Raw genomic sequence first — 57671 nt, 5'->3', positions numbered from 1 at the left:
GATAGGCCAGGTAGAACAGGCCGTTGACAAGCAGGTGCCATACCAGCAAACCACCTTTGGCAATGCGGTAACGCACCCAGATGGCCGCCAACAGGGTGATCAGGATGCCCAGCGCGACCTCTTGTCGCGGAGACCAGTCAGTCAACATAATGCCGATTGCCGGCAACAAAGTACCTTGAAACACCATGGCACCGGTAATATTGCCAAACGCCAGCGTGTCTTTGCCTTTGCGTATCCACAAAATGCTGTTCACCTTTTCGGGCAATTCAGTAGCAATCGGGATAATCAGCAAAGACAGCAACAAGGCTGACACGCCCAAAATGGCAGCCGCAGTTTCCACCTCGTTAATAAAGCCTTTGGCACCGACGATAAGCAAGCCCAAGCCAAGCAACAATTGCAGCAGAATGGTGACCATGTTGGTGGGCAAGCCCAACCGGGATAACATCATGACATCCTCGGCCTCCGTCGCATGCCCCTCCTCCACCAGGCCTTTAGACGCCTTGATGGTCATCAGCACATACACAAAGTAGATCAGAATCATGAGGATACTGATAGCGTAGCGCACCATGGGGACAGTGTGCGGAATAAACATGGCCACCGTGGCAAAGACAAATGCCAGAATAAAGAAATTCAGATCACGGATCAGGCCAGTGCGCTCGGGACGGATATGACCGTGTGCGCCACGACGCTTTAAGACTGAAAAAGCCATCAAACTGATAGATAAGGTTGCCAGCATCAAGGGCGCGCCCAAAATGGCACCCACCCCGATGTCATTGCCGGCATGGCTATCGCCCGTGGAGGACGTATACGAAAAAATCGCCAGCAATGGCACCAGCGTCTCTGGCAACGCAGTCCCCACCGCCGCAAAAATTGAGCCGGTCACGCCTTCAGAAATCCCCAGGCGCTCCCCCAAATGTTCCAGCGCGTTGGTAAACACCTCTGCGGCCACTAAAATCAACACCAGCATCAGCAATAATTGTAAAAAAACCATACCTGTCCCTGTCTGGCGGTCATGAATCCTGCATGCGTCCACCGCCCGATCCGCATGTGCATGCCAAAGGTGTGCACGCGGGCGAAATCATAACGCAATTCGGTCAAATTCACCTACAATGTTTATATGTCACGCTACTTGTCACCCATGATAGAAATTGATCATGCTGGCTTTGCCAGTCATGCGCGCATCATCACCTCGCCCAATCAGGACGACAGGCCTGAGCATGCAGCCATCGACATGATCGTGATCCACAATATCAGCCTGCCACCGCAACAATATGGCGGCGAGGGCATTACACAGTTATTCACCAACCGGCTGAATGCGGACGAACACCCTTACTACGCAGAAATTGCGCAACTCAGAGTATCTTCACATTTTCTGATCCGCCGAACCGGTGAACTATTGCAGTATGTGAGTTGCGCGCAGCGGGCATGGCATGCTGGCGTTTCACAATGGCAAGGCCGCGAACGATGCAACGACTTTTCAGTTGGTATTGAACTGGAAGGCTGTGATATTGAGGCGTTTGAAGATGCGCAATATGTCACCTTGCAAGCCCTGGTCAAGGCGCTACAGCAACGCTATCCCATCCAGCATATTGTCGGCCACGCAGACATTGCGCCGGGGCGCAAAACCGACCCCGGCCCGTTTTTTGACTGGCAGCGCCTCTCTACGAATACTTAAGACTTCGTAGCCTTATCCAGGCTCACTGCCATCACCCCTGCCAGCACCAGCAGGGTACCCAGCCCCTGTACCCATGAAAGATGCTCGCCCAGAAACAGGTAGGCAAGCATAATGGTCGAAACCGGGCCTATCGCACTGATCAGCGAGACTTTGCGGCTCCCCAATTGTTGGATGCCGAGATTCATCAACACCGAAGGCAGTACAGTCGCCACCAGCGCCATCAGCAAAGCCAGCATGTATACCGCCTGCGGGAATGAGGCCACCTTTTCGTACGAGCCATTGCAAGCAAAATGCGTAGCGCTCGCAAGCGCAGCCAAGCCCATGGTCAACGCGGTAAAGCGGCTGGCCCCCAACTTGGGAATCAGTTGCCCGCTCACCAGTAAATAACCGGCATAGACAATCGCACTTAGTAACACCAGCCCAGCGCCATACAAGGTGTCTGCAGAATCGAATCCCGCCAGCACCACATCATGCCAGACCACCAGCACGACACCTGCATAGCTGGTCACCATGGCAAACCACTCACGCCGGGTAATCTGGTGTTTAAGAAAAATCGCACTCATGACAACGACCAAGGTTGGGTATAGGAATAAAATGACTCGTTCCAGCCCGGCAGAGACATAACGCAAGCCTTCAAAATTAAGCCACATCGACCCATACCCGCCAGCCATCGCTAACAATGCCAGCTTCCACCAGTCGTGGCGCGCCATACGCACAGGCGTGCCTTGGCGCATAGCCCACCAGCCAAGTGCAGCGAAGAAAGGAATAGCAAACGCCATCCGCAAGGAGATCAAGGTCGCTGCATCTACATGATAGGCATAGGCCAGCTTGACCATAATCGCTTTTGACGAAAAGGCCACGGAGGATAACAGTACCAACATGGCACCGTAATAGGGGTGTGTCGCGTCTTTCATATGTGCCCTAAATAAAAGGGCTCGCCGGGAGGGAGGAACAACAGATCAACCGCGGAGAGCCCGCGGTTGCATGAGATTTACGACAAGCAGCAACCGCGGCACGCTGTGGCGACTAGCCACAATGCCTTTCGGTGCATTGCCAACACAATAGTTGAGAAAAATTGCTTGTTCATAAGGTTGGGCAATTTACGTGGATTGGCAAAAATGGTCAAGCGTCTTGTGATACACCGACGACAATTGCCTGATGTTGGATGATTACCACGATAGCCTCAACTTAAGCCAAGCGGCTTTTGCAGGGTGATCAGCTGCATGTTTTCGACCTTGGCCTGCCACATCTCTGGCTGGTTGGGAAACGGCCTGACCTCCCCGGTCGGCTGATAACCCAGCCGCTGATAAAACGCGATTAATGCCTGCCGCAGACTGACAACCGCCATTTGGCTGGCCCGCACCTGCCAATGCTCCACCGCCCATTGCTCAGCCGCCAGAATCACTGTTTTGCCATACCCGCGGTTCTGTGCAGTCGGCTCTACGGCAATCATGCCCAGATGCACGGTCTGCTGTACAGCATGCCATTCGGCACACAGCGTCACCGTCAATTGTGATGCCAGCCAGCCTGTGAGTATCTGAACATCATCCCGAGCGAGAAAACTCAGCACCTCCTCTGGCGTGGTACGCTTGCCATCGAGCAAATCAGCCTCCGTGGTCCATCCTGCCCGGCTGCTCTCGCCGCGATACGCACGATTCACCAGTGCCGCGATGATATTGGCCTCCTGCGCTTGCGCAGGTCTAATCACTAACTCAGTCATGACCTTATTGTGCTAATTTTTCAATGCGATGTTGTACCACCAAACTGCCTATCATATCGCCCTCGACATTCACGGCAGTCCGGACGGTATCGAGCAAGCGGTCTATAGGCAACAAAATGGCAATGGCTTCAGCCGGCAATCCCACGCTTTGTAACACCATCACCATTGTCACCATGCCCGCACTGGGAATCCCCGGGGCCCCCATGGCCGCGATCATGGTGGTTAAACACACCACCAACTGCTGCCCCAGCGACAAATCAATCCCGGCCAGTTGTGCCACAAACAAGGCCGCCGCCGCTTCATACAGGGCTGTGCCGTCCATATTCATGGTTGCCCCTAGCGGCACTACAAACCCGGCAATCTCAGGCTTCACATGCATGTTTTGCGTCGCACAACGCATCGTCACCGGCATGGTCGCATTGCTAGAACTGGTGGCAAATGCCGTCACCAACGCCTCCCGGGCTTGCCGCAAAAACCACACAGGATGTTTGCCTGTAAACAGAAACAACAAGACCGGTAAAACAATCACACCATGAAACAAGGTCGTCCCGGTCACCACCAGCATAAACTTGGTCAAAGAGGCAAACAGGCTCACATCCTGGGTTGCGACCAGCTTGAATAACAGTGCAGCAATCCCCCATGGTGCCAGCCGCATGATCCAACCAATCATCTGCATGCTTAGACCCATGCCCTCTTCAAACAACGCCAGCCATTGCGGATAGCGCTCGGACGCCATCACCAGCGCAATGCCCAAACACATGGCATAAGCAACAATCGCCAGAATATTACCCTCGGCCAGCGCCTTGAAGGGATTCATGAATATGCCGTGCAAAAACTGTGTGAAAAACTCGGGCAGGCTCATCTGCCTAGATTCAAACTGCTGCATGGCATGCGAAAACATTTCCAGATGCAGCCCTGCCCCCGGTTTAAAAAGATGACTCGCAGTCAACCCAATCACCACCGCGATGATGGTCGTGGTAGCAAAAAACAGCAAAGTCGTTTTCCACACCACATCGATCTGGCGATGCTGGCGCAGATTAGCGATGCCAGTCACAATCGCGCAAAACACCAATGGGATCATCACCATTTTCAACAAATCAATGAACAAAGTGCCCACTAAGTTCGCCGCATAAAGCGCCACCCCATGTTCACCGGTATGCGCCAACCAGCCAAAAAAGACACCCCCAATGGCAGCAATGAATATTTGAACGTTGAGGCTGGGGAATTTCATTTTTTTGGCATTTTAAGGGAACAATGGCTTGGAAACATCATACTGCAACTCGGGTGAGTAATCACAGCATTGAAAGGGGAATAGGCTTAATGCATAACCAGCTCTTAAGACAGCCTTATTGCAAGGCCTAAACTTAGCAGACCACTTGGCGTACCGCCAGTAGGTACGCCTTAGCCAATTAAGCAGACTTTTCAAACACCGCCGCAAAAAACCCATCCGTGCCATGCAGATGAGGCAATAATTTCAGATAGTCACCTGTATCCATCGCAATATTTTGCTGGGCTAAAACTTCATTGGCAGGGATGAGTTTGAAGTCAGGGTGTGCAGCAAGAAAGGCTTCGGCGATGGCCTCATTTTCTTCACGTAACAAGCTACAGGTCGCATACACAACGCGGCCACCGGCTTTGCATAGCTTGGCGGCGCGGGCGAGGATATTGGTTTGCTTCACATTGAGCTCAGCCACATCTTCTTCAGCCTGCCGCCATTTTAAATCCGGGTTGCGGCGCAAGGTGCCTAGACCGCTACAAGGCGCATCAACCAGCACACGATCAAACTTGCCGTTGAGGCGTTTGAGTTTGAGGTCGTTTTCGTTGTTAATCAGTTGTGCTTGCAGGTTGGAGAGGCCGCTGCGTTTTAAGCGTTGGCCAAGGTTGTTGAGACGTTTTTCGGAGACATCAAAGGCATATAAACGCCCGGTATTTTTCATCAATGCGCCCAGCGCCAGCGTTTTGCCGCCCGCCCCTGCGCACAAGTCGGCGACCATCTGGCCGCGTTTGGGGGCAACCAGATAGCTGAGCAACTGGCTACCTTCATCTTGCACCTCGATTTTGCCTTCGGTAAACAGGATGTGTTTGCCGATATTGAGACGCGAGCCCATGCGGATACCGACGGGAGAGTACGGCGTAGGCGTGATCACATTATCTTTGACCGTGTTTTCCGCCAGCATACGGGCCAGCACTTCTTCGCGGCTGGCCTTGATGGTGTTGACGCGCAAATCCAGACTGGCTTGCTCAAACATGCTGCGGCAGATGGTCATGGCTTCTGTCTCGCCATATTGTTCAACCAGCTTTTGCCAGAACCAGTCGCGCACATCGGCCAGCACGGCTGGCGCAAAGCCTTCACTGTTTTTCGCTTTGATGGTGACGGCCCATTCTTTTTGACGCTCGTCGAGCATCTCATCCAAATCACGGATGCTTTTGCCCTCTATTTTAAGCAGCAAGGCGATAATGAGCTTGCGTGTGTCTTCTTGTTCATCGGGCTCGCTGACACTCACTTCACGTAAATAACGATAGCGACGCAAGACGCCGTAGGCGGTTTCAGCCACCCAAGCGCGGTCTTTGGTGCCCAGCTCGCGATGCTGACGGAAAAATTCGCCGAGCTTGGCATCGGCCGGACTTTCAAATTTCAGCAGGTCGTTTAACAGCATCGCCGTCTGGCGCATCAGGGATTGGTTCATCAGGTTCTTTCAATACTTACGATAGTTGCAATATTTGCGTTATTCGGCGCTCAAGCGCGTGGCCACTTGCTCAATCACCATGCCGTTTTTCTCGAGCTTTTTGATTTTAACCGGCACATAGCGATAGCCGCTGGCCAGCCATAATTCCACTTTTTCATCTGTGTCACCACGGGTGTGCGCAATATGCAGGGTAGACACAGACCGCTCGGCAATCTCTAACGTCTCCTCACCTTCAAACACATACTCATATTCGCCCAGCCGGCGGCCATTGGTTAATGTCACGCGCATTTCTTGCAGCGGCGGTACAAACATAAACTGATACATAAAACTCAGAATGTCTTGCGTATTGGCGGGCAACTCGCGCTTTTGCTCACCCTTGCTGGTTTTGAGGGTCAATTCACCGATCGCCCAGTTAAAGGTCGCCTCATAGGTTTTACTTTCACGGCTACCAAACGCATAACGGTAATAGCTAGGCCTGAGCCCAGCGGGCCCTACCTCACCGCGACTTTGCTGTTCAAGGGAGGGATACAACAATTTTAACAGGCCCTTGCCCTCAACCAGCCAGCGCAAGGAATAACTTTCTGCAGTCTCGCGCACATATTCAATGCTGGCACTGCCGGCCGGGCGCGACTCGCCATTCACATACACCGCATACTCGGTCAGCACATGCCGATATGGCGGGGCAGGCCGCTCATCGTCCGTTGCCTCTGGATGATCACTGGCATGCCACTCGGCAATTTGTTCTGCCACCGCCTCAGCCTCAGGCACAGCAGGCGCATCCTGAGCTGGCTGACTCACATCTGCTGACGATGACTCGCTTGAAGCATCCGGCGCGACACGATCAACCTGATCAGCCGCCGGTTCTGAAAGTGGCTGCGCGGAAGAACGCTTTTTCGCCGCAGGCGCAGGGCGAGAGGCCGGCGCCTCAACCTTGGAAGCGACTGGCGCGGACTTGGTTGGCAACACAAGGCGTGCTTGCAATCGTGCTGGCTGTTCCGCTTCTGCCGGTAACCAGCTCCGCCAATTGACCTCACTCAACACCAGCACATGCAACAACAAAGAAACACAGAAAGCGAGAAACAACGGCCACGAAAAATGCTGCGTGATCTTTTCTCGTAACCCTGACGCTGGCATGTTTAAGTTCCCAGCATTGACGGCATCACTGGCCGGTGATGCTGGTGATCACCTGCTCCATCTGTTTGCCATCATCTTGCACAATCAGCTTGACTGGCAGATAGCCTTTTTCTTTGGCCAGGTATAACGTTTTCTCACCCTCGGTATCCGCCAGTTTGATCACATTAAACGTCCCTGCCTCGGTGACAAGCGGTGTTTTTTCTTCGGTGATCACAAAGGCGTGGGGCGAGAGTTTTTTACCAGTTGCCACGTCCAGGCTGATTTGTTTACCTTTAGGGGGCTGCCACATCCAGCAATACATCACACTTAGCAAATCCTGTACGTTTTTGGTCAACGGCACGGTTTCCTGCTCGTCTTTGATTTGCATATTGAGGATTTTTTTCGCCCAGTCAAACTCACTGATCAAGACTTTATTCGGATGTTTGGACTGGCGTGACTCAAAATGTGCCGGACGTAAAGCATTCGAGATAACCTGGCCTTGACTGGAGAGTGTGCGCTCACCCATCAGCTTGTAAATGCCTTTACCTTCCGCCAGGGAATTGATCTCGTAACGCCCTGCGGAGACATTGAGCTGATCTTTGATGGTGCCAATACTGACGCCTTGCTGCAACAAATCATAGGTGACGGTCAGTTGCTTGGGCGCAGCAGACAAGCACGGTGCGGCCAACAAGCCTGCAATCGCCAGACAGAACGCGAGATGGCGGCAAAAACGCTGCATGCCAGCCATTACACCACCACGGTTGGGGCTTCGCCCGTTTGCTGTGCGCGAATCTGACCAATCCGGTAAACCGTCTCTCCTGCGGAGGCCAGCACGTCTTGCGCCTGGTCTGCGTGCTCTGCCGCCACAATCACGGCCATGCCAATACCGCAGTTAAACGTGCGGTACATTTCAATCGGTTCGATATTGCCTTGTGCCTGCAACCATTGGAACAAGGGTGGCAACGTCCAGCTGGCTTTCTGGATTTCTGCAGTCAGACCTTCAGGCAACACGCGCGGGATATTTTCGGTGATACCGCCACCCGTAATATGCGCCATGCCTTTGACTGGCAAAGTTTCCAGCAATTTGAGAATAGACTTCACATACAGCTTGGTCGGTGCCATCACCACATCTTTGAATTTGCGGCCATGGAAATCTGACTCCATATCGATCCCGGATGTTTCGATCAGTTTGCGGATCAAGGAGTAGCCATTGGAGTGCGCGCCACTGGAAGCCAGGCCCAGCACCACATCACCGGCACGAATGGTAGAACCGTCAATAATATTGGCTTTATCGACACAGCCAACAGCAAAGCCAGCCAAATCATATTCACCAGCAGGATACATGCCAGGCATTTCCGCGGTTTCACCGCCCACCAGCGCACAACCAGACTCTTCACACCCTTGCGCAATGCCTTTGATCACGGCTGCAGCGGTGCCGACTTCGAGTTTGCCACAGGCAAAATAATCGAGGAAAAATAGCGGCTCGGCGCCTTGCACCAGAATATCGTTCACACTCATGGCCACCAGGTCTATACCCACAGTGTCATGCTTGTTCAACTGAAATGCCAATTTAAGCTTGGTCCCCACGCCGTCAGTGCCCGAAACCAGCACAGGCTCCTTGAATTTTTTTGGCATGGCAAACAATGACCCAAAGCCACCTATCCCGCCCATGACTTCAGGACGCAGCGTGCGCTTGGCAAAGGGCTTGATTTGTTCGACCAGGGCATCGCCCGCCTCAATGTCTACACCGGCATCGCGGTAGGTAATGGAAGTTTTATCAGAAGAAGTCGTCAAGATACTCTCGTTTCTTTCAATGCGATTAATTGTGTGACGCACTACCGGCAATGTGCAGATGTTTGCAACAAAGCGTAAGACCGCGTCGAAATTCAGTATAATTTTAAAATAATCATTATTTTAACGCATCTTGCCAGTTCGACCTATGCCGGATTCGCGCATGCGCCCTACCCATGTCAGATCAAGACCATCACAAGTCCATTGCTACCCAGTTTGTCAGTGATCATCGCTGGTGGATTGTGATCGGCATTTTCATTTACCTGTTTTACCTGCTTGAGCCCATCCTCACGCCTTTTCTGGCCGCTGCCGTGATTGCCTATATGCTGGACCCCATGGTGGACAAACTGAGCGAAGCCGGCCTGGGTCGCTGGCAGTTTGGCCGTACCGTCGCCACCTTGCTGGTGATGACTGGCGTCATTCTGGCGTTGATTGGTCTGTTGCTGATCTTGATTCCGCTCTTGCAACAGCAATCGCAGTTAATCGCGCAACGCTTACCGGTCGTGGTCGATCACTTCCATCAGCAGGTAGAGCCCTGGTTACGCGACAAATTCGGCATCCACCTTGATATTGACAGCAACGTTGTCCAAAAACTGATCAGCGAGCACTGGCAAACCGCAGGCAGTATGCTGGGGAGTTTTTTGCTCAGCGCCGGGCAAAAAGGCCTTAACCTGATTGGCATGTTTGCCAACATTTGCCTGTTGCCTGTGGTGTTGTTTTATTTTCTGCGAGACTGGGATCATATGGTGGCTGAAACCGGCAACCTGATCCCGCGCAACTGGATCGCGCGGGTAAAGCATATCTGTAAAGACGTAGACAGCGTGGTCGCAGAGTTCTTGCGTGGCCAGCTTTCCGTCATGCTGTCGCTATGCGTGTTTTACAGCGTCGGCCTGTGGCTGGTGGGGCTGGATATGGCGCTCTCCATCGGCATGATTGCAGGCTTGTTAAGCTTTGTCCCCTACCTGGGTTTTGCCTTGGCCTTTGTGATGGCAGTATTGCTCGCCTTGTTACAGTTTGCCTCACTAACAGAAGTTGTCCCGGTCCTGCTGGTATTTGGCGTCGGCCAGTTTGTAGAAAGCTTTCTGCTTACGCCTATTTTGGTGGGCGACCGCATTGGATTGCACCCGGTCATCGTGATTCTCGCATTAATGGCGGGCGGGCAATTATTTGGGTTTGCCGGCGTATTGCTGGCGTTGCCGGTGAGTGCCGCAATTGCCGTAGGCTTGCGCCATACCAAACAAAGTTATTTGCGTAGCGAAACCTATTTGAATAGCGAGCCGAATCTGATCCAAACCCTGGATGAGTGATCCCTCGCGATAAGACTGCCGTGAAACAACTGCTACTGAATATTCAGCCGCCGGCCGCGCCCGGTTTTGACAACTTTATTGTGGGCCAAAACCAAGAGGCGCTGGCCAGCTTACATGCCGTGCTGGCCGCACAAGCCCCCACCCGATTTCTTTACCTCTGGGGCGAATCTGGCAGTGGTAAAAGCCATTTATTGCTGGCCGCACAAGCCCTGGGAGCGCATATTGCCGATGATGTGCATCTGCTGGATGAAGAGTCACAAATCATTTTGTTTGATACTTTTAACCAGATCAAGGCGGAAGGCAGCATGCTGGTGACCGCTGGCAGCCATGCGCCCACCCAGATGGGCTTGCGTGATGACCTTGCGACCAGGCTGGCCTGGGGCTTGGTTTATCAACTACACCCTCTGAGTGACAGTGAAAAAGCGGAGGCCTTGCGTGCACATGCGCATGAGCGTGGCATGAAATTACCCGAAGAGGTGATTGCTTACTGCTTGCGCTATTTGCGCCGGGATTTGCCGACACTGATGGCCGTGCTGGACGCGCTGGATAAATGGTCGTTGACCACCAAAAAGCCCGTCACCGTCGCCATGCTCAAAAAAATGCGTCAGTTGCAGACGGGGCTGTAATCAAACGCACGACGAGCGCCCCCTCATTCAGCCATCGGCCTACTCGCCAAAACTGAACCGATTCTTGCCATTTTTCTTGGAGTCGTACATGGCTTTATCTGCCACATGCAACAACTGCTTCACGTTTTTGCCATGATGCGGGTATTCGGCAATGCCGATACTCACCCCGATTTCCAACGGAATCCCGCGCACAACCACGGGTTGCGCAAACAAATGAATCAAGCGCTGCGCGAGCTGCGTCAACTCCAGCCGATGTAAGTAACTACTTACCACCAATACAAACTCGTCTCCGCCCTGACGGGCCAGAAAGTCAGACTGTCTCAGCACTCTTTTAAACATATTTGCCACTTCAATCAGCAAGGCATCGCCCACATCATGCCCATAGGCATCGTTCACCCGTTTAAACCCGTCCAGATCCATAAAAAAGACAGCAAACTGCTTGGAGCCTATCCTGGCCATTTCGTAAGTGCTTTCCAGATAGACATTCACACTGCGGCGGTTTGGCAGGCTGGTGAGCAGATCGTGATCCGCCTGATGGCTAAGCTGTTTAGCTACGGCCTGATTTTCCATCACCTGCTCTAGCAAAAGCGTCGTACTGCGATACGAAAAGACCAAGACGCTGATAATGACAATACTCAATAGAATCGCTACCGTCACTGAAGCCAGAATGCGATTGCGGATCGCTTGCTCAAACCACTGACGTTTGATCAGCAACTGCTCATCAATCTGCGCCAGTTGCCCATCAATAAGTTTCATCAACTCGCGTCCGCGATCTCGGCTTAATGAAAGATGAGGCGCGTACTCACCCGCATGCATCTGCACCTGAACACTTTTATCCATGGCATTAAATTTTTGTTGCACCAGCTGTTTGATGTTAGCCAGCAAGGGGCGTGCAGCCGAAGACGTATCCAGGTCATGCTCCAGTAGCGAGATGGCTTTCATGGCTTCTGCTTGGCCCTGCTCCAAGGCATCCAGAAACAGGGTATGGCCGGTGAGCAAATAACCACGCTGCCCACTTTCGGCATTGGTGATCGCCTTACCCAAGGTCACCACCTGGTAGCGCTGCCTGTCTACCAGGTCTTTTTGCTCTGAGTAATCAACGAGCTGATACATGGCAACAAACAACCCCGCCATTGAGATGCATAATAATGCAGCCGCAATGATTAGTGGGATAAGTATTCGTCGCTTGTAGTTAAACATACAAACTTTATATCGTCACAATCTCACATGTTTTTTAGGGAAAATTTCCAACTAAATCATGATAAAGCCTTGTCAAGTATAATAAAATAGCCTTTTGATAGATAACCACTATCCCATTATGCTCAGAATCACAGAAATCAAACTACCGATTGAGCTTGCAGATACGCTCAAACACCAGGATGACCAAATCAAGGCCGCGCTGATCAGACGCCTTGAAATCCCCGAAAGCGAACTGATCCGCTTTGAGATCTTTAAGCGCGGCGTGGATGCACGCAAGTCACATGCCATATTGTATGTGTACAACCTGGATGTCGAGGTCAAAAACGAAGCCAAAATACTGGCACGGTTTAAAAAAGACCCGCATATCAAACCGGCACCGGATACCAGCTACCACTTTGTCGCACAATCCAGTCAGAACAAGACACACCGGCCTGTTGTGGTGGGATTTGGTCCAGCCGGGATTTTTGCCGCGCTGATTCTCGCGCAAGCCGGCTTCAATCCGATTGTGCTCGAACGCGGCAAAGAAGTGCGCAAGCGGACCAAAGATACCTGGGGACTCTGGCGCAAACGCACGTTGAACCCTGAATCCAACGTGCAGTTTGGTGAGGGCGGAGCCGGTACTTTTTCAGATGGCAAACTCTACAGCCAGATCAAGGATCCCAAACATTACGGCCGCAAGGTCTTGCAGGAATTCGTCAAGGCCGGGGCGCCAGAAGAAATTCTTTACGTCAGCCATCCGCACATCGGAACGTTCCGTCTAGTCGGAATGGTTGAAGAAATGCGCAACACCATTATCAGCCTGGGCGGCGAGATCCGCTTTGAAAGCCGGGTAACCGATATTGCCATTGAGAACGAGCAGGTACAAGGCGTCACTCTGCATAGCGGTGAATTTATCCCGACCAATCATCTGGTGCTCGCCGTCGGTCACAGCGCACGGGACACGTTTGAGATGGTCTATGAGAGAGGCATTTATGTTGAAGCCAAGCCGTTCTCGATTGGCTTCCGCATTGAACATCCACAAAGCCTGATAGATCGCGCACGCTATGGCAAAAGCTATAGCGACGATATCCTTAAAAAACTGGGTGCAGCTGATTACCGGCTGGTGCATCACGCGCAAAATGGCCGTAGTGTGTATAGTTTTTGCATGTGCCCGGGCGGCACGGTCGTTGCCGCCACCTCAGAACCCAACCGCGTGGTGACCAATGGCATGAGCCAATATAGTCGCAACGAGCGTAACGCCAATGCCGGCATTGTGGTTGGCATCACGCCAGAGGTGGATTACCCAGGCCACCCACTTGCGGGTGTGGAATTCCAGCGCCAGCTTGAAAGCCAGGCATACGTGCTCGGCGGCAGTAATTACTCAGCCCCCGGCCAACTGATAGGCGACTTTTTAGCTAACCGCCCCTCGACCCAATTTGGTGAAGTGATGCCGTCTTACACGCCCGGTGTGCACTTGACCAACCTGGATACCGCATTGCCTGAATTCGCGATTAGCGCCATGCGTGAAGCGATCCCGGCTTTTGCCAAACAAGTTTCCGGATTTGACCTGGCCGATGGCGTCCTCACTGGCGTGGAAACCCGCACCTCCAGCCCGATCCGCATCAAACGCACCGACGATACCTTGCAAAGCATCAACACCAAAGGCTTGTTTCCCTGTGGTGAAGGCGCAGGCTACGCAGGCGGCATTCTGTCAGCCGCGGTAGATGGGATTAAGGTGGCAGAAGCCGTTTCGCTGTCGCTGACTTCCTGATCAGTTTTTCAAAATAGACCACATAAAAAAACCTGCCGAGGCAGGTTTTTTTATTGCCAACACAATTACTGACGAATCAGGTAATCAAACGCCCCCAGTGCTGCATTCGAGCCCTCACCCATGGCAATGATGATTTGCTTGTAGGGAATCGTTGTGACATCCCCTGCCGCAAACACACCTGGCAACGACGTGGCATTGTGGTGGTTAATTTCAATTTCACCGTATTTGCTCAGATCCAGGGTGCCTTTCAGCCAGTCACTGTTAGGGACCAAGCCAATCTGGATAAACACACCTTCCAGTGCGATATGCTTGCTCTCGCCAGAGACGCGGTCGGTGTAGGTCAAGCCATTGACGCGTGTCCCATCCCCCGTGATTTCGGTGGTCTGCGCGCTGGTTAAAATCGTCACATTTTCAAGTGAGCGCAGTTTGCGTTGCAATACCGCATCTGCCTTCAGCTCAGTATCAAACTGCAGCAAGGTGACATGACCAACCACACCAGCAAGGTCAATCGCTGCCTCAACGCCGGAGTTACCGCCGCCAATCACCGCGACATGCTTACCCTTGAACAAGGGACCATCGCAGTGTGGGCAGTAGGCCACGCCTTTGTTTTTATAGGCTTCTTCGCCAGGTACATTCAGATTTCTCCAGCGTGCACCGGTTGCCAGAATCACAGACTTGCTGCGCAAAATCGCCCCGCTTTCGAGCTTCACTTCAATCAAGCCAGCATGTTTGCTGTCGGTTTTGCTAGGCTCGGCCAATCCAACGGCACGTTGCAATGGCATGATATCCACGTCGTAGGTTTTCACGTGCTCTTCAAGCGCCGCGACCAGTTTAGGGCCCTCGGTCTCTTTGACTGAAATAAAGTTTTCAATCGCCAGGGTGTCGTTAACCTGGCCACCAAAGCGCTCAGCGACGATGCCCGTGCGTATGCCTTTACGGGCTGCATAAATTGCTGCTGAAGCACCCGCCGGGCCACCGCCAACCACCAGCACATCAAACGCTTCTTTAGCGTTGAGCTTTTCGGCCTCTCTGGCAACAACGCCCGTATCCACCTTGGCCAGAATTTCTTCGACCAGCATACGGCCTGAGGCAAACATCTCGCCATTGAGGAAAGTGGCGGGTACCGCCATGATGTTGCGCTCGTTGACTTCGTCCTGAAACAGCGCGCCGTCAATCACGGTGGTCTTGATGCGTGGGTTGAACACGGTCATCAGCGTGGTTGCCTGCACGACATCCGGGCAGTTATGGCAAGACAAGCTCATATACACTTCAAAATTCAAATCGCTGTCGAGTGCCTTGATCTGGTCTAGCACTTCCTGCTCAACCTTAGGCGGATGGCCGCCGGTCCATAACAATGCCAGCACCAGTGAAGTGAACTCATGCCCCAGCGGAATCGCCGCAAAGCGCACACCATGGGTTTCGCCTTCTTTGGCAATCACGAATGACGGTTTGCGTGCATCATCGCCAGTCTCGTCCAGGCTAACCTTGTCTGACAAAGCAGCAATTTCTTGCAATAGTTCACGCATTTCTGCGGCACGCTCGCTGCTATCCAGCGAAGCAATCAAACGGATAGGCTGGCGCAACATGCCCAGGTAGGTTTGCAACTGGGCCTTTAAGGTGTCATCTAACATATTCATTCTCCAAAATCACGGCTGGTGCATTTCTTCAGGCAACAACACGCCGTGGCCATCATGCATGGCAATCAAAAATGGTTGGGGGAAACTCGCTCAGGAAAAACCACAGTGACAACACATCCACTCAGTGACTTTTCCTGAGCGCCCTGCTTGCGCAGGGCGTTGCTCATACCAATCTCAACGAGATTAGATCTTGCCTACCAAGTCCAAAGATGGCGTCAAGGTTTTTGCACCTTCGTTCCACTTCGCTGGGCACACCTGACCTGGGTTAGCAGCGGTGTATTGCGCAGCCTTCAATTTGCGCAAGGTTTCTTTTACATCACGGGCAATTTCGTTGCTGTGTACTTCAACAGTCTTGATCACGCCGTCTGGGTTGATCACGAACGTACCGCGCAATGCCAAACCTTCTTCATCAATATGCACGTCAAATGCACGGGTTAATTGGTGAGTTGGGTCGCCAACCAATGGGAATTTCGCCTTGCCTACTGCAGGCGAAGTCTCGTGCCAAACCTTGTGGGAGAAGTGGGTATCGGTGGTCACGATGTACACTTCAGCACCAGCCTTCTGGAATTCCGCATAATTGTCAGCCGCATCTTCAACTTCAGTTGGGCAGTTGAAAGTGAACGCTGCTGGCATGAAAATCAACACAGACCATTTGCCTTTCAAAGACTCTTCAGTCACTTCGATAAATTTACCGTTGTGAAAAGCTTGCGCCTTGAATGGTTGTACTTGTGTGTTAATCAATGACATGTAGTTCTCCTTTATGATTTAGAACGTGGGTTAATTAAACAGACTTCATTAAATATTGCTGCATTTCAACAGCGAATGAGTGCATTGTAGACACACACATTTAATATGTAAAATTGATTATTTTAATTTTATCAATAAATTATTTTTATCAAACTATACAGCCACCGTGACTTGTCCATGCCCTTCAAGGCCACGGTTATCCTGCCAGTTTACCGTAATCACATCGCCGACCTGGGCATCCTGTATATAAAAGGTGAAATAGGGATTGCGTGAAATCGCGGTACCCGTCTGGGCATCCACAATCACCTGCCCATTCATCACCACTTGCATCAGTTGCATAAAGTGCGCGGGCATTAACTGGCCATCTTCATTTTTGCTACGACCCGTACGCATGGGATGCACAATAATGATTTTAAGTTCAGTGACATGGTTCCCCAGCGGGCTGCTCTCCAGCATGCGGGCTCGCATTTTCATGCTACTGGCAAACGGCTCTTCCCGTTCGCTACTGGCACAACCATCTTCCAGCACGATCACCTGGCGACGATGCTGCGTAAACTGGCCATTCCCCTGTTCTGCCAACGCGATCACCTCCCCCGATTGCGCGAGCTTGACGCGTGTCACCAGCCTCGGCAATACCTGCTTGCCTAACTCAAAACTCGCAATCAAGGGAGTGGGATTGGCATCTGCCAGCAAGCGCAAACTACGCAGTTTGCCCGCCGCCTGCGTGCTGCTCAGCTCAATTTGCACCACGGCGCCGTTTTCAGCTTTTTGCGGTGCGTCAATACTGAGATCACTGGCGACAGGCACCGCGGTGGCTTTGAGCGCAGCCAACACTTGTGCCGTTTGCTTGGCCTCAAAGGCAGAAGCAAACCAGGTGGCCGCTTGCACTTTGCGGGCGATGATCCACAATGGTAGCGCTGCCAGCAGCACACTGTTTTTTAACCAGCGACGTCTGTCCATCCTGCCCTCCTATCCATTTTTGTCATCCCCTTGTTCCAGCTTGAGCTGCACCCTGAGCGCTTTCAATCTGGCCTCGACTTTGGATTGCAGGTAAAAATCGCCATCCTTGGCCTTGCTGGCAATTTCAAACTGCTCAATCGCCCGCGGCAAATCATACTTGCGCACATAAGACTCCCCTAGCGCCTGATGCCGCAACATCTGTTTGTCCTGGCCCTGATATGCGGCAGCCAGCCAGTCATACAGTTTTGGGTCCTCAGGGAAGGCCTCAAGCTGTTTCTGGATAAAGCTGACTGCGGGCGCCCACTGGTTGCTGCGGATCAATAACTCAGCCTCGCCTTGCGCCAGCGCACGATGTTGCGGATATTGCTGCAAGCCCTGAACAAAACGGTTTTGCGCCTGTGCCACCTGCCCCGACTTAGCCAGGGTCAAGCCTTGCAGGGTCACCAGATAAGGGCTGGAAAGCCCATGCTTAACCAGCCAGTCGACCTCGGCCTGTGCTTTTTGCGGCTGATTGACACGCAGCCAGGCGTAAGCCAGGCCATAGTGTTCAGCCAGCTCATTCTGGTAGCGGCCCTCGTTAATATTGTTCTGAAACTCTTCTACCATTTGCTGGGGGGCGCCTTGAAAAGCCCGGATTTTTGCCCGCATCATAAAAAAGGGCAGACTTTCATTCACCTGCTTATAAGGCAGGTTTTGCACACGGTTGCCTATATCGGCAATCCGCTCGCTGGTCAGCGGGTGGGTACGCAAATAGCTGGGCATATTGCCATCCGAAAAGCGCGTCGCCCGCTGCATGGTGGTAAAAAAGGCCGGCATGGCGCGCACATCAAAGCCTGCATCTTGCAAAATGGTCAACCCGACCCGATCTGCTTCGCGCTCGTGCTCACGCGTGTAATCCAGCTGTTTTTGTATCCCGGCAGCAGAGGCCGCAGTCATCGCGCCCATGCCCACTTGCGGGTTAGAGCGCGCCACCAGCAAGGCCAGGGCCGTCGCAGCGATATTCTTGAACATATCGTACTTTTGAGAGGCCAGCATACGCGCCAGGTGATGCTGCGTGACATGGCCGATTTCGTGCCCCAGTACACTGGCCAACTCAGACTCACTGTTGGCCGCAATGAATAAACCGGTATGGACGCCAATGACGCCGCCCGGCATGGCAAAAGCGTTAATCGACTTGTCCTGCACCACAAAAAAATAAAATTTCTGGGCGCGGTCCGGGCTACTCGCCCCCAGCCGCGTCCCCAGTGCCTGCAGGTAATCCGTCACCTCGGCATCATCGAACACATCTTCATCGGTAGCGACTTGCTTTAAAATCTGGTGCGCAATTTTTTCTTCATCGCGCAATGACAATACGGTTTGTGAGGCGTCACCCAACTCAGGCAGCTGATTAGATGAATCGGCAGGCAGGGTGACATCCAGATCGCCAGGCTCATAAGGCTTGCCAGAAAAAATACCAGTCGCGTTATTCGCCAACAAGGACGCCTCGGGCACAATGAACAGTGCGCACAAACACAACCCGCGCAACAGCCGCGCACAACATGTACGCAGATTGCCAGATTGAGATGCCATGTGGAGTGGTTTAAAACGCATGTGCCCTGTGCTAAAGACCCAAACTTGTTATGATAACGACTTCACTGCCCGAGTTCATCCTTTTTCACTCGCACTGATTTCACTAGAACTGAGCTCAAGACCAATTATGTCAACTGCCAACAACGGACTCACCCACTTTAACGCCCAAGGCCATGCCCATATGGTCGATATCGGTGACAAAGCACACACCAAACGCATCGCCATCGCTGAAGGCCAGATTCAAATGCAGGCAGCCACGCTGCAAACCATCCTGCAAGGCACCGCCAAAAAAGGTGACGTGCTTGGCATCGCCCGGATTGCCGCCATCCAGGCCAGCAAAAAAACTAGCGACCTGATCCCCCTCTGCCACCCGCTTAGCCTAAGCCGCGTAGATGTCAGTTTTATGGCGAATGAAACGCAACACAGTATTACTTGCCGAGTGCAATGTGAGACCACCGGGCAAACCGGGGTGGAAATGGAAGCCTTGACTGCTGTACAGGTTGGCCTGCTGACAATTTATGATATGTGTAAGGCGATTGATCGCAGCATGACAATACAAAGTGTTCGCGTGCTCGAGAAGCATGGCGGGAAAAGTGGGGATTGGCTGGCGGACTAAGCAACACAAGTTGCCACACTAGACATTTCCTTTCGCCTCTCGTCAAGTTACTTTCTGTTGCTTTCCCCACAGAAAGTAACCACAACTAACGCAGTGTTGCGGCGAAGGCTAACCTTTAGGTTAAGCCACGTAGTGGCGACCGAAGCCAAAGAAGAGGGCACCCAGCCATCACGGCCTTACGGTTGCCTTGCGTTGTTGGCTACGGTTGCTATGCTTAACATCGCTACGCGAGTTAGCCTACTCCGTAACAGACTGCTTTGCAGTCTTAGTGATCAACAAGTAAGCGGTCACGAACCTCGCCCTAGTATCTTGCACACCCCGCAAGCTGCCGCGGAGCTAAGACAGTCGCTCCCTTCCTCCTTACTTTGTTTCCGCTACTCAGCGCGATGGGATTTATCTCGTCAAAGTCACACTGTTGAAATTTGGACCGTTCAAAAAGTAATTCTTTTTTAATTCATGGACGCTTGCAGTCGCATGATTTTCGGGGCCCCCATCTGACGCGCCGAGCAACGCAGGGTTGGCGGGAGTACTCGGCCAGCGGCTGTCCGAGCTCCGCAGTGGCTTGCGTCTTGTGCAAGCCGCCAGGGCGAGTTTCGATGGCCGCCCGGCAAGCCGAGTAGCACAGGAAACAAGCGGAAGCTGGGGTGCACTTTTTTTTGCTTACTTTATCTTTGAGTGCAAGCAAAGAAAAGTAACTCGCCTAAAGGTGAAAAGGAAAGTTGGTTAGCATGCCGAAGCAGACCCACTGTTACCAAAAAGTTAAAGAATTACCTTCTTTACTTAAGCCAACAATGCCGCAATCCGCCGCGCACATTCTGGCGCCATGGTGACGCCATAGCGAAAATGACCGGTATTCAAATACAGATTTTCAATGTTTGGATGACGGCCTATGGTCGGGATATTGTGCGGCGTGCCGGGGCGCAAGCCACTCCAGTGTTTGATCACTGATTGCCCTCGCAAGGCTGGCAGAATCGCCTCGGCTTTTTGCAGCATTTCCTGACGCATGCTTTCAGTCACCCCGGTATCAAAACCGACATCTTCCAGACTACTGCCGGCTAGCAAGTGCCCATCGCGGCGTTGCAGCATGTAAAACCCTTCACGGTAAAGAATATGCGGTAACAGTCCTGGGGACATCTGATACAACAGCATTTGCCCGCGCATGGGTTTGATCTCCAGACTCAGCGCGGTTTGTTTGAGTAGCTCAAAACTCCAGGCGCCGGAGGTGACGACAAAATGGTCGGCCGACAAGGTGTCGCCCGTTGTGGTTTGCCAGGTGTGGATGCTGGAAGCACCTTCTTGCAAAGGCATGAGTTGTGTTTGTTCGCGCAGAGTGACGCCATGCTTGATCAACCACGCTTTGAGCGATTGTAGCAGGCGCGGGTTACGGATTTGCACCACTTCTGGAATCAGCAGGCTATCCCCTTGCAACTCTGCTTGCAGTCCATAGCGCTGGCACCAGTCCAGGGCTGCCTGCTGGTCAAACGGCGGCTGGATCAGCATGCCGCTACGCGTGCATTCGGGGTCTATACCGGTTTCGGCAAAGAGCTCTGCACTGACGGCTGGATAGGCGCGCGCACCAGCCAGCGCCAGCTCGTTGACAATCTCCTGATAAAACCAGGGCAACAGCGGAAAAGCGATGCCCGCCCCAGCCCACGAAGACTCCCCTGACGTTTGCGCAGCGACGATATTGCGCTCAACCAGCGTGACGGTGTGCCCTTGTTTCTTTAACTGCATGGCAGTGAGGCAGCCTACGATGCCACCGCCGACCACGACCACTGAAGTGTTTGCCATAAGACCCGGTATTTAAAATGAAAAAGCCTGAGGCCCCGAGCTGCAACAGTCAGGGCCTCAGGCCTCTATTGTCTTACGGTTTACGGCCAGAAATCAAATAGACTTCCATCGCGATGAGGGCGGCATTGCTGCCGAGCAGGACCAGAATATCGCCTTCGTTGAGAATAATATCCGGTCTGGGTGCAATCGGTTCTGGCATATTGGTGCGCCGGAGCTGTTTGACCTCGACCGCAAAATCCTCAAACGGGATATGGTCCAAGCGCAAACCATGCGCATAAAAGTTTTTATACATCTCGACCGAATGCAGTTGTGGCAGGGCGGCGGTGGTCGTATCCGCATCGCTCACGCCACGGAAGTAACCTTTGAACATTTTGTACCGCTCTTCGCGGAACAGACGGATACGTTTGACCACGCGGTTAAGCGGAATCCCCAGCGTGACCAGTGCATGCGAGGCAAGCATGAGGCTACCCTCCAGAATTTCCGGCACCACTTCTGCCGCCCCGGCATCTCGCAGCAAATCCATTTCACTGTCATCATGGGTGCGCACAATCACGGGCAGGGTTGGATATTTCTCCTGGATCACATGCAGCACCTTCATGGTGCCACGCGTTTCGGCATAGCTGACAATCACCGCTTTGGCCCTGGCCAGCCCGGCCGCCTCAAGCACAGAGCGGCGGCCTGCATCGCCGTAAATCACATTTTCACCGGCGGCGGCGGCTTCCTGAACGCGGCTGGCATCCATATCCAGGGCCACATAGGGGATATTTTCTTCGCGCAAAAAGCGGCCCAGATACTGACCACTGCGGCCATAGCCGCAGATGATGACATGGTCGCGCAAATCGAGGCTGTGCTCCTGAATAGTCTCCACCACCTTGTAGCTATTACGCGTATAACTCTTGACCAGTTTGCGCGCAATCCTGCCGTTATATTGAATAATGAATGGCGCCACCAGCATAGAAAGCACGGCCACGGACAGCACCAGCTGTAGGGACTCGCCGTCGATCAAATGCGTTTGCAAGCCCAGGGCCAGCACCACAAAACTGAACTCTCCCGCCTGACCAAGAATAATGCCGGTACGGACACCCACGCCCATCTCAAAGCCATACAACTTAGTTAAAAAGGCAATCAGGCCAATCTTGAACACCAGGAACAGGGCTAACAGGAAAACAATCAATACAATATGATTGATCAATACGGAAACGTCGAGCAGCATGCCGACGCTGATAAAAAACAGACCCAGCAAGATATCGCGGAAAGGCGCAATATCTGATTCGACCTGATAACGGTATTTGGTCTCAGAAATCAGCATCCCGGCGACAAAGGCCCCCAGCGCAAAGGACAAGCCGACATAGTTGGTGGCTGCCGCCATCAGCAGGGTCACCATCAGCACATTGAGCACAAACAACTCGCGTGAGCGCTGTTTGGCCACCAGCTCAAACCAGAAGTTAAGGATGTTTTTCCCGAACTTGAACAGTAAAAACAGCAGTACAGACGACTTGAACAGCGTCAGCCCCAGCACATCCAGCCAATTGTCGCTATGCGAGCCTAGCGTCTGGATCAATACCAGAATCGGAATCACGGCCAGATCCTGGAATAGCAGCACGCCGATACTGAGACGACCATGTCTGGAGTTAAGGTCTACACGCTCCATCAGAATTTTGGACACAATCGCAGTCGAGGACATGGTGATGGCCGCACCAATGATAAAAGCAGAAGTCAGGCTGAGCCCGGCCACTTTGCCCAGCACCAGACTGGCCAGCAAGGTCAGCACGACCTGTCCGCCCCCTAGCCCGAACAGCGTTTTTCGCATGGCATACAGTTTAGGCAGACTAAACTCGAGGCCGATGCTAAACATCAAAAACACGATACCAAACTCGGCCACCTGGCGACCAGACTCTTCATCCTCCAGCAAGCCCAGGGCGTGCGGGCCCAGCACGATGCCGATGACAAAATAGGCCAGCATGGCCGGCAAGCCGAGGATGCGGAACAAGCCCACGGCGAAGACCGAGCTGGTCAGCAGTAATAAAAGATGTATCAGGGAATCAAACATGCAAAGCTCTAACGCATTTATACCAAGCCGGTCAAACAGGGGTTTGATCGCCATCAGCCAGCGCTGAAGGGTCAAGGTCTATTATGAAACGCAATTGTTTCAGGATGATGCATCGTGCCACAAAACTTTGTTTTATGCAAAAAATGTGCCTGAGAATAAAAAAACCGTAAAAAAAGAGTGTTTTACTTTATTGTCAGGCAACTCGCTTGTTATACTAACCCGCCATGATGACAGCAAATTCCGGCATCCATCTTGTTAAAACACCCGATATCGTGTCGCGCGCACGAGGGGTGTTGTTGCACGAAGCCGATGAAATCAGGCATCTGGCAGACCGCATTGGCACCGCTTTTGAGGCTGCCGTCCATATGATTCTGGCCTGCAAGGGCCGGGTAGTGGTCACAGGCATGGGCAAATCCGGCCATATCGGCGGCAAAATTGCGGCCACCTTGGCCAGTACCGGCACACCGGCGTTTTTCATGCACCCGGCCGAGGCCAGCCACGGCGACTTGGGCATGATTACGTCAGAAGATGTGGTGATCGCGCTGTCCAACTCTGGCGAGAGTGATGAAATTATTAATATTTTGCCTGCGATCCGCCGCATCGGTGCTCGGGTGTTGAGCATCACGGGCAGCGAAGACTCCACCTTGTCACGTGAGTCGGAAGTGCATTTGAGTGCTGCCGTGAGCCATGAGGCTTGCCCACTCGGCTTGGCTCCCACAGCCAGCACGACAGCGGCCTTGGCCATTGGCGATGCTTTAGCACTCTGCGTGCTCGATTTGCGAGAGTTCACTGCCGAAGACTTCGCCCGTTCGCATCCCGGTGGCAGCTTGGGCAGACGGCTACTGGTGCGCATCAAGGATGTCATGCGTACCGGCGCGGCCGTGCCCCAAATTGATCAACACGCCTCCATTCAGGAAGCCATCACGCAAATTTCACTCAAGGGCATGGGCTTCACGGCTATTGTGGACCACGCGCAACGCCCAATAGGCATTTTTACCGATGGCGATTTGCGCCGCTTGTTTATGCAGGGCAAGAACAATCCACAGGCATCAATTGATACCGTGATGAACAAACAGCCGTATTTGCTGGAGACGAATCAGATGGCGGTTGAAGCAGTTAACATGATGGAGCAGCACAAAATAAATGGCTTTTTGGCAGTAGATGCCCAAGGGCAGTTGGTAGGGGCATTCAATATGCATGACTTATTGAAAGCCAAAGTCGTTTAGCTTAAACAGGCATTAGAATTCAGGCATGCTTAAACACCCCATTTTGTTGCCGATTGCGTTAATGCTGTTGCTGGCGCTGCTGACCTTCTGGATTAACCAGAATGTACAAGAGCAAGCACTCAAAATGAACATACTTAATCGCCAAGCGCCGGACTACATGTTGTACAACTTTGTGAGTACCCGCACGGATGCGTCCGGTAATACCAAATATGTGCTGGCGGCCGCAAAAATGCGCCACTTTCCTGCCAATGACTATACAGAATTGCAGCGGCCACGCTTTACCCAGTTTGGCCTGAACAAGCCTTACACGCAAATTTATGGTCAGCAAGGACGTGTTTCCGCCAATGGTAAACTGGTGGAGTTTAGCAAACAGGTCAAGGTGATCCGCCAAGCCTCCGCCACCAAGCCAGAAACACAAATGCAAACCGAGCGGCTTTGGCTGGAGCCGGATACCGAGGTGGCACACACAGACCAGCCGGTGGTCATCCGCCAAAAACCGGCGACAGTAATTACAGGCACGGGCATGCGTTTTGATAACCGGGCTGATACCATGCAATTGTTTAACCGGGTGCATGTGCATTATGAGCGTCCACCCGTCGCCAGCAATTTGGCAAGCCCGGCCCAGGCGTCAAACACAGAACGCCAATGACCGTTGATTATGGAGAAATGAGTTGAACACGCACAAGCCCTTATTTTTAGCGATCTGCATGAGCGTATGGGCGCTATTGTCCATGCCGCTGAGTGTGCTGGCCGAAGAATCCGACCGAGATCAACCGATAGAGCTTGAGGCGGATACCGTGACCGTGAACGATGCTAAAAAAATCAGTATCTACACGGGCAACGTGATTCTTAATCAGGGCACTTTGCAAATCAAGGCGGACAAAATGATCGTACGCGAGGATCAGGACGGCTTTCAACATAGCACCTGTACCGGCAACCCAACCACGTTCAAACAAAAACGTACCGGTAAAGACGAGTGGATGCAAGGCAGTGGTCAACGTATCGAATACAACGCCCGCATGGATAAAGTGCAACTGTATACCAATGCCTGGGTTAAACGTGGTGAAGACATCGTGACCGGGGACTACATCAGCTACGACGCCAACGCCGAGTATGCCGAGGTGATTGGCGGCACCAAAGCCAACCCGAACGGGACGGCTGGCAGCCGCGTCAAGGCCACCATACAGCCTAAAAATAAAACCACGCCGCCTGTCATTGACAACAAGCCAACCTCTCAACAGGGGTTACGGATGAATCGCTCCTTGCAACTCAAGGTCGAACCTGCCCCTGCCGAAAACACTGGTGAGCAAGGCAAAGAGTAAGCATAAAGATGGAAACCATGGCAGCAGATCAGAACCATTTGCAGGTCAACCGCCTGAAAAAAACCTATCAGGGCCGTACCGTCGTCAAAAACACGACGCTTGAGTTACGCAGTGGCGAAGTGATCGGCTTGCTGGGTCCCAACGGGGCAGGCAAAACCACCAGCTTTTACATGATTGTCGGGTTGGTTGCGCTGGATGAAGGCAACATTACGCTGAATGGCGCCGACGTGAGCCGCGCGCCCATGCATGAGCGCGCGCGCATGGGCCTGGCTTATCTGCCCCAAGAAGCATCCATTTTCCGCAAGCTCAGCGTAACCGACAACATACTCGCCATTCTTGAAACCCGTCCCTATACGGAAGAGCAGCGTGAGGCGAGGCTTGAGTCCTTGCTGGATCAATTGCATATCCAGCACATCCGCAACAGTCAGGCCGTCAGCTTGTCTGGCGGCGAACGTCGACGCGTTGAAATTGCGCGCTGCCTGGCCACTGACCCTAAATTTATTTTGCTGGATGAACCGTTCGCCGGGATTGATCCGATTGCGGTGATCGAAATCCAGAAAATCATCCGCTACCTGAGCAGTCAGAATATTGGTATTTTAATCACCGACCACAATGTGCGCGAAACGCTGGATATCTGTGACCGCGCTTATATTGTCAATGAAGGCGCTGTGTTTGCAGCAGGCACGCCCGATGAAATCATTCAGAATGAAGGTGTGCGTGAAGTGTATCTGGGCAAGAATTTTAGGCTGTAATCCGTCATGAAACAGAACCTGCAATTACGTATTTCGCAAAATCTGGCGCTGACGCCGCAGCTGCAGCAATCGATCCGTTTGCTGCAACTTTCCACGCTGGAACTGAACCAGGAACTGGAAACCATCCTGCAGGAAAACCCGTTACTGGAAATGTCAGACGGTGAAGAAGGCGAGTTTGAAGATAACACACCGCCTCCCCCCACTGTAGAAGCTGAGCCGACAGATGCCAGCTCGTTTGACATGGCAACGCAGCAAGAGATCACCGCACCGGCAGAAAGTCTGCGTGAAGACTTGCACGATGAGCTGGGCGGGAGCGAGAGCGACCTGCCCAATTTAAACGAGGAATTCACGCCGCCAGAGTTTGAAGATGATTATGAAGAGTTTGGCAGCACCAGCAACTGGGACGAAGCCGGACGCAATCATCAGGAAGACGAAGACAGTGACTTTTCCAGACAGGAAACCACCAGCATCAGTTTGCGCGAGCATCTGATTGATCAGATACAACTGGCACATTTATCGCAACGTGACATGAGCCTGGTCAAACTGCTACTGGATAGCATCACTGATGATGGCTATCTGGAGCAAGATCTGCAGGAGATTGTGGAGCACTTGCCACTCGAACTTGAGGTCGAGCTGCTGGAACTGGAAACCGCCCTCAAGCTGATCCAGAATCTGGACCCTGTAGGCGTAGGTGCGCGCGATTTACGCGAGTGCCTGCTCTTGCAACTGACGCGTTTGCCGCAAGAAACGCCACACTTGCAAACCGCCATTGCCATTGCCAAAGACCACCTGGCGCTGCTTGCCAACAAAGACTTTGTCAAACTGCGCAAGGTGCTTGGTTGCGATGAAGCGGTACTCAAGGCGGCGCAGCACCTGATCCGCCAGCAAAACCCCAGACCCGGCAGCGAGTTTTCCAGCTTTAGTCACGATCACTTTATCCAGCACGATGTGGTGGTTAAAAAAATCAAGGGCATTTGGGTCGCCTCTTTAAATGATGGCGTGATCCCCAAACTGCGCATCAACCAGATGTATGCGGACATCCTCAAGCGCAACCGCGAGAGTTCAGGCCAATACCTGCAAAGCCAGATGCAGGAAGCCAAGTGGATGATTAAAAATATCCAGCAGCGCTTCTCGACCATTTTGCGCGTGTCACAAGCCATTGTAGATCGCCAGCGCAACTTCTTTGAACATGGTGAAATTGCCATGCGGCCACTGGTGCTTCGTGAAATCGCCGAAGAACTCGACTTGCATGAAAGCACAGTTTCCCGCGTCACCACACATAAGTATATGCTCACACCGCGTGGCGTCTATGAACTCAAATACTTCTTTGGCAGCTCGGTGGCCACAGATGCAGGCGGCTCCTGCTCTGCCACCGCTATCCGCGCCTTGATCAAGCAAATGGTGGCCGAAGAAAACCCGAAAAAGCCTTTGTCGGACAACCAGATCACCGACACACTGGCACAACAAGGTATCGTCGTTGCCCGCCGTACCATAGCCAAATATCGCGAGTCCCTGAATATTCCGCCCGCGAACTTGCGCAAAACGCTCTAAACAAAAAAGGCCGCAGATGCGGCCTTTTTTGTTTCTCAGCTCAAATCACCTGATTGTGATCTTGGCAAATTTACGTTTACCCACCTGTGCGATCACTGTCACACCTTTAGTCAAAGGCAGATTCTTATCATCCACCTTGACGCTGTCGAGCTTGACGCCGCCTTGCTGCACTGCGCGCATGGCTTCACTGGTGCTTTCAACCAAGCCCGCCTGTTTTAACAATTGGCTAATGCCGATGCTCTCGCCTTCAATGGTCACTTCAACTTCGGGCACGTCATCCGGGATGCCGCCTTTGGCACGGGTCTGGAAGTCCTGCAAGGCTTTTTCAGCCGCGGCTTGACCATGGAAACGCGCCACAATTTCTTGGGCAAAGCCGACCTTGATATTGCGGGGATTTTCACCGCTGGCGACTTGCGCCTTCCATTCGGCAATGGTTTCCAGCGTCGCAAAAGACAGCAAATCAATATAGCGCCACATCAGTTCATCTGAAATCGACATGATCTTGGCAAAAATAGTCTCTGGCACCTCGCTAATGCCAATGTAGTTACCGAGTGATTTAGACATTTTATTGACGCCATCTAACCCTTCCAGCAGCGGCATCATCAGCACACATTGCTGCGACTGGCCGGCCTGCTTTTGCAACTCACGCCCCATGAGCAGGTTAAACTTCTGGTCGGTACCACCGAGCTCAAGATCCGCTTGCAGGGCGACCGAATCATATCCTTGCAGTAACGGGTACAGAAACTCGTGAATCGCAATCGGTTGATTACCCTTGAAGCGTTTGGAAAAGTCATCGCGCTCCAGCATGCGGGCCACGGTATGGCTGGCAGCCAGTTTAATCATCCCCGCCGCGCCAAGTTCACTTAACCAGTTGGAGTTAAAGACAATCTCGGTTTTGGCAGGATCAAGAATCTTGAAGACTTGTGCGGCATAGGTATCGGCGTTGGCCTTGACCTGCTCCACGGTTAAGGGTGGACGGGTGGCGCTTTTGCCAGTCGGGTCACCAATCATGCCGGTAAAGTCACCGATCAGGAATAAAATCTGATGGCCCAGATCCTGCAACTGGCGCAATTTATTAATGAGGACGGTATGACCCAGGTGCAAGTCCGGCGCGGTAGGGTCAAAGCCTGCTTTCACACGTAAAGGCTTGCCTGTTTTCAGTTTCTCGACCAGCTCCTGCTCGATCAGTAACTCATCTGCGCCACGCTTGATAATGGCCAACGCCTTGGCAATTTCTGGGCTCAATGCTGGCACTTCAGATGAGGGTTGTTTGGTATCGGTCATGCGGGTATCCGTCAAATACAACGATGCGCACTGATGGCACCGTCTCAAATAAGTAAAACAGCTATTTTAACGTAATCCCATGCATTTCTGTAAGCGCGGCTGGAGCAGTGTTAAAATGACACCCATGCAAGTTTCTGCCGATCGCTCCCAGCCACGTTTGTTTATTGGACTGATGTCTGGCACCAGCCTGGACGGGGTGGATGCCGTGCTCACCTCGCAACGGGGCGAGCAACTGACACAAACGGCCACCTACTTTCTTCCCTACCCTGACGCGCTTAAACAGCGTCTACTGGCCTTGCACACGCCCGCCAATAACGAGTTACACGAGGCCGCAGTGGTTGCTAACCAGCTCGCAGAACTCTACGCGCAAGCCGTCAAGCAACTGCTTAAGCTCGCCGACATCCGTGCCGAGGCCGTGACAGCCATCGGTTGCCATGGCCAGACCATCCGGCACTGTCCGACACTGGCAGAGGGCATGGCATACACCATACAATTGGGCAACCATGCCCGCTTGGCAGAATTAACAGGGATCACGGTCATTGGCGACTTCAGAAGTCGCGATATTGCCGCCGGCGGCCAAGGTGCACCGTTAGTGCCGGCCTTCCACCAAGCGGTGTTTACGAGTGCAGATAGGCATCGCGTCGTCATTAATATCGGCGGCATTGCCAACTTGAGTGATCTGCCAGCACACGGACAAGTCACAGGCTTTGACTCGGGACCCGGCAACCTGCTCATGGATGCCTGGACGCAGCAACACACAGGCCAACCCTATGATGCGAGCGGGCACTGGGCAGCGGGCGGGAAAATTAATCCAGACTTGCTCAATGCGATGCTGGCCGATCCTTATTTTGCACTGGCCGCACCTAAAAGTACGGGACGCGACCTGTTTAACGACACCTGGTTAATGCAACTGCTGCATCAGTACCCCGACAGCGCACAAAATGTGGCGCGTACTTTGCTTGAGTTAACAGCAGTGAGCATCACCGATGCGCTGACGCGATTCTGCCCAGGGGCTCAGGAAGTCTACGTCTGTGGGGGTGGTGCGCATAATCTGGCCTTGCTGAATAGACTGCAGGCGCTGTCTGGCCAGTCCATACAGCTGACGGATCAATTGGGCGTTGGCGTGGACTGGGTGGAAGCGGTCGCCTTTGCCTGGCTGGCGCAACGCTGTGTAGATCATTTGCCGGGCAATCTGGCCGCGGTCACAGGGGCGGCTGGGCCACGCATTCTGGGTGCCGTTTACCCCAACTAAGCACCGGCACCGACGCGTAGCAATGATTCCCAAAAGCAGTGCAAACGCACCAGTGACTTGATTACATCTGGTGCAGGCTTTTGATTGTTTTTTTAACTTTTCCGCGACAGTCACCGCACAAGCGGTGATAAAACAAAACGATTGCGTATAATTTAACCAACTTGATTAAAGACTGAGTACGTTATGGCTACCAAGGCGACCATTACATTTGACAACGATAGTAGCGCAATTGAGCTACCGGTATTAAAAGGCTCACTGGGCACGGATGTGATTGATATCCGCAGCTTGGGCAAACATGGTTATTTCACGTTTGATCCTGGCTTCATGTCTACCGCATCGTGTACATCTGGCATTACCTTTATTGATGGTGAAAAAGGGTTGCTTTACTACCGTGGCTATCCGATTGAGCAACTGGCCGAGAACTGTGACTTCCTTGAGGTCTCGCACCTGTTGCTGCACGGCGAACTGCCGGATAACAATCAACGTGAAGAATTCGTGAGCACCATCAGCGAACACACCATGTTGCACGACCAGATGAGCAATGTATTTCGTGGGTTCCGCCGCGATGCGCACCCGATGGCGGTCATGATCGCGGTCGTAGGCGCCATGGCGGCCTTCTATCCAGACAACAACAATGTGTCCGACCCGGAATCACGTAAAGTGGCTGCCATGCGTCTGCTGGCCAAAGTTCCCACCATTGCCGCCTGGAGCTATAAGTACAACATCGGCCAGCCATTCATGTATCCCAAAAACAAATTGGGCTACGCCGAAAACTTTATGCACATGATGTTCGCCACGCCCTGTGAAGATTATGTGCCTAATCCGATTCTGGCCCGTGCATTTGAACGCATCCTGATTCTGCACGCAGATCACGAGCAAAATGCTTCTACCTCTACCGTGCGTCTGGTCGGCTCCAGCGGCGCCAACCCGTTTGCCTGCATCGCAGCCGGCATCGCCTCGCTATGGGGCCCCTCACACGGTGGCGCCAACGAAGCCACACTTAACATGCTGGAAGAAATCGGCGACGTCAGCCGCATCGGCGAATTCATCAAACGCGCCAAAGACAAAACCGACAGCTTCCGCCTGATGGGCTTTGGTCACCGCGTTTATCGCAACATGGACCCGCGCGCTTCTATCATGCGCAAAACCTGCCATGAAGTGCTCAATGAACTGGGCCTGCACGATGACCCGATGTTCAAACTGGCGATGGAACTGGAAAAAATTGCGCTTGAGGACGAATACTTCGTTTCCCGCAAACTCTATCCAAACGTGGACTTCTACAGCGGCATCGTCATGCGCGCCATGGGCATCCCCAATTCGATGTTTACGGCGATTTTTGCCCTGGCCCGCACTGCAGGCTGGATTTCACAATGGTGTGAGATGAATGCCGACCCCGAACAGAAAATTGGCCGCCCTCGCCAGTTGTATGTGGGGTCTGAACGTCGGGAATTCGTTCCTTTGCATCAGCGTTAACATAGCAACACACAATAAAAACGCCGGATTTCTCCGGCGTTTTTATTTTAGGATTATGCTCGTTGCACCTCGAACCGATCTACATGCCCCGGAGAGAATGCAGCGATCACTGCCTCAAACACGCGGCTCGCCTTGTCTGAATTGTCCTCTTGATAGTTGCAGACAAACACATCCAAAGTCACATAACGCGACTCCGGCCACGTGTGTATCGTCAAGTGGGACTCCGCAAGGACCAGCGCACCAGTCACACCCTGCCCCTGACCAAAGCCATAGAAGCTCTCGCCTACAATAGTCAATCCTGCATCACTGACCACTTTTCGGCAAAAGTGCTGACAGTGGTCTACACGGGTCATCAAGGTCAACCCTAGATCCACCTCATGTAAATTGGCCATCAAGTGTAATCCACTATGCGCGAATCTTTTCATAAACGAACTGAAGCAATACAACGATCACTATTTTGAAGTATATTTACAATAATTGGTCGATTCGCATTGTATAGTAATTTTGCGTTAACCATGTCCAGTCAAATAAAAACAAACAGGGAGCCAGAGTGGGTATTTTTGACTTTGTAAAAAAACAATTTGTTGATGTCATCCAGTGGACGGAAGAGGGTCATGGTGTACTCGCTTATCGTTACCCCATGATGGATATGGAGATTCAGTACGGCGCCCAGTTAACCGTAAGGGACTCGCAAAGCGTATTGTTTGTGAACGAAGGTCAAATTGCCGACAGCTTTGGTCCTGGTTTGCATACCCTCAACACCAAAAACTTGCCGCTACTGACCAATTTGCAGCATTGGGACAAGCTATTCGAGTCCCCATTCAAGTCAGATGTGATTTTCTTTAGCCATCGTTTGCAACTTGACCGCAAATGGGGCACCCCCAATCCGATTACCCTGCGTGATCCAGAGTTTGGCATGGTCAGATTGCGGGCTTTTGGCATCTACAGCTACCGCCTGAGCGATACGGCTTTGTTTTATAAAGAGGTGTGCGGCACACAAGGGGTCTACACCGTCGAAGAGCTGGATGGTCAACTACGTAATGTGATGATCGCTGAACTCACACAACTGTTTGCCAGTAGTAAACTCCCTTTTATTGATATGGCCGCCAACCAGGGCCAGCTAGCGCAAGCCTTGCATGCCCAAATGACGCCTGTATTTGCGCGTTACGGTCTGACTCTGGACAATCTTGCAGTGGAAAACATCTCGCTTCCGGAAGAGCTTCAGGCTGTGCTGGATAAACGTATCAGTATGAATATGGTGGGCGATTTGAATCGGTATACCCAATACCAAGTCGCTGATGCGATTCCGTTAGCCGCGCAAAATGAAGGTGGCATGGCAGGGGTAGGCGCGGGCATGGGCGCAGGGCTGGTGATGGCACAAAATATGGCCCAGGCGATGGCACAACCGGCTAACGCGGCCACGCCAACCGCCACACAGGACGAGATTATTACCACACTAGAGAAGCTGCATACCTTGGTCAGCAAGGGGGTGTTGACTCAAGCTGAGTTTGACGCCAAAAAGGCTGAGCTGCTGGGTCAAATTAAATAAAGCGTTGTTGCTGTGATACGGTATAGTCAGTGCCCGGCTTGCGGCGCCAAAGTCCACTTTCGTGCCAGCACGACGCTGTTGATGGTCTGTGAGTATTGCCAGAGCACGTTGCTACGCAACGATATTAATCTTGAAAATCTGGGCAAAATGGCCGAACTGCTGCCAGATCGCAGCTTGTTACAAATTGGCAGTAGTGGCATCTATCTGGGCGATGGCTTTACCGTGATCGGCCGCCTGCAGTTTCAACATGAAAGTGGCCTTTGGAACAGCTGGCATTTGCTATTTGATCATGGCAAGACCGGCTGGCTCTCTGAGGCTTCAGGCAATTACTCCCTGAGTTTTCAGGTCAATGAGGGACTTCCTGATCTTCCCCGTGAGCGCTTCGTTCCGGATTTAAGCGTACCGGTCAACGGCCAGCGCATGTCCGTGATTCGTGTTGAAACTGCCAAATGTATTGCCGGACAGGGCGAGCTATCAGCTGCAGTGCCAGTAGGCCATACCTTGCACTTTGTCGAACTGGCTGTTGCACAAACCTATGCCTCTCTTGAGTTTGATGGTGCGAAGCCCACGCTTTATTTGGGACAGGCAGTTGAGTTAACCGCGCTTCACCTGCAAAACCTGCGGGACCTTGAACAAAGCGCGATTCAGATTTCCAGCCGTCAGCTGCAATGCCCGGCTTGCGGCGGAAACCTGAACTTCCGGCTACAACAAGCACAGACCATCACCTGCCCCCATTGCGCCACGGTCCTGGACTCCCGCAATGACAAACTGGCAATCCTGCTCAAACAATCCAACAAGCTGCAACAATTAAACCGATTACCGATTCCACTCGGGAGCATTGGCCGCTTTGAACGCGCAACGTTTACAGTGATAGGCTACCTGCGCCGCTCTACCAGAGCCTCGGGCTTATTACACTACTGGGAAGAGTATCTACTCCACCATCCCGGCTATGGTTTTCGCTGGCTGGTCTGTAGTCAAGGCCATTGGAACCTGCTTAAACCCATCCTCAAACCCCCGTCTATCAGTAAAGGCTACACAGGGGACACCATCGCCATGCTGGAAGGCAAGACTTACCGCCACTTTGCCAACTACAAGGCAAAAATTGACCGGGTGGCGGGTGAGTTTTACTGGCGGATAAAGGTAGAAGACAGCGCCTCTCTGGAAGATTACATTGCGCCACCTTATTTACTCATTAAAGAGTTGCAAGGTAAAGAAATCAACTGGAGCCAAGGGGAATACCTGCAGCCAGAACAAGTCAATGACGCCTTTGAGGGCAAACTGCTGCTTACGCCGCCAAAGGGCGTGTTTGCCAATCAACCTTGTCCGTATGAACCATCGGTCGATGCCTGGTTAAAAAACACGCTACTCTTTGTTGTCCTAGTCATCGTACTGCAATGCTGGTTTGTATTTGAATCCCGTCAGGAAGTCGTATTTAGCAAGGTCATGGAAGTCAGCGCTGTAGACAGCAGCGACTGGTCAAACTATCGTACGCTTAATCCAGAGAGCGCAAACCTGGAAAGTGAGCCATTTGAGATCCATTCAAACCATGGCAATGTGGTGATTGATATTGATGGCAATCTGGACAATAGCTGGTTGTTCTCCAGTATCAGCCTGGTCAATCTGCAAAACGGGCTGACTTACAGCAGTAGTCGCGAAATCAGCGATTATTCTGGCTACGATGGGGGCGAATACTGGCGCGAGAACGATAGCCATACAAACGTGGTTTTTAGCGCGGTTCCACCAGGACGTTACCAATTACAGGTTGAAGCAGAAAGTGAGCGTAGCTATGGCAGCGTCAATGCCAGAAAAACCCAATACCTGCGTGTGATTGCCAATGTCCCGCTCTGGCAGAATTTCTGGTTTGTGCTGATTTTCTTGCTCATTGGCCCAGCGCTCTTTTACCATTTCAGGCACCATTTTGAGCAGCAACGCTGGGCTGAAAGCGATCACCCCATGAATAATACCTGACAGGATACATCCCATGTGGCTCAGAATTTATCAATTGACGGCGATGATGGCAATCGCCTACTTTTGCAAACTGCAATATGACGGTGAACCTTTTTGGCAAAGAGATGATGCCATGCATGTCACCCGCGGCGGTTCGCATGAAGCCAACCATAAGTAAACAAAAGGAAGCATTATGGATACACTGTTACTGACTAATCTGCAAAATTCGGTCATTTTTTCATTACTAGGTGTAGTGATTTTCTGGCTGTGTTTTGTCATCATCGACAAAATCACGCCTTACCAACTGTGGCGGGAAGTGGTAGAAAAAAATAATCTGGCACTGGCAATCATTGTAGCGGCCATGTGTATAGGCATCGCCATGATTATTGCCGCCGCCATTCATGGCTGATACGGGCACTTCAACAACCAATCAACTGAGCGTGCATGACAAGGTGCTACGGCAAGCGCTGTTTGCATCTGTGTTTATTATCGCGTCATGCGGACTGGTATATGAATTAGTCGCTGGCACCGTTTCCAGTTATCTGCTTGGCGACTCGGTCACGCAGTTTTCCACGGTCATCGGCGTCTATCTCTTTGCGATGGGCGCAGGTTCATGGGCGTCCAAATATATTCATCAACATCTGGTCAAACGATTTATAGAGCTGGAGTTGCTGGTCGGACTGACAGGTGGGTTTTCCGCAGTCATTTTGTTTCTAGCCTTTGCCCAGATTGGCTACAACGGTGGCCTCGCCTTTCATGCTATTTTATACATACTGGTATTTGTGATTGGCCTGCTGGTAGGGTTGGAGATCCCGCTGGTCATGCGCATTCTGGAAGCGTCACTGACCCTGAAAGAACTGGTTTCCAGAGTACTGACATTCGATTATCTGGGGGCATTGGCAGTCTCACTGGCTTTTCCATTGTTTCTGGTTCCCCATCTGGGATTAATGCGTACAAGCCTGGTGTTCGGACTCCTCAATGTTGCCGTTGCGGTCTGGGCCATCCAGTTATTTGGCCTGCAATTGCGACAACGTCGTCAATTGTTGATCGTTGCAGCCCTGTCCAGCACAGCACTGTTCGCTGGCCTGATCTTTGCTGAGCACCTGACCCGCTACAGCGAAGAAATGCTGTTTGAAGACCGCATTGTATTTTCAAAATCGACACGCTATCAGCGCATGGTGCTGACGCAATGGCGTGATGACACACGGTTGTTTTTAAACGGTAATTTACAATTTTCCTCCCGGGATGAATACCGTTACCATGAAGCGCTCATACACCCGGCTTTAAGTGCCGCCTTGCATCCTCGCAACGTTCTGGTACTAGGTGGTGGAGATGGGCTCGCCTTGCGCGAGATTTTGAAATACCCCTCCATCGAGCAGGTGACGCTGGTCGATCTTGACCGGGAAATGACAGACACCTTTAAACATAACCTGCGATTAAGCCAACTCAACGCGCATGCTTTTGACTCACCCAAGGTTAAGGTCATTACGGCAGATGCATTTGTCTGGTTGGACCAGCAATCCGGTTTTTATGATTTCATCGTCGTCGACTTTCCTGACCCGACCAATTTTGCGCTGGGCAAACTCTACACGACCAGCTTTTACCAGCTGATTGCCGCCCATCTTTCGCAACACGGGCTGGCAGTGATTCAATCGACCTCACCCCTCTATGCCAGACAGTCGTTCTGGTGCATCGTTAACACCATTGCGAGTGCCGGATTGCATACCACGCCTTACCACACGCTAGTCCCGTCATTTGGCGAGTGGGGTTATGTGATTGCTAGTCACCAGTCCTATCAGCCACCCGCCCGGATTGAAATCAGTGGCTTGAAGTTTATTCAAGCCCAGACGCTGCCCAGCTTATTTTACTTTCCACCTGATATGCAAGCCGTTCCTGCCGAGATCAACCGCTTGAACAACCAGCACCTCGTGCATTACTACGAGCGCGAATGGAATCATCAGGGCCCCTAAGCCATGGATAGACGGACATTCTTGCTCAGCCTGGCTGCCAGCCCATTGCTCATGCAATGCCAGTCAAGGAAAAATCAAGCGTTTGGCGGGCAGCTATTAGGCCCAGACCATGTGGCCGGACATGCACTGACCAAAGGCGAGTTTCCACCCTACTCCCAGACACGTCGTAACCGGGTAGTCATCGTTGGTGGCGGGATCAGCGGGTTGAGTGCCGCTTGGTACCTGCAGAGTCAGGGCATGCATGATTTTGTCTTGCTAGAACTGGAGGAGAATACAGGTGGCAATGCGCGTAGTGGGCATAACCGCATCAGCGCCTACCCCTGGGGAGCGCACTATTTGCCCATCCCCAACCATGAAAACCATATGCTCAAGCAGTTCTTGGCTGAAACAGGGGCAATTGTCAGCGGGCATCACACACAAAAACCGACTTATCACGAGCGTTATTTGTGTTTTGCACCGCAAGAGCGGCTGTTTATCCATGGCCAATGGCAAGAGGGTCTGCGTCCACACCATGGCTTGAGCAAAAACGAACTGGCCGAAATAGAAGCGTTTGAACAACAGATGCACACATTTCGTCTGGCACGGGGAAAGGATGGCAAACCGGCTTTCAGCATTCCTCTGATAGAATCATCACAGGATCCGCAATGGTTGGCGCTGGACCGGTTAAGCATGACAGATTACCTCTACCAGCAAGGCTGGCAAGGGCAAGCGCTTCACTGGTACGTCAATTACGCTTGTAGAGATGATTACGGCATGCCGGCCAGCCAGATTTCGGCTTGGGCCGGTATCCATTATTTTGCTGCACGCCGCGGCGAAGCCGCAAACGCTGAATTGGATCAAGTACTGACCTGGCCACAAGGTAACGCTTGGTTGGCCGAGCAACTGGCAAGCAAATCTTTGACCCAAATCCAATCACGGCAACTGGTACATGCCATCAGTCAAGAAAAACACGGCATCACAGTGGACGCTCTAGATCTAAACAGCCGACAGACTACCCGCTGGCAAGCCGACCATGTCATTTATGCCTCACCCGCCCATGTTCTGCCTTTTGTGTTACGCCAACACACTGATCTGACACAATCCGCACGTAATATTTCGCATGCTCCGTGGTTGGTCGCCAATATTAGCCTTTCTCATGCGTCTACACTGCAGGGTAATCTCCCCGTCGCCTGGGATAATGTCATTTATGACCGCCCCGGATTGGGTTATGTGGTTGCCAACCACCAAACGCTACAACAACCAAGCGAATCAGTGATTACCTACTACCACGCACTGGCTCAGGCTGATTCAGTCCGTGCACGCAGAGAACTGTACTCGAAATCCTGGCAAAGTCTGCAGCATAGCATTATGCAAGAGCTACACACGGCCCATCCCATGCTTGAAGAGTCCATCACACACATGGACATCTGGCGGTGGGGCCATGCGATGACATTCCCCAAACCTGGTTTTTTAACAGATCATCATCGCCTGCGGCTAAACCAACAGCACGATAGATTGCATATTGCACACACCGATGCAGCTGGCATTTCAATTTTTGAAGAGGCCTTTGCACAAGGTGTACGTGCAGCAAGCCATTGTTTACATCGTCGTGCAAAATGAAAAAGCCGGGGTTAACCCGGCTTTTAGGCGCACCAGTGAGTTAAACCGAGAACGAGCTACCGCATCCACAAGTCGTGGTCGCATTCGGGTTACGAATGACAAATTGCGAGCCTTGCAGGCTATCGGTATAGTCGATTTCTGCGCCCATGAGATACTGCAGGCTCATCGGGTCAATCAACAAGGTCACGCCGTCCTTGTCAACTTGGGTATCGTCGTCGTTCACTTCTTCTTCAAAGGTGAAGCCATACTGAAAGCCGGAACAACCACCACCGCTCACAAACACACGCAATTTCAGCTCTGGCGTACCTTCTTCATCAATCAGCTCTTTGACCTTTTTGGCAGCATTATCGGTAAATACCAAAGGACTAGGCATTTCAAGGGTGGCTTCTGTGGTCATCATAGACTCCTGTAAAATTCGTATTCAGTATATGGCGGTAATCCGCCGGATTTCAAGTGGCCGCGTTTAGCTGGCTTCTGTCGTTGATGTTTCTGTGGGGCTTGCTTCCGACTGCTCACCCAGATAAATCAGTTTTCCTTCAATCACGGCACCGGTGTGCATTTCGAGCGATTTGTAATACAGGTCGCCGATAATACGCGCCTTGCTTTGCAACTCGATAAAGACGGAAGACCGCACCGGCCCGCGTATCATGCCGTTCAGTACAATTTTGGAAGCCTCTACACTGCCGGTCACCGCCCCGTTTTCACTGATAATCAGTGTACTGGGATGGGTTTGCTTTTCAATCACATTACCAACGATCAAGCCATCTACTCTTAAGCCACCTGCAAACTGCATATTGCCATTTAACTGCGTTTCATGCCCGATCAGGGTATCAATGTGACTGTCAATTTGAACACTTTTCTTGAAAAACATGCGACTTCCTGTTCCGAATTTACTTAAATGGCAATCCTGATTGCGTCAGCGCTGCTCACACAGACTCAATGCTTGGTCATGTTTTTGTAAAACACCAGCTCCTCTTTGAGCTTGATATTTTCGTCCTGTTGCGCGGTCAGTGTTTTGGCCAGGTTGTTGCTCGTTGCCAATTCCACCTGTAACTCACGCTGGGAAGCGATCAGTTTCTTCTGCAACTCTATATTTTCCGTCGTGACCTGGCGCAGGCGATGCCGAATATTTTCGCTATCATCATCATGCAACACCCAGTAGGCCAATGCAAACCCAATCACCACATAGGAGACCGCCAATATCCCCTGAAAGTACCAGGGACGATGTGAGCGCACAGCCACCTGTTTGGCAGTCAGGCCAAAGTGATTCCTGAGTCTTCTGCGGATAGGCCTGATCATTATGGCAACAATGGCAACACTTGCAAACCAGCCTCAGGGGCCAGATTGAACATCAGGTTCATGTTCTGCACCGCTTGACCAGAGGCGCCTTTAACCAGGTTGTCCTGCACGACAATGATTGTGACATAATCATCTGCCTGTGGGTACACCGCCATCCTTAAAACATTCGATCCACGGACCGAGCGTGTCTCGGGAAGCGCACCGGCCGGCATCACATCGACAAAAGTCGACCCCTGGTAGCGTTGCTCATACACCTGCTGAATGGATGCCCGCTGCGCTTGCCTATTGAGTTTGACATGGAGCGTACTGAGCATGCCGCGTATCATCGGGATCAAATGCGGCACAAAGATAAGCTGGACAGCTTCATTGCCAGACAGTTTTTTGAGTTGTGCCAGAATCTCGGGATGATGCCTGTGCCCGGCCACACCATAGGCTCTGAGGTTATCACTCGCTTCAGAGAACAGCGTAGACACTTCTGCTTTTCTGCCGGCGCCGGAGACACCCGACTTCGCATCCGCGATAATTGGCACCGAGAAATCAATCCAGCCTTGCTCAAGTAAGGGCGCCAACCCCAGCAACACGGTGGTGGGGTAACACCCTGGATTACCAATCACTTGCGCCTGCTGCACCTCTTCGCCATATAGCTCTGGCAAGCCGTAGACGGCATCTTGCAAAATATCGGTACAGCTATGGGGGAGTTTGTACCATTTTTCAAAGACAGCGGCATCCTGCAACCGGAAATCTGCTGCCAGATCAATCACCTTCACGCCAGCAGCTACCAGCGCAGGCGCTTGCGCCATGGCCACCCCATGGGGCGTGGCGAAGAACACCACATCACATTGGGTCAGATCAACGGTCGCTGGGTCACTAAAGGCAAGTTCAACGACGCCACGCAAACTGGGAAACATCTCTGCCACAGGCAGGCCCGCTTCACCCCGTGAAGTAATGACCTGCAATTGCACATTTGGATGACGCGCCAGCAAGCGCAATAACTCTACACCGGTATACCCTGTGCCGCCAACGATGCCTACCTTAATCTTTTCCATCTGCCTTACCCAGTTGAGGAGTTAAAACGCACACTGCGTAAAAAGTTAATTAATATAAATGAAAAAGGCCGCCAATGCGACCTTTTTGCACAACAGGTTTGTAACAAACGTTGAAAAATTAACGTTTGGAGAACTGTTTCCGACGACGTGCTTTACGCAGACCGACTTTCTTACGTTCAACTTCACGTGCATCACGTGTTACGAAACCAGCGTGGGACAATGCGCTCTTCAGCGCAGCATCGTAGTCAATCAATGCACGGGTAATGCCGTGACGAACTGCACCAGCTTGACCGGATTCACCACCACCATGCACATTGACCAGAATGTCAAAGCTCGCAGTGTTGTTGGTCAATTCCAGAGGTTGACGCAAAATCATGCGAGAAGTCTCGCGTGAGAAGTACACGTCAGCTGGCTTGTCGTTTACAACGATATTGCCGCTACCGGACTTGATGAACACACGTGCCACTGAACTTTTGCGGCGGCCTGTGCCGTAGTTGTATTTACCGATCATGTTTTATCCTAATCGTCTTGAATTAGATGGTTAATGGTTGCGGTTGTTGCGCAGTATGCTCGTGCTTGTCACCCGCATACACTTTCATTTTTTTGATCATGGCATAGCCCAAAGGACCTTTTGGCAACATGCCTTTCACTGCTTTTTCCAATGCACGGCCTGGGAAACGGTCTTGCATTTTGGAGAATGAAGTGGTTGTAATACCGCCTGGATAACCAGAGTGACGGTGGTACAGCTTGTCACCAGCCTTGTTACCGGTTACTTTAATTTTGTCCGCATTGACTACGATGATGTAGTCGCCTGTATCCACGTGCGGTGTGTAAATAGCTTTATGCTTACCACGCAGACGATGAGCGATTGCGCTGGCCAGACGACCCAATACCAAGTCAGTGGCGTCAATCACGAACCAGTCACGTTGTACTTCATGCGATTTTGCTGAAAAAGTTTTCATTTTATAACTACCGAGTTATAGCGTATAAATTAAGAGGGCGGATTATATGCTAGCTTGAGAAAGCTTGTCAACGGATTATTCTAAAATAATCCCTGACCAATGCCGCGAGCCTTGATGATCTTATCAGGCTGCAGATTTGGGGCTGTTTGCCATCAATTTTGCAAATAAGTTGAAGTAAAGTATGCTTTTTAAGCAAAAGATCTTTGTTTTATCAGGAATAATTGCAAACAGATGCTATATTAGCTCAAGTTTCGACTTGATGCACTGAATCATTTCAACCGCAGAGATTAAGAAATAATATTTTCATGCGCTCAGGCCATTCACAGACGCGAGAGTCCACGATTACAACAGCATTGCGCTGCATGGCGTTGCCATTGTTGCTTTTGTTAGCGCCAACCTCACTCGTGCAGGCCGCGGATTTATCCGCATTCCGCTTTGAGTCTGAACCTGGCCAACCCCTGTTGGCACAAGTGCCGATCACACATGCCACATCCAGTACGGACATCAGCTGTTTTCAACTGCAGCAATCTGTGGCTGATTTTGTGCATCTGGAATACACCACACTGAGCGCGGATCAAGGCATGCTCATGCTATGGTCCGACCGCGCAATGAGCAGCCCGGTAAAAGTCACCCTAACAGATACATGCCAACGCACCGCGCAGACCTTTACCCTGCACCCGGACATGAAAGTGTCGTTTGAAGTAGAGGCGCCTCAGCAAACAGCGACCCAGCCAATTACTGCAGAGGCGCCCACCTCGACCCCACAGGCACCCTCTCAACCGATACAGGAGGGCATCCCGCTGGAGGCCTACGACAAGTTACAGGGACAAATCAATGAATTGCAGCAGGCATTTAACACCTTGCAAAGCAAATCCGATGCCCTTTATGCCAGTTCACTGGCGCAAACGAATTTACTCGCCTCTCTGAAATCGCAATTGGTCCATGTGCAGAATGAAAACCACCTGCTACGCACACTGGTGATGACGCTAGGCCTGGCCTTGATCGCCAGCGGCTTTTTCTTTGCCGACTGGCTCAGGCGGCATGCGGCAGTACCCAAGCGCGCCAAAGGCCGTCAACCAGCCTCAGCCACGGAAGAATCCACCGGTCCGGCGACCCAGCCGCAAACCAGCCAGCGATTCGCAACCACTTTGCCGCCACTCACCAGCTCACCAAATCCTGCACATCCAGTCTCTGGTGCAACGCAACCGCCCTATACCCAACGAACCGGAAGTCGCTTGAAGTCGGTTCCTATCCACGCCAATGATGATGTGCTCGGGCTCGAAGCGGTTCCACAAAAACTCAGCTCACAAAAAAGCACGCAGTCCGTGATGCAAGATGCTTCCAGACTCTTCACACATGGTCGAGTGAATCAGGCCATTGAGCACTTGCAACAACACCTGGCCAAACACCCGAAATGCTCCCCCTGGATGTGGCTGTATTTACTGGATTTATTATCCAAAGAAGGCAAGCACCAGGAGTTTGACATGATGGCCAGCGAGTGCCGCAAGCACTTCAACTTGAATGTAGAGCACGCGCCAGACCTCAAACAACAAGGCATCGAATCTTTCCCGCGCGTGATGAAAGCCTTGCAGCAGGCCTGGGGCACGCCGCAGGTGATTGCGCTGATTGACGATCTGGTTTACAACACCCGTCTTGTGCCGCGTATGGGTTTTGAGCGTAGCGTCTTTGAAGACCTCATGCTATTGAAAGAAATTGCCTGCCAGACACAAAACCTGCCTGCAATGCCCCCTGCGCCCAAAGCCCCGGACGAAGAGACCTCCATCAATGGTAACTTGCGCGAGTTGCAGCAACTCTCTGAAGACATCTATATCCTCGCTCCTGCAGAACAAGCGCCCTTCCAGTACTGGACCGATTTCACCTTTGAGCTGGGTGAGCCCGCTGGTGCACGCAAATCAGCCTAACCAATAGGCACCCGCGATGCCTGCGGTTAATGCCGCACCTATCCAGATATTCTCCAAAAATGCCTTGAAACACTGCGCACGCTGACGCGTCCGGATCAGCCCATATTGCCTGAATAACTGCAAGGCAGCGGCCATCCAACCCAGCCAGAATGGCCAGCCCAGCCTGAGCTGAATGGCGACCCAGGCCATCATGGCCAGCGTGGCAATCAGGCACAGCATAATCGCGAATACCTCACGGTGACCAAAGGTAATCGCGGATGAACGGATGCCGATCTTAAGGTCATCCTCACGGTCCACCATGGCATAAGCCGTATCATAGGCCACTGACCAGGAGACATTCGCCAGCAACAACCACCAGGCAGTTGCCGGCACAGCCCCCTGTAAGGCAACAAATGCCATCGGGATACCAAAGCCGAACGCAATGCCCAAATAGGCCTGTGGAATGGCAAAAAAACGTTTGGTGTACGGGTAGCTAACCGCCAGAAACAAAGCTGGGACGGACCACAGCACCACTTGCATGCCCAGCGTACACACCAGCACAAACGCTATCAAAGATAGCGCTACTGCCACGGCATAAGCCTCTTTGACAGAAATCTCCCCGGTCGCCAACGGCCGACGTTGGGTGCGCGCCACCGCGCCATCCCAGTGCCGGTCGGCAATGTCATTCAATGCGCAGCCGGCTGAGCGCATCAGTATCGTACCCAACACAAACACGGTTGCCACCAATAGATCAGGGTGCCCTGCGCCTGCAATCAACAGCCCCCACAATGTGGGCCAGAGTAGCAACCAAATCCCGACCGGCTTATCCAGACGGGTTAAGCGATAATACGCATGCCAGTTGATGGTTGACTGCATTACAAAAGCTTTCCGATTAAAAAATTAATCATGGGGATGATCCACACAAGCAGGCAAAAACACTTCTGTCACCAGCAAAAGGTGATGATGCAGACGGAACAAGGAGCGTCTTGCCCAAAGGGGATGTTGCTGCAACTGCGGATGATAGCGGCATACCGCCTGATGCAAGGGATGCTGTGCGTACAATTTGCGGAACTGCAACGGCCCACGTGTGACTTTAGGATTGGCAAACAGCGCTGCCCCGAGCGGCACCCGCCCGATTGCACGCAAGCGGCACCATGGTCCGCGCAAATCCTGACGCGCGATGACACTATGCGCAAACACGCGCGGCTGGCCGTTTCCGCGCAACATGACTTCTCGCACCCATGCACGGGACATCGCATGCAGGCGCAACATGGCCTGTTCGTCAACATGCGGCTTGCGCCAGGCTTGCGCCAACAGCTCAACCGAAAACGCCGGATAGTGTTTTTTCAGGCGGGCAGTTAATGAACCCCTTTCCTGCAACCAGGACCTGAAGGGGGTTTGACCAACAACCGCGCGTTGCCAGGCCCGCCCAGAAGATTGCTTCAGTTGCCGCATCTCGGTCAATGTGGCAACGGGAACGTTTTGGGCAACCACACCCATAATTTCCCTTGTTGGCGCATGGCCCCCGCCAGCTTGCCCGCAGCATCGCCTTCTCCCCAGTACACATCGGCACGCACGCCGCCCTTGATCGCCCCCCCCGTATCCTGAGCGTGCATCAATTGCTGCAAAGGTGCCACATCATTGGGGTAAGTGGTCGCCAGATAGACCGGGGCGCCCAGGGGAATGTAAAACGGATCGACCGCAACACTACGTTCAGCTGTGAGCGGCACCCCTAATGCGCCTAATGGGCCGGACAACCCCGGTGGCAGCAACTTGAAAAACACATAGCTGGGATTCGCATCCAGCAAACCGCGTAACTGCTCGGGATGCTGCTGTGCCCAAGCCTTGATTCCCTGCATGGAAGCCTCGCTGGCGGTCATTTCTCCGCGCCCCACCAGGATCTTGCCAATAGACTGATAAGGATGCCCATTCTGGTCGGCGTAACCTACGGGAACACGCTCGCCGTTTTCAAGCGCAATGATGCCCGACCCCTGTACCTGCAGAAAAAATGCTTCTACCGGATCGCTGACCCAGATTAACTCACTGCCATTCAACGGCGATTGCGGCTGCTCAATTTCTGCCCGTGTGTAATAGGGAATCAGCGTTTGGCCCTGCAAGCGGCCACGCACGCGTTTATACTTGAGCTCGGGAAACAATGCCGACAAATTCACGGTAATCAAATCCGATGGCACTTGATAAAGCGGGACGCGGTAACGCGGACTTGCTTGCCTAGCCCCTTGCAACACAGGCTGATAATAGCCGGTGATCAAGCCCTGCGAGGTGCCATCTGCCTGCCGCGTCGCATACACATTAAAATATTGCTGCCAGTAGGCCTGAATGGCAGACACATCCTCAGCCTGCACCAAGAGCGCGGCAGCACAAACCGCTTTCCAGTCCGCTTTGTTTTTGAGCCCCTGACACCCTTGTAGCCATGCCTTCCAGCTGGCGACCCAGTCTTCTTTTTCCAAACCTGGCAGGTCTGCCCACTGCGCGGGCTGGAGCAAGGCAAAGGCTTGTGATGGCGTAACAGGCGGGACACTGCCACTCGTACCGGGCTGTTCAACCGCAGGCTTGCTCGGAGCTGGCGATGTTCTGCCCGAGGTGTCCGGCATTGGCACCGTTTGACATCCTGCCAGCCACAGCAGACTGGAGAGGACAAGACATAGACGGATGACAGAACTGTTTTTGATGGTTAACACGTTTGTAACTTCAATTTAAAGACCATTGATGGGTCTGCGGCCTCATGCAGCAGACAGCAGACGAGGCAAATGTTTGCGCGTGCGGTTTAATGCAGCCCGGCTGCCTGATGCAACCAGAACGTCGGGATATCGACTTCAAACCAGTGCCCATCGACGGCCACCATCTGATAAGTGCCATACATTTCCCCACTGGGTGTACTGAACATGACGCTACTGGTATAGCGGTATTCTGCATCGGGCGCCAGCAAGGGCTGCTCGCCGACCACCCCCAGCCCTTTGACTTCCCGCACCTGTTGCATAGCATCGGTAATCACCCAGTGTCGACTGATCAGTTGCGCAGGCGTTTGCCCGGTATTGCGGATCGTAATCGTATAGGCATAGATGTACTGCCCCGTTTCCGGCGAAGACTGATCAGGCAAGTACTCTGTCTCGACAGATACCTGACAGGCATAGAGGGCGCGTTCGGTCACATTTATCCTATCATGCCAGTGGTTGGTGAACTAGGGCTGGCAGAATACAGCTTTTTCGCCATACGTCCGGCTAAAAAGGACTCACGGCCAGCCTCAATGGCTTTTTTCATGGCGCCTGCCATCAATACCGGGTCACGCGCAGCCGCAATAGCAGTATTCATCAACACGCCGGCACAGCCTAACTCCATCGCAATCGCCGCATCAGACGCACAGCCTACGCCAGCATCCACCAAGACCGGGATCTTGGCATTTTCGATGATAATTTGCAGATTCCATGGATTTAAAATCCCCATGCCGGAACCAATCAGCGAGGCCAAGGGCATCACTGCCACACAGCCAATGTCCTCCAGCTGCTTGGCGATGATCGGGTCATCCGAGGTATATACCATGACCTCAAAGCCTTCTTTGACCAGCGTTTTGGCCGCAGCAATGGTTTCGGTCACATTCGGATACAAGGTATTCGGATCACCCAATACCTCCAGCTTGACCAGGCGGTGATCATCCAGCAACTCACGCGCCAGACGCAAGGTGCGCACGGCTTCTTCAGCACTGTAACAACCCGCGGTATTCGGCAGATAAGTAAATTCGTTCGGCGGCAAATACTCCAGCAGAGAAGGTTCGCTTGCATGTTGACCGATATTGGTCCGGCGGATGGCCACGGTAATAATTTCAGCGCCACTGGCGTCTATCGCAGCGCGTGTCTGCGTAAAGTCCTGGTATTTGCCGGTGCCAACCAACAGTCTGGATTGATAAGATTGACCGGCAATCACTAAAGCATCATTCATCATTAAACTTTCTATTCCATTCTTAGCTGCATAACGCTGATGAGATCGCGCTTAACCGCCACCGACCGCACCGACGATTTCCAGCTTGTCATCCGCGTGTAACTGCACGTGGGCAAACTGACTACGTGGCACAATATCGCCATTACGCTCAATCGCAATGCGCTTGCCTGTCAGTTGCATCTGCTCGACCAACGCTTGCACACTCATGGCCTCTGCGGCAAGTTGCATGGCTTTACCATTGACGAAAATTTGCATGCTGCTTTTAAAGGTTTTATTAAACAAGCCGATATTCTACGAAAAATCAGCGGATTTGGCTTTCAGTTTTTACGTCACATGCTTTCAAGCCATCTTCAACACGTGTCATCCAACTTGGAGGAGTATGCGTTATTTTAAGCGTGAACATGGCACCATGTTTGCTTTAATGTTGTAGCGATACAAATATGCCTGAAGAATTTGACAAGTTTGGTCACTACGGCAAATTCCGCATTGCTGCAGAATGAACTTTTTGTTAATTTTGGCGCCACAAGCACGGCGAACACAATTCGTTGTTTTGTGTAATGAATATTGAGAATCCCAAAAGGAAGAGTAAAAATGCAAATCGTAGAATCCTACCAAGCCGTTTCATCACAACATTTTTTGATTGATGAAATTTACGCCCCCAGCCTCAACAATGCTGCTCCCAACGCTAAAGCGTTTGCCGAAGAACAGCAACACTTGAAAGCCATCAACGAGCTTCATCGCTTTTTGGAATCGAGTTGCGACTGCGTTTAATACGCAGGGCGTTTCAAACCGACCCCGCAACGGGTCACTGATTTTCAGGTTGGATGCTTGAATCCAATCTTGGGTTAGCCGGAAATATGTGAAAATTCACTTCGGGCGCCCTTTACCCAAAAATTGCGCAACGACTGCGATATAGAAGTCCCTGCGTTAAAGTACAAGTAAAGATGAGACAAATAAAAAAAGATGGCTTTTATCGCCATCTTTTTTTATTTTCAGCGGTTGATTCAAAAGCAGCAACTACCTGTAAGAGCGGTCACTGCTATCGTAAGAAACTGCAGACTATTCAACAGATAGCTGTGGACGACCAGCTTCTGGCCAATCTAAGTGGAAGAACTGACCACGTGGCTGATCTTTGCGCTCATAGGTATGTGCGCCAAAATAGTCACGCTGACCTTGCAACAGGTTGGCTGGCAAGTCAGCACTTCTGTAGCCATCATAGTAAGCCAATGCCGCCGCGAAGCCTTGTGCCGGAATGCCATTGGTCACGGCCAACGCAATCACTTTACGCCAGCCTGCCTGACCTTCGTTCATCGCATTGGTGAAGTATGGATCCAGCATCAGGTTTTTCAGGCGTGAGTTCAATGCATAAGCATCGGTGATTTTTTGCAGGAAGCGCGCACGGATGATACAACCGCCACGCCAGATCTGGGCAATTTCACCGAAGTTGAGTTTCCAGTTGTAAGCCACTTGCGCCTTATCAATCAGCTGGAAGCCTTGTGCGTAGGCGCAGATTTTGGAGCAATACAAGGCATTTTTGATCGCCTCAATGGTTGCAACTTTGTCTTTCTCTTGCACAATCACTGGACCTTTGAGGATCTTGCTGGCTTCAACACGCTCCTCTTTCAGGCTGGATAATGCACGCGCATAGACGGCAGCTGCAATCGCATTGGCGGGCGCCCCCAACTCGAGCGCATTGGCCGCCGTCCACTGGCCGGTGCCTTTTTGGCCTGCCGTATCGAGAATCTGGTCAACCAGGAAGCCTTTGCCAGCCGGATCTTTTTGCTGCAGGATATCGGCCGTAATTTCAATCAGGAAGCTGGACAGCTCACCTTTGTTCCACTCGGCAAACACCTTGCCGATTTCATCGGCCGGCATGCCCAGCAGATTTTTCATCAGCCAGTAGGCTTCGCAAATCAACTGCATATCGATGTACTCGATACCGTTGTGCACCATTTTTACATAGTGACCTGCACCGTCCGGGCCGATATATTCCGCGCAAGAGAACCCACCCTGAACTGGTTTGCCAGGTGCGCCACCTTCTAACGGGGCACCGGTCACAGGATCCACTTTGGCTGCAATATCGCGCCAGATGGGCTCCAGACTAGCCCAGGCCTTGCGTGTACCTGAAGGCATCAGCGATGGACCAAAACGGGCACCGGTTTCACCACCAGACACGCCGGAACCAATGAACTCAATGCCTTTGGCAGCAAGCTCTTTTTCGCGACGGATGGTGTCCGTCCACAGCGCATTGCCGCCATCAATAATAATGTCCCCTTGCTCCAGGAAAGGCAACAGGGCGTTAATGGTCACATCGGTCGCGCTCCCGGCTTTCACCAGCAACACAATTTTGCGTGGACGCTTGATGCTCAGTACAAAAGAGGCCAAATCAGCATGCCCCACCACACGTTCGTGTGAGGGCTCATTCTTTTTACACTCCTCGATGAAGTTCAGCATTTTTTTCGGGTCACGGTTATAGACCGCAATGGTATAGCCGTGATCAGCAATGTTAAGCGCCAGGTTTTGGCCCATCACTGCCAATCCTACCAATCCAATATCCGCATTTTTTATAGTCATAGTTCTCTCTAAACAATGGTTAATTTAGTTGAAAAAAAAGCACAGGCTTTTGGCCTGTGCTTGGACTAGGGTATGTATTGAATATCCCATGCAAGTTGTTTTGAGAATCGCAACTGGCATAACATTTTCAGCACCTTAGTTTTCTTTCGCTCAAGTGTTCCAGTCGGTTACTTGAGTACGTTACCGAACATCTGCAAGGTCAATTGATATCCAATGTTGACCAGCTGCGCATCGTAACGTTCCCCTTCATCGCGCATGAAGGCATGTTGTCCATTAAATTCATGCCAGGTGTAATGCAGTCCGGGCACCGCGGCAAAGCGGTTATACAGCTCTGCACGCTTATCTCCCGGGATATGAGGGTCTTGCTTGCCCCAGATCATAAGCAACTCGCCCTTGATTTCGCCGACACGGTCCATGCTGTGCTGACCAGGCTGGTTCGGGATAATGTTGGTGTGCAAATCGGTGGCATAGAAACAGGCCGTCGCTTTCACTTCTGGCTGCAAAGCTGCACGGAAAGCCAGGTGACCACCGATACAAAAACCGGCCGCACCCAAATTGCCGTCATACCAGGCTTGCTTGTTCAGATAGTCAATCATGGCGCGGTTATCCGTGTCGTAGGCCTGCACATCTTTGGCCATTTTGTCCGCATTGCCTTTGTCACGGCCAGCATCGTCATAGCCCAATACCGTGCCAATCGGATTCAACTCATGGAACACTTCAGGCACCAGCACGGCATAACCATGCCCTGCTAAAAAGCGCGCTGCGCGCTCAATCGGACCGGTCTGCTGAAAAATTTCAGAGTAAAACAAAACCGCAGGCACTTTGCCATCGTGTTTTGGACGATGAACATAAGTACGCATCACCCCGGTCGGGGTGTCCAAATCAACGATTTCGCTCGTAATCAGCATGATAAATCCTTAAACAATCAAAAAATACCGGCTATTCTAGCGCTGTTTGCATGGCTTTTCACAGATATTGTGCCAGGGCAAGCAGAATTTTTTGCAATTCCGGCTGACAAAGTCGAGGTAGCTTGCCTTCATCACCAACCATGGGAGTTTGTATGCGCCCCTCATTCAATCTTGTTTGCTTCATGCTCTTCAGCACGAGCGCTTTGGTGGCCCATGCCGAGCTCGACCATGAGCTGGTTTACCGACTGAAAGCCTCGGTGGTAAAAGTGCACAGCATGACGCAAACGGGCGGTCACGGCGTCGGCAGCGGCGTGGTTGTGGCGCCAGATACAGTGGCTACCAATTGCCATGTGCTGGCGAACAGCAGCGGCGTTAGCGTTTCCAAATTCGGTGATAGCGTCAGCCCGGTTGGCATGGTCGCGGACTGGAAACACGATATCTGCCTGTTGAAATTTCAATATCTGGAACTGCCGCCAGTCAAGCTGGGCACAACCGCCGCCTTACATTATGGTGATGCCGTCTTTTCCATCGGCTTTCCAGGTGGACCGCCCAAGCCACAAACCATCGCAGGCCATGTGAAAGCCTTGTACCCCTATGATGACAGCCTGATTGTGCGCACCGATGCCGCGTTTATCATGGGCGCCAGTGGCAGCCCGACCTTTAACCAGACAGGCGAACTGGTTGCTTTAAGCACGTTTAAAAGTCCCGGCAAACAGGCCTACTTTTATAGTGTGCCGGTCGAGTGGATACAAACGCTGCTTGGCAAACAAGCCAGCAACAGCATTCAGGCCGACGCCACTCCCTTTTGGGACTTACCGCTGAATGAGCGCCCATTCTGGATGCAAGTGGTGATTCCTTACCAAAACAGCGACTGGCCGGCCGTAGAGCAGATCGCGCGCACTTGGTTAAGCCAGCAAGCAGAGGCTGCAGAAGCACACTTTTATTTAGCCAGTGCGCTACATGGGCAAGGGCACCTCGCCGCAGCCCAACAAGCCTATTTACAGGCCACCACGCTGGAGCCGAACTATCTGGAGGCTTGGTCAGGACTGGCCTTGCTCGCTCAACAATCCGCGCAGCCAAGCTTGCAGGCAGAGGCTGAGCGCCACCTTCAACAGCTCGCCAGCCAAACTCAATAGCTTGGGCACACTCGCTGACCAAAAGCCATCCGGCCAAGCGCAAGCATGATCAACCCCAGAGGCTCTGCTAGAATAGCGTTTTTAATGTTTATCCGATTGCTCCGTCATGACCTCTCGCAACCAGCAACTGTTTGAAAAATCCCAGCAACTGATTCCAGGCGGCGTCAACTCGCCGGTACGTGCGTTTCGCAGTGTCGGTGGCACGCCCATCTTTTTCAAAAAGGGCCTCGGCTCCAAGCTCTGGGATGCGGATGGCAAGGAATACATTGACTACATCAACTCCTGGGGCCCCATGATTTTGGGACATGCCCACCCGGAAGTTGTTGCAGCCGTGCAGCAAGCGGCCGCCAACAGCCTGAGTTTCGGCGCGCCAACCGGCCTCGAGCTCGAAATGGCTGAATTAATTAATCAACTTGTGCCCAGTATGGAACAAGTACGCCTGGTCAGCAGCGGGACCGAAGCGACCATGAGCGCCATTCGCGTGGCCCGTGGCTTTACCAAGCGCAATAAAATCATCAAATTTGAAGGCTGTTACCACGGCCATGCCGATGCCTTGCTCGTGAAGGCTGGCTCCGGCTTGCTCACCTTTGGCGAACCCAGCTCCGCCGGTGTCCCGCCAGAAGTCGCTGCGCACACCCTGACGCTCGATTACAACAACTCGCAAATGCTCAAAGACACCTTTGCCAGCATGGGGGACGAGATTGCCTGCGTGATTCTGGAGCCGGTAGTCGGCAATATGAACCTGATTGTGCCTCACCGCGAGTTCTTAACCACTTTGCGTGAACTGTGCACTCAGCATGGCACGGTGCTGATTTTTGATGAAGTCATGACCGGCTTCCGCGTGGCACTGGGCGGTGCACAGGCACTATATGGCATTAGACCGGACATGACGACCCTGGGCAAAGTCATTGGAGGCGGCCTGCCCGTAGGCGCCTTTGGTGGCCGCAAAGACATCATGAGCGTACTGGCACCACTAGGGCCGGTTTACCAGGCCGGCACCCTATCAGGCAATCCCGTGGCAGTGACCGCCGGGCTGACCACCCTCAAACTGATCCAGGCACCCGGCTTTTATGAGGCACTGACGGCAAAAACAGCGCAGTTAATGGACGGCATGAAGCAGGCAGCACGCAAAGCGGGCGTCACCTTTAGCGCACAAAGCGTAGGCGGCATGTTTGGCCTCTATTTTAGCGCCAGCAACCCCACCAGCTACGCCGACATGATGCAGGCAGATAAAAATGCCTTTAATCACTTCTTCCACAGCATGCTGAACAGCGGCATTTATCTGGGGCCATCTGCATTTGAGGCGGGCTTTGTCTCGGCGGCACATACCGATGCCGATATCGCCCAAACCGTACAGGCGGCCGAACAAGCCTTTGCCAGCCTGTAAGCCAAGCGGTTGCGTGGCGATTACCTCTCAGGCTCGCCACGCAAACAAATCCCCACATCACCGACCATCCCGGATGACGCCCCCTGAGCGGCCTGACACCTTCTGGCAGGCCATCTATATAAAGACAATCCAATCGCAATCTCTGATCCACGGACTCGCCAGGAGTGCTCTATTCAGGGATAAACGGCCTCACAAGCGTGACAGATTCAACTGAGCCCACCATTTTAAAACCCTGCTAGCTCTCTGGTATTTGTGTAAATTAAAGCGCAATTAATTGGTAAATAAAAACCATTCTCAACTAAAAAATAAAATGCCTTTATCCGTTATTTAACGCAGGCTAAACAATTGAAATTGCTAAACTTTAACGGTATCATTGAAGGTTCCTCCAAATGTTTTGTAAGTGAAGAATCTGGCAATGGACATGCAGTCTGACAACAACCTGATGAGTGCTTCTCAAGATACCGCAACCGCCCGGGACGACCAATTCGGTTTAGCTCCGCAATCCCAGGGTTTATATGACAGACGCCACGAGAAAGATAGCTGTGGCGTGGGCTTTGTCGCCCATATTAAAGGCCAGAAAAGCCACGACATTGTCGCTAAAGGCCTGCAACTGCTGGACAACCTGACCCATCGCGGCGCGACCGGTTACGACCCTAAACTGGGTGACGGCGCGGGCTTGCTGATGCAGATGCCAGATACCTTTATGCGCGAAGAGGCTGCCAAGCTGGGCATGACCTTGCCAGCAGCCGGACAATACGCCGTCGGTCAGGCATTTCTGCCACAAAACGCAGACAACCGCGCGAAATGCGAAGCCATCTTTGCCAAAATCATTGCAGAAGAAAATCAAACCCTGCTGGGCTGGCGTGATGTGCCGGTCGACAACAGCAATATTGCCGACGCCGCCCGCGCGGTTGAGCCTGTGATGCGCCAGGTGTTTATTGCCAGCACCGTGACCGACAGCAACACCTTTGAACGCAAATGCTTTGTGATCCGCAAACGCATTGAACACGCGATTCGCGCACTAAACCTACAAGACAAGGCACAGTTTTACATGCCGTCCTTCTCTTCGCGCACCATCGTCTACAAAGGCATGCTGCTGGCTAATGAAGTGGGCGTGTACTACAAAGATTTGAGAGATGAGCGCGTGATTTCAGCGCTTGCACTGGTACACCAGCGTTTCTCTACCAACACCTTCCCAGCCTGGGATCTGGCCCACCCCTTCCGCATGATTGCACACAACGGTGAAATCAATACCGTTCAAGGCAACGTGAACTGGATGGCCGCCCGTCATGAGACCATGAAATCTGCGGTGCTGGGTGAAGACTTGGAAAAACTGTGGCCACTGATTGCAGAAGGCCAGTCCGACTCCGCCTGCTTTGATAACTGTCTTGAGCTGCTGGTGGCTGGTGGCTATAGCCTGCCACACGCCATGATGATGCTGATCCCGGAAGCCTGGGCAGGCAACCCATTAATGGACGAAGACCGCCGTGCGTTCTATGAATACCACGCGGCACTGATGGAGCCATGGGACGGCCCGGCTGCAGTCGCGTTTACCGATGGCAAAATGATTGGTGCCACGCTTGACCGTAATGGCTTGCGTCCAGCCCGCTACCTGGTGACCGAAGACGACATCGTCATGATGGCGTCTGAAATGGGCGTGATCACTTTCCCACAAGAAAAAATCGTTAAAAAATGGCGTTTGCAGCCAGGCAAAATGTTGCTGATCGACATGGAGCAAGGCCGCATTATCGACGACGAAGAAGTCAAAACTGAACTGGCACAAGCCAAACCTTATCGCCAGTGGATTGAACAGACCCGCTTCCATTTGACCGACTTGCCTGGCGTAGGCAATGGCGAAGTCAGCCCGAAAGCGGATTTGCTGGATACCCAACAAGCCTTTGGTTACTCTCAGGAAGACTTGAAGTTTGTCTTGCAACCCATGATAGACAACGGCGAAGAGGGCTCAGGCTCCATGGGGAACGACGCGGCCTTGCCCGTGCTGTCCAACAAAGCCAAGACGCTGTACAACTACTTTAAACAGTTGTTTGCACAAGTGACCAACCCGCCGATTGACCCGATCCGTGAAGAGCTGGTGATGTCACTGGTGACATTTATCGGCCCTAAACCCAACCTGTTGGCGATTGATGAGACCAACCCGCCATTGCGTTTGGAAAGCGGCCAGCCAGTGTTGAGCCTGGAAGGCCTGGAAAAACTCAAACAGATTGAGTCTTTGACCAAAGGCCAGTTCAAGTCCATCGTCCTTGACCTGACTTATGATGCCGCCTTAGGTAAAACCGGCATGAAACAGGCCCTGGACGTCTTGCACGACCAAGCCGAAAAAGCCGTGCATGACGGCTATAACGTACTGATCCTCTCGGACCGTGCCGTCGCAGCGAACCGCATTGCCATTCCAGCCCTGCTGGCCTGCTCGGCCACGCATGAGTTTCTGGTCAAAGCCGGCTTGCGTACCAGCACCGGTCTGGTGATTGATACAGGCTCAGCCCGTGAAGTACACCATTTTGCCCTGCTGGCAGGCTATGGTGCGGAAGCTGTTTGCCCATGGCTGGTGTACGAAACCATCAAGACCCTGACCGGCGATGTTGAAAAAGCCGGCAAAAACTTCGTCAAGGCGATCGGCAAAGGCTTGTACAAAGTCATGTCCAAAATGGGCATCTCGACCTACCAGTCTTACTGCGGCGCACAGATTTTTGAAGCGATCGGCCTCAATAGCCAGTTTGTGAATGACTATTTCACTGGCACGGTCAGCCAGATTGAAGGCATCGGTCTGGAGCAAGTTGCCGAAGAAACTGTACGCATGCACATGCAAGCATTTGGGAATGACCCCGTGCTCTCCAATGCGCTGGAAGCGGGCGGTGAGTACGCCTTCCGTGTACGCGGTGAAGAGCACTTGTGGACACCGATGTCGATCAGCAAATTGCAGAATGCAACACGGACCGGCAAATATGAAACCTACAAAGAGTATGCCGCGCTGATCAACGACCAGACGCGCCGTCATATGACTTTGCGTGGCCTGTTTGAAATCAAACCGGCTGCTGCAGCCATCCCATTGGACCAGGTTGAATCCGCCAAGGAAATCGTGAAACGCTTTGCGACTGGTGCCATGTCTTTGGGCTCCATTTCAACCGAAGCGCACGCCACCTTGGCGATTGCCATGAACCGGATTGGCGGCAAGTCCAATACTGGCGAAGGCGGTGAAGACGTCAAACGCTTTATTCCGGTTCAAACAGAATCCAGCCTGGCCACCGTATTGGGCAGTGATTTGATTGAAGCAGATGTGCCAATGCAAGCGGGTGACTCTTTGCGCTCACGCATCAAGCAG

At 52.4% G+C, this 57671-nt stretch carries 54 protein-coding genes (2 of these 54 cut by a window edge); 23 read left to right on the top strand and 31 right to left on the bottom strand.

The window, feature by feature from the left end; all coding sequences use genetic code 11:
* A protein-coding gene (locus tag ACFQ1T_RS00525) for a sodium:calcium antiporter (protein ID WP_379073389.1) crosses the window boundary here: on the bottom strand, positions 1–991 show its 5' portion. It extends 20 nt beyond the left edge of the window; 991 of the gene's 1011 nt are visible here — the first part of the coding sequence; it begins with the start codon at positions 989–991; its stop codon lies off the left edge, out of view.
* 126 nt (positions 992–1117) lie between these two features.
* Between ACFQ1T_RS00525 and ampD the strand changes: the two genes are divergently transcribed.
* The gene (ampD, locus tag ACFQ1T_RS00520; RefSeq protein ID WP_379073388.1) at positions 1118–1675 is read left to right on the top strand and encodes a 1,6-anhydro-N-acetylmuramyl-L-alanine amidase AmpD; all 558 of its coding nucleotides are present in this window, start codon (positions 1118–1120) and stop codon (positions 1673–1675) included.
* Here the strand turns inward: ampD and ACFQ1T_RS00515 are convergent.
* The 7 genes from ACFQ1T_RS00515 to purM all read right to left on the bottom strand — a co-directional run bounded on the left by ACFQ1T_RS00515 (position 1672) and on the right by purM (position 8989).
* Complete coding sequence (locus ACFQ1T_RS00515; protein WP_379073387.1) at positions 1672–2589, bottom strand: DMT family transporter; 918 nt, start codon at positions 2587–2589, stop codon at positions 1672–1674. The genes ampD and ACFQ1T_RS00515 overlap by 4 nt on opposite strands.
* Before the next feature lie 269 nt (positions 2590–2858).
* Positions 2859–3395 carry a GNAT family N-acetyltransferase gene (locus tag ACFQ1T_RS00510; protein ID WP_379073386.1) on the bottom strand — a complete coding sequence of 179 codons (537 nt, stop codon included), beginning with the start codon at positions 3393–3395 and terminating at the stop codon, positions 2859–2861.
* A gap of 4 nt (positions 3396–3399) precedes the next feature.
* Entirely contained in the window at positions 3400–4626 is a 1227-nt protein-coding gene (locus ACFQ1T_RS00505) for a dicarboxylate/amino acid:cation symporter (RefSeq protein ID WP_379073385.1), read from the bottom strand.
* Between the two features lie 178 nt (positions 4627–4804).
* Positions 4805–6082 (bottom strand): RsmB/NOP family class I SAM-dependent RNA methyltransferase, encoded by a 1278-nt coding sequence (locus ACFQ1T_RS00500; protein WP_379073384.1) that lies wholly within the window; start codon positions 6080–6082, stop codon positions 4805–4807.
* A gap of 39 nt (positions 6083–6121) precedes the next feature.
* On the bottom strand, positions 6122–7216 hold the full coding sequence (locus ACFQ1T_RS00495; protein ID WP_379073383.1) for a DUF3108 domain-containing protein: 1095 nt from the start codon (positions 7214–7216) through the stop codon (positions 6122–6124).
* A 25-nt stretch (positions 7217–7241) separates the two neighbouring features.
* Positions 7242–7943, bottom strand: coding sequence for a DUF3108 domain-containing protein (locus tag ACFQ1T_RS00490; protein ID WP_338656227.1), 702 nt, complete (start codon positions 7941–7943; stop codon positions 7242–7244).
* Positions 7943–8989 carry a phosphoribosylformylglycinamidine cyclo-ligase gene (purM, locus tag ACFQ1T_RS00485; RefSeq protein WP_379073382.1) on the bottom strand — a complete coding sequence of 349 codons (1047 nt, stop codon included), beginning with the start codon at positions 8987–8989 and terminating at the stop codon, positions 7943–7945. The genes ACFQ1T_RS00490 and purM overlap by 1 nt, the downstream gene beginning before the upstream one ends.
* 173 nt (positions 8990–9162) lie before the next feature.
* On the opposite strand from purM, the gene ACFQ1T_RS00480 reads away from it, so the two are divergent.
* A complete protein-coding gene (locus ACFQ1T_RS00480; protein WP_379073381.1) occupies positions 9163–10293 on the top strand; it encodes an AI-2E family transporter in 1131 nt (376 codons plus the stop codon).
* A 20-nt stretch (positions 10294–10313) separates the two neighbouring features.
* Positions 10314–10919, top strand: a complete 606-nt coding sequence (locus ACFQ1T_RS00475) for an HdaA/DnaA family protein (protein ID WP_379073380.1) — start codon at positions 10314–10316, stop codon at positions 10917–10919.
* Positions 10920–10958: 39 nt separating this feature from the next.
* On the opposite strand, the gene ACFQ1T_RS00470 is transcribed toward ACFQ1T_RS00475, so the two are convergent.
* Positions 10959–12053 (bottom strand): diguanylate cyclase domain-containing protein, encoded by a 1095-nt coding sequence (locus tag ACFQ1T_RS00470; protein WP_379073379.1) that lies wholly within the window; start codon positions 12051–12053, stop codon positions 10959–10961.
* Between the two features lie 184 nt (positions 12054–12237).
* Here ACFQ1T_RS00470 and ACFQ1T_RS00465 point away from each other — a divergent pair, with 184 nt between their 5' ends.
* Entirely contained in the window at positions 12238–13869 is a 1632-nt protein-coding gene (locus ACFQ1T_RS00465; RefSeq protein WP_379073378.1) for an NAD(P)/FAD-dependent oxidoreductase, read from the top strand.
* A 65-nt stretch (positions 13870–13934) separates the two neighbouring features.
* Here ACFQ1T_RS00465 and ahpF read toward each other — a convergent pair whose 3' ends face one another.
* The 4 genes from ahpF to ACFQ1T_RS00445 form a co-directional block, all read right to left on the bottom strand.
* Positions 13935–15500 (bottom strand): alkyl hydroperoxide reductase subunit F, encoded by a 1566-nt coding sequence (ahpF, locus tag ACFQ1T_RS00460; RefSeq protein WP_379073377.1) that lies wholly within the window; start codon positions 15498–15500, stop codon positions 13935–13937.
* A 189-nt stretch (positions 15501–15689) separates the two neighbouring features.
* Positions 15690–16253: an alkyl hydroperoxide reductase subunit C gene (gene ahpC / locus ACFQ1T_RS00455; RefSeq protein ID WP_313986261.1), complete on the bottom strand. Its 564-nt coding sequence runs from the start codon at positions 16251–16253 to the stop codon at positions 15690–15692.
* Positions 16254–16406: 153 nt separating this feature from the next.
* On the bottom strand, positions 16407–17213 hold the full coding sequence (gene soxZ / locus ACFQ1T_RS00450; protein ID WP_379073376.1) for a thiosulfate oxidation carrier complex protein SoxZ: 807 nt from the start codon (positions 17211–17213) through the stop codon (positions 16407–16409).
* Positions 17214–17222: 9 nt separating this feature from the next.
* Entirely contained in the window at positions 17223–18782 is a 1560-nt protein-coding gene (locus ACFQ1T_RS00445) for a beta-barrel assembly-enhancing protease (protein WP_379073375.1), read from the bottom strand.
* A 127-nt stretch (positions 18783–18909) separates the two neighbouring features.
* Here ACFQ1T_RS00445 and moaC point away from each other — a divergent pair, with 127 nt between their 5' ends.
* Complete coding sequence (gene moaC, locus ACFQ1T_RS00440; protein ID WP_379073374.1) at positions 18910–19398, top strand: cyclic pyranopterin monophosphate synthase MoaC; 489 nt, start codon at positions 18910–18912, stop codon at positions 19396–19398.
* 780 nt (positions 19399–20178) lie between these two features.
* Here moaC and ACFQ1T_RS00435 read toward each other — a convergent pair.
* Positions 20179–21189: an NAD(P)/FAD-dependent oxidoreductase gene (locus ACFQ1T_RS00435; RefSeq protein WP_379073373.1), complete on the bottom strand. Its 1011-nt coding sequence runs from the start codon at positions 21187–21189 to the stop codon at positions 20179–20181.
* Positions 21190–21262: 73 nt separating this feature from the next.
* On the bottom strand, positions 21263–23239 hold the full coding sequence (locus tag ACFQ1T_RS00430; RefSeq protein WP_194749709.1) for a cation:proton antiporter: 1977 nt from the start codon (positions 23237–23239) through the stop codon (positions 21263–21265).
* 224 nt (positions 23240–23463) lie between these two features.
* On the opposite strand from ACFQ1T_RS00430, the gene ACFQ1T_RS00425 reads away from it, so the two are divergent.
* Genes ACFQ1T_RS00425 through ACFQ1T_RS00405 form a run of 5 tightly spaced genes read left to right on the top strand, consistent with a single transcriptional unit; the run spans position 23464 to position 28090 of the window.
* Positions 23464–24465, top strand: a complete 1002-nt coding sequence (locus ACFQ1T_RS00425) for a KpsF/GutQ family sugar-phosphate isomerase (protein ID WP_379073372.1) — start codon at positions 23464–23466, stop codon at positions 24463–24465.
* Between the two features lie 25 nt (positions 24466–24490).
* Complete coding sequence (lptC, locus tag ACFQ1T_RS00420) at positions 24491–25114, top strand: LPS export ABC transporter periplasmic protein LptC (RefSeq protein WP_194749711.1); 624 nt, start codon at positions 24491–24493, stop codon at positions 25112–25114.
* Between the two features lie 58 nt (positions 25115–25172).
* Positions 25173–25787 carry a lipopolysaccharide transport periplasmic protein LptA gene (lptA, locus tag ACFQ1T_RS00415; RefSeq protein WP_275356461.1) on the top strand — a complete coding sequence of 205 codons (615 nt, stop codon included), beginning with the start codon at positions 25173–25175 and terminating at the stop codon, positions 25785–25787.
* Positions 25788–25795: 8 nt separating this feature from the next.
* The gene (gene lptB, locus ACFQ1T_RS00410; protein WP_194749713.1) at positions 25796–26539 is read left to right on the top strand and encodes an LPS export ABC transporter ATP-binding protein; all 744 of its coding nucleotides are present in this window, start codon (positions 25796–25798) and stop codon (positions 26537–26539) included.
* Positions 26540–26545: 6 nt separating this feature from the next.
* The gene (locus ACFQ1T_RS00405) at positions 26546–28090 is read left to right on the top strand and encodes an RNA polymerase factor sigma-54 (protein WP_275356460.1); all 1545 of its coding nucleotides are present in this window, start codon (positions 26546–26548) and stop codon (positions 28088–28090) included.
* 45 nt (positions 28091–28135) lie between these two features.
* On the opposite strand, the gene tyrS is transcribed toward ACFQ1T_RS00405, so the two are convergent.
* Positions 28136–29374 (bottom strand): tyrosine--tRNA ligase, encoded by a 1239-nt coding sequence (tyrS, locus tag ACFQ1T_RS00400; protein WP_379073371.1) that lies wholly within the window; start codon positions 29372–29374, stop codon positions 28136–28138.
* Between the two features lie 124 nt (positions 29375–29498).
* Here tyrS and ACFQ1T_RS00395 point away from each other — a divergent pair, with 124 nt between their 5' ends.
* The gene (locus ACFQ1T_RS00395) at positions 29499–30626 is read left to right on the top strand and encodes an anhydro-N-acetylmuramic acid kinase (protein WP_379073751.1); all 1128 of its coding nucleotides are present in this window, start codon (positions 29499–29501) and stop codon (positions 30624–30626) included.
* A 183-nt stretch (positions 30627–30809) separates the two neighbouring features.
* The gene (gene gltA, locus ACFQ1T_RS00390; RefSeq protein WP_275356458.1) at positions 30810–32099 is read left to right on the top strand and encodes a citrate synthase; all 1290 of its coding nucleotides are present in this window, start codon (positions 30810–30812) and stop codon (positions 32097–32099) included.
* A 53-nt stretch (positions 32100–32152) separates the two neighbouring features.
* Here the strand turns inward: gltA and speD are convergent, their stop codons facing one another.
* The gene (gene speD / locus ACFQ1T_RS00385) at positions 32153–32524 is read right to left on the bottom strand and encodes an adenosylmethionine decarboxylase (protein ID WP_379073370.1); all 372 of its coding nucleotides are present in this window, start codon (positions 32522–32524) and stop codon (positions 32153–32155) included.
* Positions 32525–32649: 125 nt separating this feature from the next.
* On the opposite strand from speD, the gene ACFQ1T_RS00380 reads away from it, so the two are divergent.
* From ACFQ1T_RS00380 to ACFQ1T_RS00355, 6 genes are read left to right on the top strand one after another with little or no spacing between them, the layout of a single operon-like run.
* Positions 32650–33648: an SPFH domain-containing protein gene (locus tag ACFQ1T_RS00380; protein WP_379073369.1), complete on the top strand. Its 999-nt coding sequence runs from the start codon at positions 32650–32652 to the stop codon at positions 33646–33648.
* Positions 33649–33660: 12 nt separating this feature from the next.
* The gene (locus ACFQ1T_RS00375) at positions 33661–35616 is read left to right on the top strand and encodes a DUF4178 domain-containing protein (RefSeq protein ID WP_379073368.1); all 1956 of its coding nucleotides are present in this window, start codon (positions 33661–33663) and stop codon (positions 35614–35616) included.
* 13 nt (positions 35617–35629) lie between these two features.
* Positions 35630–35773: a hypothetical protein gene (locus ACFQ1T_RS00370; protein ID WP_156171694.1), complete on the top strand. Its 144-nt coding sequence runs from the start codon at positions 35630–35632 to the stop codon at positions 35771–35773.
* A gap of 15 nt (positions 35774–35788) precedes the next feature.
* Positions 35789–36004 carry a DUF350 domain-containing protein gene (locus ACFQ1T_RS00365; RefSeq protein WP_049639492.1) on the top strand — a complete coding sequence of 72 codons (216 nt, stop codon included), beginning with the start codon at positions 35789–35791 and terminating at the stop codon, positions 36002–36004.
* The gene (locus ACFQ1T_RS00360; RefSeq protein ID WP_379073367.1) at positions 35997–37565 is read left to right on the top strand and encodes a polyamine aminopropyltransferase; all 1569 of its coding nucleotides are present in this window, start codon (positions 35997–35999) and stop codon (positions 37563–37565) included. The genes ACFQ1T_RS00365 and ACFQ1T_RS00360 overlap by 8 nt, the downstream gene beginning before the upstream one ends.
* A 3-nt stretch (positions 37566–37568) precedes the next feature.
* A complete protein-coding gene (locus ACFQ1T_RS00355; protein ID WP_379073366.1) occupies positions 37569–39164 on the top strand; it encodes an FAD-dependent oxidoreductase in 1596 nt (531 codons plus the stop codon).
* A gap of 40 nt (positions 39165–39204) precedes the next feature.
* On the opposite strand, the gene erpA is transcribed toward ACFQ1T_RS00355, so the two are convergent.
* From erpA to rplM, 6 genes are all read right to left on the bottom strand, one after another.
* Positions 39205–39561, bottom strand: coding sequence for an iron-sulfur cluster insertion protein ErpA (gene erpA / locus ACFQ1T_RS00350; protein WP_194749778.1), 357 nt, complete (start codon positions 39559–39561; stop codon positions 39205–39207).
* A gap of 66 nt (positions 39562–39627) precedes the next feature.
* Positions 39628–40035 (bottom strand): bactofilin family protein, encoded by a 408-nt coding sequence (locus ACFQ1T_RS00345; RefSeq protein WP_275356451.1) that lies wholly within the window; start codon positions 40033–40035, stop codon positions 39628–39630.
* 65 nt (positions 40036–40100) lie between these two features.
* Positions 40101–40463, bottom strand: coding sequence for a hypothetical protein (locus ACFQ1T_RS00340; RefSeq protein WP_194749718.1), 363 nt, complete (start codon positions 40461–40463; stop codon positions 40101–40103).
* Positions 40463–41509 carry an N-acetyl-gamma-glutamyl-phosphate reductase gene (argC, locus tag ACFQ1T_RS00335; protein WP_194749719.1) on the bottom strand — a complete coding sequence of 349 codons (1047 nt, stop codon included), beginning with the start codon at positions 41507–41509 and terminating at the stop codon, positions 40463–40465. The genes ACFQ1T_RS00340 and argC overlap by 1 nt, the downstream gene beginning before the upstream one ends.
* Before the next feature lie 118 nt (positions 41510–41627).
* On the bottom strand, positions 41628–42020 hold the full coding sequence (gene rpsI / locus ACFQ1T_RS00330; RefSeq protein ID WP_049639496.1) for a 30S ribosomal protein S9: 393 nt from the start codon (positions 42018–42020) through the stop codon (positions 41628–41630).
* Positions 42021–42042: 22 nt separating this feature from the next.
* A complete protein-coding gene (rplM, locus tag ACFQ1T_RS00325; RefSeq protein ID WP_194749720.1) occupies positions 42043–42471 on the bottom strand; it encodes a 50S ribosomal protein L13 in 429 nt (142 codons plus the stop codon).
* Between the two features lie 362 nt (positions 42472–42833).
* Between rplM and ACFQ1T_RS00320 the strand changes: the two genes are divergently transcribed.
* Positions 42834–44393 carry a type IV pilus assembly protein FimV gene (locus ACFQ1T_RS00320; RefSeq protein ID WP_379073365.1) on the top strand — a complete coding sequence of 520 codons (1560 nt, stop codon included), beginning with the start codon at positions 42834–42836 and terminating at the stop codon, positions 44391–44393.
* Here ACFQ1T_RS00320 and ubiA read toward each other — a convergent pair.
* The 6 genes from ubiA to thiS form a co-directional block, all read right to left on the bottom strand.
* Positions 44385–45248 (bottom strand): 4-hydroxybenzoate octaprenyltransferase, encoded by an 864-nt coding sequence (ubiA, locus tag ACFQ1T_RS00315; RefSeq protein ID WP_379073364.1) that lies wholly within the window; start codon positions 45246–45248, stop codon positions 44385–44387. The two genes, ACFQ1T_RS00320 and ubiA, sit on opposite strands and share 9 nt — an antisense overlap.
* 24 nt (positions 45249–45272) lie before the next feature.
* Entirely contained in the window at positions 45273–45872 is a 600-nt protein-coding gene (locus tag ACFQ1T_RS00310; RefSeq protein ID WP_379073363.1) for a chorismate--pyruvate lyase family protein, read from the bottom strand.
* Entirely contained in the window at positions 45833–46984 is a 1152-nt protein-coding gene (mltA, locus tag ACFQ1T_RS00305) for a murein transglycosylase A (RefSeq protein ID WP_379073749.1), read from the bottom strand. Before mltA ends, ACFQ1T_RS00310 begins: the two co-directional genes overlap by 40 nt.
* Before the next feature lie 173 nt (positions 46985–47157).
* A complete protein-coding gene (gene apaG, locus ACFQ1T_RS00300) occupies positions 47158–47541 on the bottom strand; it encodes a Co2+/Mg2+ efflux protein ApaG (RefSeq protein WP_275356445.1) in 384 nt (127 codons plus the stop codon).
* A gap of 2 nt (positions 47542–47543) precedes the next feature.
* Positions 47544–48326: a thiazole synthase gene (locus tag ACFQ1T_RS00295; RefSeq protein WP_313986372.1), complete on the bottom strand. Its 783-nt coding sequence runs from the start codon at positions 48324–48326 to the stop codon at positions 47544–47546.
* Positions 48327–48377: 51 nt separating this feature from the next.
* On the bottom strand, positions 48378–48581 hold the full coding sequence (gene thiS / locus ACFQ1T_RS00290) for a sulfur carrier protein ThiS (protein ID WP_194749782.1): 204 nt from the start codon (positions 48579–48581) through the stop codon (positions 48378–48380).
* A gap of 336 nt (positions 48582–48917) precedes the next feature.
* On the opposite strand from thiS, the gene ACFQ1T_RS00285 reads away from it, so the two are divergent.
* Positions 48918–49097: a hypothetical protein gene (locus ACFQ1T_RS00285; RefSeq protein WP_194749724.1), complete on the top strand. Its 180-nt coding sequence runs from the start codon at positions 48918–48920 to the stop codon at positions 49095–49097.
* 288 nt (positions 49098–49385) lie between these two features.
* On the opposite strand, the gene gndA is transcribed toward ACFQ1T_RS00285, so the two are convergent.
* Entirely contained in the window at positions 49386–50900 is a 1515-nt protein-coding gene (gndA, locus tag ACFQ1T_RS00280) for an NADP-dependent phosphogluconate dehydrogenase (protein ID WP_194749725.1), read from the bottom strand.
* Between the two features lie 167 nt (positions 50901–51067).
* Positions 51068–51808, bottom strand: a complete 741-nt coding sequence (locus tag ACFQ1T_RS00275; protein WP_194749726.1) for a dienelactone hydrolase family protein — start codon at positions 51806–51808, stop codon at positions 51068–51070.
* A gap of 182 nt (positions 51809–51990) precedes the next feature.
* Here ACFQ1T_RS00275 and ACFQ1T_RS00270 point away from each other — a divergent pair, with 182 nt between their 5' ends.
* The 3 genes from ACFQ1T_RS00270 to ACFQ1T_RS00260 all read left to right on the top strand — a co-directional run.
* Complete coding sequence (locus ACFQ1T_RS00270) at positions 51991–52944, top strand: S1 family peptidase (RefSeq protein ID WP_379073362.1); 954 nt, start codon at positions 51991–51993, stop codon at positions 52942–52944.
* Positions 52945–53050: 106 nt separating this feature from the next.
* The gene (hemL, locus tag ACFQ1T_RS00265) at positions 53051–54331 is read left to right on the top strand and encodes a glutamate-1-semialdehyde 2,1-aminomutase (RefSeq protein WP_338656179.1); all 1281 of its coding nucleotides are present in this window, start codon (positions 53051–53053) and stop codon (positions 54329–54331) included.
* Positions 54332–54773: 442 nt separating this feature from the next.
* Positions 54774–57671, top strand: the 5' portion of a protein-coding gene (locus tag ACFQ1T_RS00260) for a glutamate synthase-related protein (protein WP_379073746.1). It continues 1752 nt past the right edge of the window; 2898 of the gene's 4650 nt are visible here — the first part of the coding sequence; the start codon lies at positions 54774–54776; its stop codon lies off the right edge, out of view.

The organism is Methylophilus glucosoxydans, assembly GCF_042676145.1.
GTDB lineage: Bacteria > Pseudomonadota > Gammaproteobacteria > Burkholderiales > Methylophilaceae > Methylophilus > Methylophilus glucosoxydans.
The sequence above is the reverse complement of the archived record's forward strand: the minus strand, read 5'-3'. Positions and strand labels throughout refer to the sequence as shown.

Excerpts from the sequence above, each read along its gene's own strand:
- ampD (WP_379073388.1), top strand. The coding sequence starts at position 1,118 with ATGTCACGCTACTTGTCACCCATGATAGAAATTGATCATGCTGGCTTT.
- ACFQ1T_RS00515 (WP_379073387.1), bottom strand. The coding sequence starts at position 2,589 with ATGAAAGACGCGACACACCCCTATTACGGTGCCATGTTGGTACTGTTA.
- ACFQ1T_RS00510 (WP_379073386.1), bottom strand. The coding sequence starts at position 3,395 with ATGACTGAGTTAGTGATTAGACCTGCGCAAGCGCAGGAGGCCAATATC.
- ACFQ1T_RS00505 (WP_379073385.1), bottom strand. The coding sequence starts at position 4,626 with ATGAAATTCCCCAGCCTCAACGTTCAAATATTCATTGCTGCCATTGGG.
- ACFQ1T_RS00500 (WP_379073384.1), bottom strand. The coding sequence starts at position 6,082 with ATGAACCAATCCCTGATGCGCCAGACGGCGATGCTGTTAAACGACCTG.
- ACFQ1T_RS00495 (WP_379073383.1), bottom strand. The coding sequence starts at position 7,216 with ATGCCAGCGTCAGGGTTACGAGAAAAGATCACGCAGCATTTTTCGTGG.
- ACFQ1T_RS00490 (WP_338656227.1), bottom strand. The coding sequence starts at position 7,943 with ATGGCTGGCATGCAGCGTTTTTGCCGCCATCTCGCGTTCTGTCTGGCG.
- ACFQ1T_RS00480 (WP_379073381.1), top strand. The coding sequence starts at position 9,163 with ATGTCAGATCAAGACCATCACAAGTCCATTGCTACCCAGTTTGTCAGT.
- ACFQ1T_RS00470 (WP_379073379.1), bottom strand. The coding sequence starts at position 12,053 with ATGGCGGGGTTGTTTGTTGCCATGTATCAGCTCGTTGATTACTCAGAG.
- ACFQ1T_RS00465 (WP_379073378.1), top strand. The coding sequence starts at position 12,238 with ATGCTCAGAATCACAGAAATCAAACTACCGATTGAGCTTGCAGATACG.
- ahpF (WP_379073377.1), bottom strand. The coding sequence starts at position 15,500 with ATGTTAGATGACACCTTAAAGGCCCAGTTGCAAACCTACCTGGGCATG.
- ahpC (WP_313986261.1), bottom strand. The coding sequence starts at position 16,253 with ATGTCATTGATTAACACACAAGTACAACCATTCAAGGCGCAAGCTTTT.
- soxZ (WP_379073376.1), bottom strand. The coding sequence starts at position 17,213 with ATGGACAGACGTCGCTGGTTAAAAAACAGTGTGCTGCTGGCAGCGCTA.
- ACFQ1T_RS00445 (WP_379073375.1), bottom strand. The coding sequence starts at position 18,782 with ATGGCATCTCAATCTGGCAATCTGCGTACATGTTGTGCGCGGCTGTTG.
- moaC (WP_379073374.1), top strand. The coding sequence starts at position 18,910 with ATGTCAACTGCCAACAACGGACTCACCCACTTTAACGCCCAAGGCCAT.
- ACFQ1T_RS00435 (WP_379073373.1), bottom strand. The coding sequence starts at position 21,189 with ATGGCAAACACTTCAGTGGTCGTGGTCGGCGGTGGCATCGTAGGCTGC.
- ACFQ1T_RS00430 (WP_194749709.1), bottom strand. The coding sequence starts at position 23,239 with ATGTTTGATTCCCTGATACATCTTTTATTACTGCTGACCAGCTCGGTC.
- ACFQ1T_RS00425 (WP_379073372.1), top strand. The coding sequence starts at position 23,464 with ATGATGACAGCAAATTCCGGCATCCATCTTGTTAAAACACCCGATATC.
- lptC (WP_194749711.1), top strand. The coding sequence starts at position 24,491 with ATGCTTAAACACCCCATTTTGTTGCCGATTGCGTTAATGCTGTTGCTG.
- lptA (WP_275356461.1), top strand. The coding sequence starts at position 25,173 with ATGAGCGTATGGGCGCTATTGTCCATGCCGCTGAGTGTGCTGGCCGAA.
- lptB (WP_194749713.1), top strand. The coding sequence starts at position 25,796 with ATGGAAACCATGGCAGCAGATCAGAACCATTTGCAGGTCAACCGCCTG.
- ACFQ1T_RS00405 (WP_275356460.1), top strand. The coding sequence starts at position 26,546 with ATGAAACAGAACCTGCAATTACGTATTTCGCAAAATCTGGCGCTGACG.
- tyrS (WP_379073371.1), bottom strand. The coding sequence starts at position 29,374 with ATGACCGATACCAAACAACCCTCATCTGAAGTGCCAGCATTGAGCCCA.
- ACFQ1T_RS00395 (WP_379073751.1), top strand. The coding sequence starts at position 29,499 with ATGCAAGTTTCTGCCGATCGCTCCCAGCCACGTTTGTTTATTGGACTG.
- gltA (WP_275356458.1), top strand. The coding sequence starts at position 30,810 with ATGGCTACCAAGGCGACCATTACATTTGACAACGATAGTAGCGCAATT.
- speD (WP_379073370.1), bottom strand. The coding sequence starts at position 32,524 with ATGAAAAGATTCGCGCATAGTGGATTACACTTGATGGCCAATTTACAT.
- ACFQ1T_RS00370 (WP_156171694.1), top strand. The coding sequence starts at position 35,630 with ATGTGGCTCAGAATTTATCAATTGACGGCGATGATGGCAATCGCCTAC.
- ACFQ1T_RS00365 (WP_049639492.1), top strand. The coding sequence starts at position 35,789 with ATGGATACACTGTTACTGACTAATCTGCAAAATTCGGTCATTTTTTCA.
- ACFQ1T_RS00360 (WP_379073367.1), top strand. The coding sequence starts at position 35,997 with ATGGCTGATACGGGCACTTCAACAACCAATCAACTGAGCGTGCATGAC.
- ACFQ1T_RS00355 (WP_379073366.1), top strand. The coding sequence starts at position 37,569 with ATGGATAGACGGACATTCTTGCTCAGCCTGGCTGCCAGCCCATTGCTC.
- erpA (WP_194749778.1), bottom strand. The coding sequence starts at position 39,561 with ATGACCACAGAAGCCACCCTTGAAATGCCTAGTCCTTTGGTATTTACC.
- ACFQ1T_RS00345 (WP_275356451.1), bottom strand. The coding sequence starts at position 40,035 with ATGTTTTTCAAGAAAAGTGTTCAAATTGACAGTCACATTGATACCCTG.
- ACFQ1T_RS00340 (WP_194749718.1), bottom strand. The coding sequence starts at position 40,463 with ATGATCAGGCCTATCCGCAGAAGACTCAGGAATCACTTTGGCCTGACT.
- argC (WP_194749719.1), bottom strand. The coding sequence starts at position 41,509 with ATGGAAAAGATTAAGGTAGGCATCGTTGGCGGCACAGGGTATACCGGT.
- rpsI (WP_049639496.1), bottom strand. The coding sequence starts at position 42,020 with ATGATCGGTAAATACAACTACGGCACAGGCCGCCGCAAAAGTTCAGTG.
- rplM (WP_194749720.1), bottom strand. The coding sequence starts at position 42,471 with ATGAAAACTTTTTCAGCAAAATCGCATGAAGTACAACGTGACTGGTTC.
- ACFQ1T_RS00320 (WP_379073365.1), top strand. The coding sequence starts at position 42,834 with ATGGCGTTGCCATTGTTGCTTTTGTTAGCGCCAACCTCACTCGTGCAG.
- ubiA (WP_379073364.1), bottom strand. The coding sequence starts at position 45,248 with ATGCAGTCAACCATCAACTGGCATGCGTATTATCGCTTAACCCGTCTG.
- ACFQ1T_RS00310 (WP_379073363.1), bottom strand. The coding sequence starts at position 45,872 with ATGGGTGTGGTTGCCCAAAACGTTCCCGTTGCCACATTGACCGAGATG.
- mltA (WP_379073749.1), bottom strand. The coding sequence starts at position 46,984 with ATGCCGGACACCTCGGGCAGAACATCGCCAGCTCCGAGCAAGCCTGCG.
- ACFQ1T_RS00295 (WP_313986372.1), bottom strand. The coding sequence starts at position 48,326 with ATGAATGATGCTTTAGTGATTGCCGGTCAATCTTATCAATCCAGACTG.
- thiS (WP_194749782.1), bottom strand. The coding sequence starts at position 48,581 with ATGCAAATTTTCGTCAATGGTAAAGCCATGCAACTTGCCGCAGAGGCC.
- ACFQ1T_RS00285 (WP_194749724.1), top strand. The coding sequence starts at position 48,918 with ATGCAAATCGTAGAATCCTACCAAGCCGTTTCATCACAACATTTTTTG.
- gndA (WP_194749725.1), bottom strand. The coding sequence starts at position 50,900 with ATGACTATAAAAAATGCGGATATTGGATTGGTAGGATTGGCAGTGATG.
- ACFQ1T_RS00275 (WP_194749726.1), bottom strand. The coding sequence starts at position 51,808 with ATGCTGATTACGAGCGAAATCGTTGATTTGGACACCCCGACCGGGGTG.
- ACFQ1T_RS00270 (WP_379073362.1), top strand. The coding sequence starts at position 51,991 with ATGCTCTTCAGCACGAGCGCTTTGGTGGCCCATGCCGAGCTCGACCAT.
- hemL (WP_338656179.1), top strand. The coding sequence starts at position 53,051 with ATGACCTCTCGCAACCAGCAACTGTTTGAAAAATCCCAGCAACTGATT.